This window comes from Parendozoicomonas callyspongiae, from assembly GCF_023502345.1.
Lineage (GTDB): Bacteria > Pseudomonadota > Gammaproteobacteria > Pseudomonadales > Endozoicomonadaceae > Sansalvadorimonas > Sansalvadorimonas callyspongiae.
Window position 1 is genome coordinate 1 of sequence record NZ_JAMFLX010000032.1, and the last position, 46199, is coordinate 46199.

The 46199-nt window shown below is 47.7% G+C and carries 45 protein-coding genes, 1 tRNA gene and 1 riboswitch; of the genes, 28 read left to right on the top strand and 18 right to left on the bottom strand.

All coding sequences use genetic code 11. From position 1 onward, the window contains the following. Positions 1-260 precede the first annotated feature (260 nt). Together pssA and ilvC are read right to left on the bottom strand one after the other, a co-directional pair. Positions 261-1103 (bottom strand): CDP-diacylglycerol--serine O-phosphatidyltransferase, encoded by an 843-nt coding sequence (gene pssA / locus M3P05_RS17650; protein ID WP_249701393.1) that lies wholly within the window; start codon positions 1101-1103, stop codon positions 261-263. A gap of 126 nt (positions 1104-1229) precedes the next feature. Continuing rightward, complete coding sequence (ilvC, locus tag M3P05_RS17655) at positions 1230-2246, bottom strand: ketol-acid reductoisomerase (protein WP_249701440.1); 1017 nt, start codon at positions 2244-2246, stop codon at positions 1230-1232. A 171-nt stretch (positions 2247-2417) separates the two neighbouring features. Here ilvC and ilvY point away from each other — a divergent pair, with 171 nt between their 5' ends. Further along, the gene (ilvY, locus tag M3P05_RS17660; RefSeq protein WP_249701394.1) at positions 2418-3293 is read left to right on the top strand and encodes an HTH-type transcriptional activator IlvY; all 876 of its coding nucleotides are present in this window, start codon (positions 2418-2420) and stop codon (positions 3291-3293) included. 123 nt (positions 3294-3416) lie between these two features. After that, positions 3417-4040: a 7-cyano-7-deazaguanine/7-aminomethyl-7-deazaguanine transporter gene (locus M3P05_RS17665; protein ID WP_249701442.1), complete on the top strand. Its 624-nt coding sequence runs from the start codon at positions 3417-3419 to the stop codon at positions 4038-4040. A 55-nt stretch (positions 4041-4095) separates the two neighbouring features. On the opposite strand, the gene ilvN is transcribed toward M3P05_RS17665, so the two are convergent. Both ilvN and M3P05_RS17675 read right to left on the bottom strand, forming a co-directional pair. Next, entirely contained in the window at positions 4096-4587 is a 492-nt protein-coding gene (gene ilvN / locus M3P05_RS17670) for an acetolactate synthase small subunit (protein WP_249701395.1), read from the bottom strand. Beyond that, positions 4587-6338: an acetolactate synthase 3 large subunit gene (locus tag M3P05_RS17675; protein WP_332842028.1), complete on the bottom strand. Its 1752-nt coding sequence runs from the start codon at positions 6336-6338 to the stop codon at positions 4587-4589. Before M3P05_RS17675 ends, ilvN begins: the two co-directional genes overlap by 1 nt. Positions 6339-6855: 517 nt before the next feature. Here M3P05_RS17675 and M3P05_RS17680 point away from each other — a divergent pair. Further along, positions 6856-7308, top strand: a complete 453-nt coding sequence (locus tag M3P05_RS17680) for a DUF4124 domain-containing protein (protein WP_249701396.1) — start codon at positions 6856-6858, stop codon at positions 7306-7308. 64 nt (positions 7309-7372) lie between these two features. On the opposite strand, the gene ushA is transcribed toward M3P05_RS17680, so the two are convergent. From ushA to mrcB, 5 genes are all read right to left on the bottom strand, one after another. Next, entirely contained in the window at positions 7373-8983 is a 1611-nt protein-coding gene (ushA, locus tag M3P05_RS17685) for a bifunctional UDP-sugar hydrolase/5'-nucleotidase UshA (RefSeq protein WP_249701398.1), read from the bottom strand. Positions 8984-9053: 70 nt separating this feature from the next. Beyond that, positions 9054-9377 (bottom strand): YqcC family protein, encoded by a 324-nt coding sequence (locus M3P05_RS17690; RefSeq protein ID WP_249701399.1) that lies wholly within the window; start codon positions 9375-9377, stop codon positions 9054-9056. Between the two features lie 53 nt (positions 9378-9430). After that, positions 9431-9838 (bottom strand): tetratricopeptide repeat protein, encoded by a 408-nt coding sequence (locus tag M3P05_RS17695; protein ID WP_249701400.1) that lies wholly within the window; start codon positions 9836-9838, stop codon positions 9431-9433. 36 nt (positions 9839-9874) lie between these two features. Next, positions 9875-10453, bottom strand: a complete 579-nt coding sequence (locus M3P05_RS17700; RefSeq protein ID WP_249701401.1) for a GNAT family N-acetyltransferase — start codon at positions 10451-10453, stop codon at positions 9875-9877. 14 nt (positions 10454-10467) lie between these two features. Then, positions 10468-12801, bottom strand: coding sequence for a penicillin-binding protein 1B (mrcB, locus tag M3P05_RS17705; protein ID WP_249701402.1), 2334 nt, complete (start codon positions 12799-12801; stop codon positions 10468-10470). Positions 12802-12969: 168 nt separating this feature from the next. Between mrcB and M3P05_RS17710 the strand changes: the two genes are divergently transcribed. Beyond that, entirely contained in the window at positions 12970-13221 is a 252-nt protein-coding gene (locus M3P05_RS17710) for a TfoX/Sxy family protein (RefSeq protein ID WP_249701403.1), read from the top strand. A gap of 216 nt (positions 13222-13437) precedes the next feature. Here the strand turns inward: M3P05_RS17710 and M3P05_RS17715 are convergent, their stop codons facing one another. Further along, positions 13438-13638 (bottom strand): hypothetical protein, encoded by a 201-nt coding sequence (locus M3P05_RS17715; protein ID WP_249701404.1) that lies wholly within the window; start codon positions 13636-13638, stop codon positions 13438-13440. Positions 13639-13780: 142 nt separating this feature from the next. Beyond that, complete coding sequence (locus M3P05_RS17720; protein ID WP_249701405.1) at positions 13781-14569, bottom strand: ChaN family lipoprotein; 789 nt, start codon at positions 14567-14569, stop codon at positions 13781-13783. A 263-nt stretch (positions 14570-14832) separates the two neighbouring features. Here M3P05_RS17720 and M3P05_RS17725 point away from each other — a divergent pair, with 263 nt between their 5' ends. Continuing rightward, a complete protein-coding gene (locus tag M3P05_RS17725; RefSeq protein ID WP_249701406.1) occupies positions 14833-15153 on the top strand; it encodes a Rieske (2Fe-2S) protein in 321 nt (106 codons plus the stop codon). On the opposite strand, the gene sfsA is transcribed toward M3P05_RS17725, so the two are convergent. Next, positions 15150-15878 (bottom strand): DNA/RNA nuclease SfsA, encoded by a 729-nt coding sequence (gene sfsA, locus M3P05_RS17730; RefSeq protein ID WP_249701407.1) that lies wholly within the window; start codon positions 15876-15878, stop codon positions 15150-15152. The two genes, M3P05_RS17725 and sfsA, sit on opposite strands and share 4 nt — an antisense overlap. 277 nt (positions 15879-16155) lie before the next feature. On the opposite strand from sfsA, the gene dksA reads away from it, so the two are divergent. The 15 genes from dksA (at position 16156) to panD (ending at position 30822) form a co-directional block, all read left to right on the top strand. Next, positions 16156-16599 carry an RNA polymerase-binding protein DksA gene (gene dksA, locus M3P05_RS17735; protein ID WP_249701408.1) on the top strand — a complete coding sequence of 148 codons (444 nt, stop codon included), beginning with the start codon at positions 16156-16158 and terminating at the stop codon, positions 16597-16599. A 9-nt stretch (positions 16600-16608) separates the two neighbouring features. Continuing rightward, on the top strand, positions 16609-17505 hold the full coding sequence (gene gluQRS / locus M3P05_RS17740; RefSeq protein WP_249701409.1) for a tRNA glutamyl-Q(34) synthetase GluQRS: 897 nt from the start codon (positions 16609-16611) through the stop codon (positions 17503-17505). 158 nt (positions 17506-17663) lie between these two features. Further along, positions 17664-18116 (top strand): YcgN family cysteine cluster protein, encoded by a 453-nt coding sequence (locus tag M3P05_RS17745; RefSeq protein ID WP_283777863.1) that lies wholly within the window; start codon positions 17664-17666, stop codon positions 18114-18116. A 51-nt stretch (positions 18117-18167) separates the two neighbouring features. Continuing rightward, a complete protein-coding gene (locus M3P05_RS17750) occupies positions 18168-18743 on the top strand; it encodes an antibiotic biosynthesis monooxygenase (RefSeq protein ID WP_249701411.1) in 576 nt (191 codons plus the stop codon). 121 nt (positions 18744-18864) lie between these two features. Continuing rightward, positions 18865-20100: an N-acetylglucosamine-6-phosphate deacetylase gene (gene nagA / locus M3P05_RS17755; protein WP_249701412.1), complete on the top strand. Its 1236-nt coding sequence runs from the start codon at positions 18865-18867 to the stop codon at positions 20098-20100. Positions 20101-20142: 42 nt separating this feature from the next. Further along, a complete protein-coding gene (locus tag M3P05_RS17760; RefSeq protein WP_249701413.1) occupies positions 20143-20364 on the top strand; it encodes a hypothetical protein in 222 nt (73 codons plus the stop codon). Further along, positions 20354-23305, top strand: a complete 2952-nt coding sequence (locus tag M3P05_RS17765) for a sensor histidine kinase (protein WP_249701415.1) — start codon at positions 20354-20356, stop codon at positions 23303-23305. The genes M3P05_RS17760 and M3P05_RS17765 overlap by 11 nt, the downstream gene beginning before the upstream one ends. Positions 23306-23327: 22 nt before the next feature. Beyond that, entirely contained in the window at positions 23328-24728 is a 1401-nt protein-coding gene (locus M3P05_RS17770) for a sigma-54-dependent transcriptional regulator (RefSeq protein ID WP_249701417.1), read from the top strand. 76 nt (positions 24729-24804) lie between these two features. After that, on the top strand, positions 24805-25527 hold the full coding sequence (locus tag M3P05_RS17775; RefSeq protein WP_249701419.1) for a hypothetical protein: 723 nt from the start codon (positions 24805-24807) through the stop codon (positions 25525-25527). A gap of 191 nt (positions 25528-25718) precedes the next feature. Further along, on the top strand, positions 25719-27041 hold the full coding sequence (gene pcnB / locus M3P05_RS17780) for a polynucleotide adenylyltransferase PcnB (protein ID WP_249701420.1): 1323 nt from the start codon (positions 25719-25721) through the stop codon (positions 27039-27041). A gap of 59 nt (positions 27042-27100) precedes the next feature. Beyond that, entirely contained in the window at positions 27101-27607 is a 507-nt protein-coding gene (gene folK / locus M3P05_RS17785; RefSeq protein WP_249701421.1) for a 2-amino-4-hydroxy-6-hydroxymethyldihydropteridine diphosphokinase, read from the top strand. A 79-nt stretch (positions 27608-27686) separates the two neighbouring features. Beyond that, positions 27687-28370, top strand: a complete 684-nt coding sequence (locus M3P05_RS17790; protein ID WP_249701422.1) for a deoxynucleoside kinase — start codon at positions 27687-27689, stop codon at positions 28368-28370. A 302-nt stretch (positions 28371-28672) separates the two neighbouring features. Then, the gene (gene panB, locus M3P05_RS17795; protein WP_249701423.1) at positions 28673-29470 is read left to right on the top strand and encodes a 3-methyl-2-oxobutanoate hydroxymethyltransferase; all 798 of its coding nucleotides are present in this window, start codon (positions 28673-28675) and stop codon (positions 29468-29470) included. Then, a complete protein-coding gene (gene panC / locus M3P05_RS17800; protein ID WP_249701424.1) occupies positions 29467-30315 on the top strand; it encodes a pantoate--beta-alanine ligase in 849 nt (282 codons plus the stop codon). The genes panB and panC overlap by 4 nt, the downstream gene beginning before the upstream one ends. A gap of 126 nt (positions 30316-30441) precedes the next feature. Further along, entirely contained in the window at positions 30442-30822 is a 381-nt protein-coding gene (gene panD, locus M3P05_RS17805; RefSeq protein ID WP_249701444.1) for an aspartate 1-decarboxylase, read from the top strand. 75 nt (positions 30823-30897) lie between these two features. Here the strand turns inward: panD and M3P05_RS17810 are convergent, their stop codons facing one another. Then, positions 30898-32319 carry a carboxy terminal-processing peptidase gene (locus M3P05_RS17810; protein ID WP_283777866.1) on the bottom strand — a complete coding sequence of 474 codons (1422 nt, stop codon included), beginning with the start codon at positions 32317-32319 and terminating at the stop codon, positions 30898-30900. A 9-nt stretch (positions 32320-32328) separates the two neighbouring features. Next, complete coding sequence (locus M3P05_RS17815; RefSeq protein ID WP_249701426.1) at positions 32329-32580, bottom strand: hypothetical protein; 252 nt, start codon at positions 32578-32580, stop codon at positions 32329-32331. A 308-nt stretch (positions 32581-32888) separates the two neighbouring features. Between M3P05_RS17815 and pgi the strand changes: the two genes are divergently transcribed. Then, positions 32889-34538 (top strand): glucose-6-phosphate isomerase, encoded by a 1650-nt coding sequence (gene pgi / locus M3P05_RS17820; protein ID WP_249701427.1) that lies wholly within the window; start codon positions 32889-32891, stop codon positions 34536-34538. Positions 34539-34599: 61 nt separating this feature from the next. Here pgi and yciH read toward each other — a convergent pair whose 3' ends face one another. From yciH to M3P05_RS17835, 3 genes are all read right to left on the bottom strand, one after another. Further along, positions 34600-34944 carry a stress response translation initiation inhibitor YciH gene (gene yciH / locus M3P05_RS17825; RefSeq protein ID WP_249701428.1) on the bottom strand — a complete coding sequence of 115 codons (345 nt, stop codon included), beginning with the start codon at positions 34942-34944 and terminating at the stop codon, positions 34600-34602. A gap of 80 nt (positions 34945-35024) precedes the next feature. Beyond that, on the bottom strand, positions 35025-36059 hold the full coding sequence (locus M3P05_RS17830; protein ID WP_249701429.1) for a DUF2333 family protein: 1035 nt from the start codon (positions 36057-36059) through the stop codon (positions 35025-35027). An 84-nt stretch (positions 36060-36143) separates the two neighbouring features. Then, complete coding sequence (locus tag M3P05_RS17835; protein ID WP_249701431.1) at positions 36144-36791, bottom strand: transglutaminase-like cysteine peptidase; 648 nt, start codon at positions 36789-36791, stop codon at positions 36144-36146. A gap of 122 nt (positions 36792-36913) precedes the next feature. After that, a riboswitch (cobalamin riboswitch) is annotated at positions 36914-37120 on the top strand. A gap of 100 nt (positions 37121-37220) precedes the next feature. Between M3P05_RS17835 and M3P05_RS17840 the strand changes: the two genes are divergently transcribed. From M3P05_RS17840 to M3P05_RS17860, 5 genes are all read left to right on the top strand, one after another. Then, positions 37221-39062 carry a TonB-dependent receptor domain-containing protein gene (locus tag M3P05_RS17840; protein ID WP_249701432.1) on the top strand — a complete coding sequence of 614 codons (1842 nt, stop codon included), beginning with the start codon at positions 37221-37223 and terminating at the stop codon, positions 39060-39062. 58 nt (positions 39063-39120) lie between these two features. Beyond that, entirely contained in the window at positions 39121-39723 is a 603-nt protein-coding gene (gene cobO, locus M3P05_RS17845) for a cob(I)yrinic acid a,c-diamide adenosyltransferase (protein ID WP_249701433.1), read from the top strand. Positions 39724-39815: 92 nt separating this feature from the next. Then, positions 39816-39892: transfer RNA gene (locus tag M3P05_RS17850), tRNA-Ile, on the top strand. A 341-nt stretch (positions 39893-40233) separates the two neighbouring features. Continuing rightward, positions 40234-40785: a hypothetical protein gene (locus M3P05_RS17855; protein ID WP_249701434.1), complete on the top strand. Its 552-nt coding sequence runs from the start codon at positions 40234-40236 to the stop codon at positions 40783-40785. Positions 40786-41186: 401 nt separating this feature from the next. Then, positions 41187-42263: a helix-turn-helix domain-containing protein gene (locus M3P05_RS17860; RefSeq protein WP_249701435.1), complete on the top strand. Its 1077-nt coding sequence runs from the start codon at positions 41187-41189 to the stop codon at positions 42261-42263. A gap of 52 nt (positions 42264-42315) precedes the next feature. Here M3P05_RS17860 and M3P05_RS17865 read toward each other — a convergent pair whose 3' ends face one another. After that, positions 42316-43638 carry an ATP-binding protein gene (locus M3P05_RS17865; protein ID WP_249701436.1) on the bottom strand — a complete coding sequence of 441 codons (1323 nt, stop codon included), beginning with the start codon at positions 43636-43638 and terminating at the stop codon, positions 42316-42318. Positions 43639-44356: 718 nt separating this feature from the next. Between M3P05_RS17865 and M3P05_RS17870 the strand changes: the two genes are divergently transcribed. Together M3P05_RS17870 and M3P05_RS17875 are read left to right on the top strand one after the other, a co-directional pair. After that, a complete protein-coding gene (locus M3P05_RS17870; RefSeq protein WP_249701437.1) occupies positions 44357-45205 on the top strand; it encodes a hypothetical protein in 849 nt (282 codons plus the stop codon). Continuing rightward, a complete protein-coding gene (locus tag M3P05_RS17875; RefSeq protein ID WP_249701439.1) occupies positions 45195-46058 on the top strand; it encodes a hypothetical protein in 864 nt (287 codons plus the stop codon). The genes M3P05_RS17870 and M3P05_RS17875 overlap by 11 nt, the downstream gene beginning before the upstream one ends. The last annotated feature ends 141 nt before the right edge of the window (positions 46059-46199 follow it).

Below are 46199 nucleotides of genomic sequence, written 5' to 3' on the forward strand. Positions count from 1 at the left end.
GTTGGCGTTTGCCGGTGACAACGAGGAGCGCATTCTACAGCTTTGATTAAACCTGTCAATTATATTATTCAAATTTTGTGACTCATTTATCACACCAGAAGCCGATCCAAACAAGCAACAAAAAGCGTTTAGAGCCAAACATGAAAGTAATACCTGTCAAAGCAAGCAGCGTAGTATAGCTGCTAAACAAACTATAACCATGCAGTCCTGCATCAAAAAGGCGCGACAAGATGCCGTGCCTTTAGGTAACACAGAGAATATTAATGATTATTCTCTTCGGGTTCTTCAATGCTTGTCGTTCCTCCAACCCTGACAATACTCATGACAGGACCAGAGCAGGCATATATAAGGAAGACAATGAGTAAAACTCTTGGCGGATCAGTAAAGACCACTGCAAAAATAAGCACCACAATGATGATAAAGATAAAGGGTACCCGACCACGCAGGTCTAGCTGTTTAAAGCTGTGATACCGGAAGTTGCTGACCATTAGGACTCCTGCCAGTCCTGTTATAAGAGCAGCAAGAAGAGCAACAGCTATTGTGGAACCATCAACACCAAAATCACTGAACGACCAAACCATTCCAGCAACCAGCGCCGCAGCAGATGGACTGTTCAAGCCAGTAAAGTAACGTTTATCCGCTGTCTCAATCTGGGTATTAAACCGGGCAAGCCTGAGTGCAGCACAAGCTGCATAAATAAAGGCAATCATCCAGCCCACTTTTCCCAGCTCATTAAGTGCCCAGCTGAATGAAACCAGTGCGGGTGCAACCCCGAAAGACACCATATCGGAAAGACTGTCGTATTCGGCACCAAACTTACTTTGAGCATTTATAAGGCGGGCTACGCGACCATCCAGCCCATCGAGAATCATTGCAACAAATATTGCTATAGCAGCCGCATTGTAATTTGGTTCTGCGGCCATCACGCTGACTATGGCGTAGAAGCCACAAAAAAGAGATCCCGTCGTCAAAAGATTGGGGAGCAGGTACACACCTTTCCTATGAACCTTCTTATCCCCTTCTGCGACTTCTTCAACATGTTCATCAACTGGCAGTAAACCATCTACACCCAGCGAGTCTTTTCCATCCGATTGCTCATCCATTTTTATTAACCGCTTTTGCGCCTTTTGGAGAAACTTATTTTACCACGAACAGATCCTGTCCAAGTTGCCGCATTCCATTATAAAAGAAGGGCGCCGAAGCGCCCTGTCATCATACAAAAATTCTGGTTAGTTCTTTTCTTTGTCTACCAGTTTGTTAGCTGTAATCCAAGGCATCATTTCCCTCAGACGTGCACCAACCTGCTCAATCTGATGAGCAGCATTATTACGGCGGTAAGCCGTCATGGATGGGTAATTCGTTGCACCTTCAGTGATGAACTTCTTGGCATATTCACCATCCTGAATATCTTTCAGGGCCTGGCGCATCGCCTTACGGGATTCATCGTTGATAACTTTGGGGCCGGTTACATACTCACCATACTCCGCATTATTGGAGATGGAGTAGTTCATGTTTGCAATACCGCCTTCATACATCAGGTCAACGATAAGCTTCAGCTCATGGAGACATTCGAAATATGCCATCTCGGGAGCATAACCAGCTTCCGTCAGAGTCTCGAAACCGGCCTTAACAAGCTCAACACAACCACCACAGAGAACAGCCTGTTCACCGAAGAGGTCGGTTTCAGTCTCATCTTTGAAGGTCGTTTCAATAATACCTGTACGACCACCACCCACACCGCAGGCATAGGAAAGTGCTGCCTGCAGGGCATTACCTGAAGCATTCTGGAATACAGCGACCAGATCCGGGATACCACCACCCTTTACAAACTCTGAGCGTACGGTATGACCCGGAGCCTTAGGAGCAATCATGATCACATCAAGATCAGAGCGGGGAACAACCTGGTTATAGTGAATGGCAAAACCATGAGCAAAAGCCAGGGTAGCGCCCTGTTTCAGATTGGGCTCAATATCGCTTTTATAAAGCTGGGACTGGAATTCGTCTGGAGTCAGAACCATCACCACATCGGCACCGGCAACGGCTTCAGGCACACTCTTAACCGTAAGGCCAGCTGCTTGAGCCTTTGCTGCGGAAGAAGAACCCGGACGCAGGCCAACTGTTACGCTGACACCGGAATTCTTGAGGTTGTTGGCATGGGCGTGGCCTTGAGAACCATAGCCAATGATGGAAACCTTTTTGCCCTGAATGATGGAGAGGTCACAATCCTTATCGTAATAAACTTTCATTGGCTGACTCATAACTGACTCCTGAACCACTTTAATGCTTGTTATTTGCTGCTAACTGCTTTTTCAGAGCCAACCATAGCGATACAGATATATTTCGTAAAATGATATATTTGAAAAATAATATTTCACAAAACGAAATATAGATATGTCATTAGCTACAACTGAGTGAATATGGACTTTCGGACGCTGAAACAATTTCTAACCCTGGCAGATACCCTGCACTTTGGTCGGGCCAGCGAAGTCTGCCATATAAGCCCCCCAACCCTGAGCAGAGCCATCAAAAGTCTGGAAGAATCTCTCGGGGTTATGCTTTTTGAGCGGGATAATCGTCAGGTTTCACTGACCCGTGAAGGAAAAAGGTTTCAAAGCTACGTACGTGAAGCACTCTCACAGTGGGAAGCCATTAACCATGCCCTGATTTCTGACTCTCAGGAATTAAAAGGAGAGTTAAGCGTATATTGTTCAGTCACCGCCAGCTACAGCTTCCTTTACGACATTCTTCATAACTTTCGTCAGCAATATCCACTTGTCGAAATCAAACTCCATACCGGAGACCCGGATCAGGCTATTGGGCATGTACTTTCAGGGGCTGAGGATATCGCTATTGCCGCTCACCCTGACAAACTCCCTGCTAATCTCGCTTTCCGGAAAATTGCAGTTTCCCCTCTGGTTTTCATAGCGCCCAAAACAGGCTTTGATATTCCTGCTTCTGATGAAGAATGGAGCCAGACGCCTATGATTTTGTCGGAACAGGGCATTGCCCGGAAGCGCGTTAATAAATGGTTTGTCAGGAAAGAAATTAAACCGAGAATTTATGCCCAGGTGGCCGGAAACGAAGCTATCGTGAGCATGGTCAGCCTTGGTTTCGGGATAGGCGTTGTTCCAAAGATTGTTCTGGATAACAGCCCCCTGGCTTCGCGCATACATATATTGAAAGTATCAGATAGCTTAAAAGCCTACGATGTCGGCATCTGTGCGCAGGAAAAGAAATTAAAAAATCCCGTTTTACGCGCGCTTTGGGAGCAAATAAATATTAGCGGTGAATAACACTGGATTATTCTTGCGCGGACAGTAGAATCTCCGCCTCCGAGTTCCCTCACCTCGAAACGAAAAAGGTAATAGGAAAAAGTGTCCGACTCCCTCTCTATAAATATCTCCCAGCCCGCCCTGATGCAAAAGCCTGACCGGCTGATTCTGATTCTGAGCCTGTTCCATATTCTGACTATCGCATCCAGTAACTATCTGGTTCAGATTCCCTTCCAGGTTTTTGGAATGCATACCACCTGGGGCGCATTTACATTCCCGTTTATTTTCCTGGCAACTGACCTGACCGTTCGTCTGTTTGGTCGTCAGCCTGCACAAGCTATTATTTTCCGTGCCATGTTCCCGGCTATCGTGGTCTCTTACATGGTATCTGTGCTGTTTAGTGACGGACAGTTCCAGAGCAATGGACTGAGTGAGTTCAACCCATTTGTTGCCCGCATTGCTCTGGCCAGCTTCCTGGCTTATATCATTGGCCAGCTGATGGATATCACTGTTTTCAATAAGCTGCGCCAGCTGTCAGCATGGTGGGTTGCTCCGGCTGCCTCAACGATCTTTGGCAACCTTGTGGACACCATCAGCTTCTTTGGCATTGCGTTCCATGGATCCAGCGACCCCTTTATGGCTGAACACTGGACCGAGTTCGCCCTGGTCGACTATGGCTGGAAGCTTGTTATCAGCATGCTGCTCTTCCTGCCTTTGTATGGTGTTTTGCTGAACCGTATTCAGCGTTACCTGACCAAATCAGCGTAACGACACCCAATAAAAAACCTGCCAGATGGCAGGTTTTTTATGAATCAGAGAAGGGCTACAGACTCAATACCTTCTCACCACGCGCAATGCCTGTGACACCACTGCGGGCCACTTCAAGAATTGCAGCCTCACCAATCGCACCGATAAAAGCATCAAGCTTTTCACCAGTACCAGCCAGCTGAATGGTGTACACGTTGTGTGTCACGTCAACTATCTGGCCACGGAAGATATCCGCGCAGCGTTTAACTTCTGCCCGCATAGCGCCACCAGCTTTTACCTTGATCAGCATAAGCTCGCGTTCAACATGGGTGCCTTCGGTCAGGTCGACCAGCTTCACTACATCAATCAGCTTATTGAGCTGCTTGGTAATCTGCTCAATGGTTTCAGGTTTTCCGTCTGTGACAACCGTCAGACGAGACAGAGTCTTGTCTTCGGTTGGAGCTACAGTCAGGGACTCAATGTTGTAGTTTCGCTGGGCAAACAGTCCGACAATTCGCGACAGTGCACCCGGCTCGTTTTCTACCAGTACAGAAATTATCCGTCGCATCAGGTACGCTCCGTTTTACTCAGCCACATATCACGCATTGCCCCATCTTTGATCTGCATGGGGTATACGTGCTCACTGGAGTCTACCGATACATCAAGGAATACCAGGCGATCCTTCAGGGCGAAAGCCTCTTCCATCGCCGGACGCAGATCCTTCAATTCGGTGACAGACATGCCCACATGACCATAGGATTCCACCAGCTTCTTGAAGTCCGGCAGTGATTCCATATAGGAGTGGGAGTAGCGGCTGTCGTACTGCATATCCTGCCACTGGCGAACCATACCCAGGGCACGGTTATTCACATTGATCAGCTTCACCCCAAGGTCATACTGCTTGCAGGTCGACAGTTCCTGAATATTCATCTGGATACTGCCTTCACCTGTTACACAGGCAACAGTCGCATCAGGGTAATTCATTTTAACGCCCATGGCTGCCGGGAAACCAAATCCCATGGTTCCCAGACCGCCGGAGCTGATCCAGCGATTCGGCTTATCAAACGGATAGTACTGGGCAGTAAACATCTGGTGCTGGCCAACATCCGTAGTGATATAAGCGTCATCATTTTTGGTCACTTCATACAGTGTCTGAATAACCTGCTGAGGCTTAATGATGACTCCATCACCAGGATCGTAGGGGAACAGGCCACCGCCGCGCCCAGAACGCCATTCATTGATCTGCTTCCACCAGCTCTCCATCGCTGTCTGATCCTGAATATCGCCAGCCTGTTTTACACTGGTAATCATCTCTTTCAGGACACTGTCCACAGGACCAACAATCGGAATATCAACCGGAACCGTCTTGGCGATGCTGGCTGGGTCGATATCTACATGAACGATCTTGGCTGTTGGACAGAATTTGCTGGTACTGTTGGTAACCCGGTCATCAAAACGGGCACCAATGGCCAGAACCAGATCACTATGGTGCATAGCCAGATTAGCTGTATAGCTGCCGTGCATTCCCAGCATACCAACGAACTGTTTATCTGTTCCGGGGAAAGAGCCAAGCCCCATCAGGGTATTGGTCACTGGAGCACCACTCAGATGGGCCAGTTCAGTCAGGGCTTCAGAACCCTGGCCCATGATCACACCACCACCAGCATAAATTATGGGGCGGCGGGCTTTCAGCAGCAGGTCGACGGCTTTGCGAATCTGGCCACTGTGCCCTTTCACCGGTGGGTTATAGGAACGGATTTTGACCTTGTTGGGATATTCGTATGGGAATTTCTTGTTGATATCCGTGATATCTTTCGGCAGATCTACCACAACAGGACCGGGACGACCGGTCTGGGCAATATAAAAGGCCTTGCGTAGAACTTCTGGAATATCTTCAGCACGCTTGACCAGGAAACTGTGTTTCACAATTGGGCGGGAAATACCCACCATATCGGTTTCCTGGAACATGTCTGTCCCGATAAAGTCGGAAGGTACCTGACCAGACAGCACCACCATGGGAATGGAATCCATGTAGGCGGTGGCAATACCGGTAATGGTGTTGGTCGCTCCCGGGCCGGAAGTGACCAGCGCCACACCAGGTTTACCTGAAGCGCGCGCATAACCGTCAGCCATATGGGCTGCAGCCTGCTCGTGTCTTACGAGAACATGTGTAATCTTGTCCTGGCGAAAAATGGCATCGTACACGTGCAGCAGCGCGCCGCCCGGATACCCGTAAATATACTCAACGCCCTCATCAGCGAGAGCCCTTACTACCATGTCCGCTCCGGACAGAAGTTCGACTTGCTTACCCTCAGTCACGGAATCACCATTGTTGTGACCACTGCCAAGGCACTTGATGCCTTAGAGCTGTAGATTGTTGTTATCTATCCAACGGGTTACCTGGCAGGCAGGTCTTACGATTCTTACGCTATTTGCGAGAATATCAACGTCAGAACCCCAAACCAGCAACCCAAAGCCTTGGTTTATGATTTAGTTTTCATTTTTCTCGTTATGAAGGCCTTTTAATTGAGACCCCAGCATTCCGGGACAGATCCTGCCATACGGAACGGCACCGGGTAAGGAGGATATTTTTTCCCGGCTACAGAGTAAATGCATGGTCCAGAGCTCCAGAAATACCTGACAACTCCTGACCTGTAGCAATTGTTGACTGTGAATTCCAGCGAGTCAATAGCCTGATTCTGTCAAGCTGCTTTAATAAGTAGGTAAGGTATTTGTTAACACAGAACCGTCATGAATTGATAAGTACCTCTTTTCTCATCAGTCACTGATGGAAATAGTATTTTCATGACAATAAATATGACAATAACTAGAGCCTATGGACTGCAAAAAGCTCATAACACGCCTGTCAGCGATTTTGCTCATTTCCTGGGGAAGTGTTGCCAGCGCTGATTCTATTTATCGCTGGATCGATAAAAACGGCAACCCTCACTTCACCAGGACACCTCCTCCCGAGGATTCTGAGTATGAGGAAGTGGAGGGCAGCGAGATTGAATCCACTTATATCGATCAGGAAACTGGCGAAGGTGAACCTCCCACAAAGTCAGAAAAAGAGCTATCCGTAGAAGATAAGTACAGCGAGCAGCTGAACCGCCTGCAGAAGGAAAAGGAAAAAGCCTGTCAGCAGGCCAGAAAGAACAAAGAATACCTGCTCAATAAGCATCGTATTCGTATGCGCCATGCTGATGGCTCCAGCAAAATGCTCTCCCATAATGAGAAGCTCAAGCAACTTGAAATTGCAGATGATGCAATCAAAGCCAACTGCAATTAGCCCTTACCATTCTCAGAGCAAAAGGTGGGCTTGATGGCCCACCTTTTTTATTTCACCCGCGTTTTCAGTTGCGCTGAACTTCACCACGAGGTTTGAACTTAGCTACCCGTATTGGAGAATTCTTCTGGATGTATTCCTTGAGAACTTCCGCATCAATAAAGCCGAGATTTACAAACCCGGGCTTATCATCAATTTTGGGATACGCATCACCACCAGCGGCTGAGAAGCTATTTACTGCCATTCGGTAAGTCTTGTTGTTATCGACTTTCTTCCCGTTGATATGCAGCCGCTTCAGCATACCGTCCTCAACAACCATTTCGACCCCAACAAAGTGTGCGAAAGCTCCGCTATCTGGAGGCATACTGCCGACAACCTGCAGGTAGTTCTTGATGTCCTTACCGGTCGCTTCCCAATAGGCCACCTGGTTACCAAATGGCTGAACCTTCAGCACATCCCGATAAGTAATTGGACCTTCGGCAATACTTGTACGAATACCACCACTGTTGATAACAGCAAAGTCAGCCTTGGCTCTTTCTTTCTGAGCTGTTGCAATCAGTCGCCCTAAAGCTGTTTCATGGAAACGCACTTCAGCGCGCTCCCCGGGAAGACGCCCATCCGTTGAGCCGACCTGTACACTTAAACTGGCTTCACCTTTCTTCTGGTAAGGTTCCAGAAGCTCCAGCATGGCTTTATCTTCAGGAATCTTCTTATCTATGTAGACATAGGTTTTCTTGCCATCCCGATAAATTTTCTTTTTCAGGTTCACTGGAAGCAAGCGGTACTCGGTCAGCTTGAGAATGCCATCCTTGTAGATAAAGTCGGCCCGGCCAACATATTTGCCCCACTCAAAAGCCTGCATGATATAGGTGGAGTTTTTAACGTCGGGTCTGAATAAAGGATCCTGGGAGTGGCCGCCAGCAATAATATCAATGCCATCAACCTCATTGGCCAGACGATAGTCTCCTGGAGAATTCACTCCATGCTGGCCTCTGAAATACCAGCCCAGGTGTGTAGCGGCAATAATAATATCTGCTTTACGCTTAAGCTCTGGAACCAGTGCTTTGGCTTCCTTAACCGGATCTTTGAAATCGAAGTCTTTTACAACTTCTGGATTTGAGGTGGTTACGGTATCAAGGGTTGTCAGGCCAATAACCGCAATTTTTAAATCGCCCGACTTCAAAATGACGTAAGGTTGGAACAGTCGCTTACCGGTCTTCTTCACGTAGATATTGGCAGCAAGGAAAGGGAAGTTAGCCCACTTGGCCTGCTGCATAAGCACAGGCAATGGGTTATCAAACTCATGGTTACCTACCGCAGAAGCGTTGTAACCAATCAGATTCATCCCCTGAATATCGGGTAGGGCATCCAACATATCTGACGTTGGTACACCGGTGTTAATATCACCACCAGACAAGACCAGAACGCTTCCACCTTCAGCTTCAACTTCTTTTCGTATCTGATCTATCAGGGTTTTTCGGGCGGCCATACCACCCTCACCCTTGGAGTTCCTCCAAAAATGCCCATGGTTATCGTTGGTATGGAGAAGTGTCAGTTTATGGGGTTTACCATCACAGGTTGCTAACCCTTGATGCCTCGGCGGCTCTAAAGCACAGGCCGCAAGGAACAGTGCACACGACAATAGACAGACATAACGGAAGCGATAAAACACCCGCATCACAAACCTCCGGATAACCGGCATCATATGAGAGGTGACTAGTCTAGGTTATCCGGCAGCTTTCGCTTATTTAGCTCATGGCTTCATCAAGACGGGCAACAATTTTCAATAAAGGAGTAATCCGTTCTCCCATTCCTTTCAGAGCTTCTTCTGCATATGGATGAATACTGCTGCCAACCGGCAGATCAGATCCATGATCAATAATGGCGCGCATGCGCGGAAGATAAATCCACTGCAACCATTCAGTGAAGTCCATTTTATCAACACAAAAGGGTAGCTGACTGGACATGGCTTCTACAGAAGGAGGCATGCCTGACCAAAGACCAAGCTCTTTAAGTGAAGTCTCCAGTTCCAGAAGAAGTGCTGATACTGTTTCGCTTACTGGCTCACTCAAGGGAGAAGTCTCCAAATAAAAGCGCGGGACGATAACTTGGTTTTTCCAAGACCTCAAGAAGACGATGCCAGCAAGGCCTGCAGCTGTTGCCGGAGCACAGGGTTATAGCCCATCGACAGCCCCCTTTTTGCCAGAGAAGCTGACAATTTCAGGGCTCCCTGTTCCTTACGAATTGAAGCAAGATAGTAATAAATCAGTGCATCATCAGGACTTATGCGAAGAGCCCGATCAAGTGCAACCAGCCCCGCATCAAACTTGCCTTCCTGCCAGGCTGTGCGCCCTTTGAAGATAAGTTGCTGAACTGCGACCGGCCGATTATCCGCTGTAAGGGATTCCAGTTGTGAATAACTATAGGAAGCTCCAACCTGACCAGACACTGGTGCAAGTCCGGTGCAACCTGATAGCTGAAGCAGGAACAAGCCGATTAGCAGGGGCTTTATAACACTGGTGTATGCTTTCATTCGGCCATGTTAACAGGGGCTGTCGGGCAAATCATATCAATACAGCAAAGACTGCAAATGCCGTTTAATATCCAGCCATTCACTATTTAAAATGCTATAGATGACTGTATCTCTAACTCTACCACTCGGCATGACCATGTGGTTTCGGAGGATACCTTCCTCTTTTGCTCCAAGGCTAAGTACAGCTTTACGTGAACGATGATTCAGCGCATCAACCTGCATCTCAACCCGATTCAAGTCCCAGGACTCAAAGGCATGCTTCATAAGCAGGTATTTGGATTCCTTATTGATCATGGAACCCCACCAGCTTTTGCCAATAAATGTTGGACCTATTTCAACTCTTTCATCAAAGAAGCTGGCCTGGGTATAAGCCGTCGCTCCTGCAACTCGCTGGGTTGATAGATCAACTATGGCGTAAACAAGCTCGGAGGTGTTCTCAAAGGCACTACTGGCTGTTGTGACGAAATCCCCCATCAGTTCAGGAGGAGGAAGAGTTACTACATCGGACTGCCAGATATCTCCATCAGATATTGCGGTTTGTAAACCAGGCAGATGATCCTCAGCAATAGCCTCCAGCCGAATATACCTGCCGGTTAACTCTCTCGGTTTAAACATCAGGGCAAACCAGATCAGTCCCAGAGGGCCTTAAACCAGTCGACGACACCTTTGGATGAAGGTTGCTTCACACAGGGCGCTGTTTGGACTGGTTCTGAACCTTTTATAAAAGGAATAGAGGAAACATCTGTGCAACCATCGCCCCCAAGAAGCCCTGTTTTCCTGTCAATACTGTAAAAAACAATATTCTCGGTCTGGGGCACCCTTAAAGACTGCAATGGTCGTTTTTTCATAAAGTCGGTCCAGACGCGTAAGGCTCCCGTACTTCCACTGAAGCGAGTTGGGCTGTTGTCATCATTTCCCATCCAGACTACCGCCAGCGTATCGCGCGAATAACCGGCAAACCAGCTGTCACGCCGATCATCCGTTGTTCCTGTTTTTCCAGCAACACGAATAGATGAAGGCAGGGTTTTATAAGCAGAGGCACCTGTCCCTTGCCGCATGGTTTTCTGCAGGGCAAAGTCAATCAGAGCAATCTGGTCTTCTGGAAACGCCTTTTCGACAGACAGACTGTAGTGCCGCAGAGGCTGACCATAAGCATCCTGCACTGTATCAATCGCTCGCAGAGGCATTCGAAAACCTCCGGAAGCCAGTGTTTGATACATGGCTGCAACTTCGACGGGGCTTAAGTCCAGGGCTCCCAGCAACAACGATGGATAGGGAATAATTGAGCGGGTCATTCCCATTGATTTCAACGTGCTGACAACAGAAGGCAACCCAGCATCCATTCCCAAGTGTGCAGTTGCCTGATTATAGGATTTGGCCAAAGCCATATAAAGCGGGACTTTTCCATGGGATTTCTTGTCATAGTTTTGCGGAGACCACTCCCTGCCATTGCGCTCTGTCAGCGTAATCGAGCTGTCTTCAATAAGAGTTGTCAGCGTATAACGGGAGGGATTCTCCAAGGCTGTCATATACACAGCGGGCTTCACTAACGAACCAATGGGACGACTTGCATCCAGTGCCCGGTTAAAGCCTGCAAAACCAGCATCACGTCCTCCCACAATGGCCTGAACATCACCTGTTCTGGCATCAGTCACCACCATCGCAGCTTCAAGCCCGGTGTCTTTACCGCTATCCAGTTTTCTGGTGGTGTTTTCCAGACTTGCTTGTGCCTGCTGCTGGATAATAGGATCCATGCTGGTGAAGATGCGCAGACCTTCGCTGGTTAAATCCGCTTCCCTGTAGTCAGATCGCAGCTGGCGTTTCACCAAGTCTATATATGCAGGAAAGGCATTAGCCTGCAGCCTCTCTTTTGAAACAACTCCCAACCCACGACGCTTTGCCCTGTTCACTTCTGCCTGGGGAGCAATACCATTTTCCGCCATCATATCCAGAACCAGGTCACGGCGTTCTTTGGTCCTCTCTGGATAACGTCTTGGGTTGTAATAGGATGGACCTTTAACAATGGCTACCAACAGCGCCTGCCGGGAGAGATCAAGCTCCTGTAATGGCCGGGCAAAATAGAACTGACTGGCAAGCGCAAAACCATGAACTGAACGCTGCCCCTGCTGCCCCAGATAGACCTCGTTCATGTAGGTTTCCAGGATATCTTCCTTGCTGTAATGCAGTTCCAGAAGCAGGGACATCAGTGCTTCTTCAATTTTTCTCGAAAAGGTGCGTTTATTGTTCAGATAAAAGTTTTTGACCAGCTGCTGGGTCAGAGTACTTCCTCCCTGAACAATCCCTCCGGCCTTGATATTCACAACCATGGCACGGGCGATTCCTTTCAACGAAATTCCCCAGTGACGATAGAAATCACGATCCTCTACAGCTACAAGTCCTTTCACTAATGGTTTCGGAACGTCTTTTAGTCGGACCAGTACACGATCCTCATAGCTGGCAGGGTATATCCCCCCCATAATCTGAGGCTCAAGGCGGGTAACAGCAACTTCCCGCCCTGAGATAGTGGTCAGGTTTGTTAATTCTCTTCCTTTAAAGGCAGCTCTAATCTTGCGGGATTTTTGAGGTCCATCAGGGAACTGGAAACTGCGGGTGAATATTTCAAAGGTATTTCCAGATCTGGAGAAGGTGCCCGGGCGGCTGATCCTTTCAACCGGTTGGTAGCCTTGCCTGCGAAGCTGAGCCTGCAAAGTATCAGGGGCGAAAACCAATCCTTCATAGAGCTCAACCGGGCGTGCATAAACCTTGGCGGGTATTGCCCATTTTTTTCCATCAAATGTGGTGGTGATAACGCTGTCCAGATAAATCATCCATGCAGCAAGAACCACCAAACCACAGAAACACAATTTGAGTAACAGCTTTCCGGATGGTAAAAGAGCGCGAACCCCTGCTTTTTTGGGTGAGCGACGTCTTTTCTTTCCCTGAGCGGTTTTGGTTTTACTCACAGGTTTTCGGGTTGTTTTCTTTGCCATACGCGGATTATATGGTTCTTCCCTGGCTGCTGGAATCCATTAGAAAATCAAAATCCGGATAATCTGTTTATATTTTTCGTCTATCATTAATGTGTTGATAATGACTAACTGTTCTATCTGTATGCAAAAGGATTTGCCTTGATGGAGCTGATCGAATTAAAGAATCTCGGCAAAACATCTGTCCAATGGCTTAATGCTGTGGGGATTCAGTCCCCTGAGCAACTGAAGTCCGTGGGCGCTGTCGAAGCTTACCGCAAGGTGAAGGCACGGGGTTTCAGGGTTTCAAAAGTTCTTCTTTATGCCCTGGAAGGAGCACTGCTGGATATTCACTGGAGTGATCTGGATCCGGATCACAAGGCCAAACTGCTTGCCGAGGCAGAAGCTCCTCTGTAGATCTCAGAGAGCCCAAACCAAATAAATCTAAAAATATTCAATTTTCGACTTGCAAATACAAATAAGAACAATTATCATTCGCATCGGTTGGCTGACTACCAACCGATGTTTACCACTTGCCCAATCGGGAATCTTTCCCAACCCAAGACGGTAAACATTTTCTCATCAGGCAATTCACGGCATTCATCCCCGGCTTTTTACCGGGGATTCTTTTATTCAGCGCAGAAACCACCAAATAACAAGAGCTACCAGCCCTGGTACAAAGAAACCGACAAGTGCTCCTGATTCGCGGTCTCCGCCTTTACGTTCGGAGAGATCCCCCAGCCACCAGGTCAGCCCCAGCCAAACTACAACCGCCATGGTAATCCCAACCCACTGCCATAACGTCAACTCAGACAACAGACCTATCAAATCCATGTGCCCGGATACCTCCAGTCTTTGATTATCGTTTTGCCAAAGTATGGCAAATCTGTAGTAAATAGATGGATTTGGACTGATCATGGAAAAAAGGGTTCAAACAGATGTGTTACGAACCCTTTTTATGGTGAAAGAAATAAGGCTATTTGACTGATTTAGGCTTACACAGATCGCTGTAACCCTGACGCTGGATTCCGGGAGTGTCCCAGGCAATATCAAAAAACTCCGCCGAGCCCAGATCAGCCATGGCTGGCTGCTCCAGAAAGCCAACAGCTATAACAACAGCTTCCGGTTTTAGAGATTCCAGATACTTGGGAACACCAATATCCTTGCGGGCATGCCAGTTACCAGCCAGCAAGGCAGAGCCTGTAGGTATGGCCATCATGCTGTTCGCCATTCTGGCGTCCCGGGCGACCTGAACCCGCAGCATGCGCTCCTCCATGGCTTTACTTATGTTTCCGCAATGTGCGCTTCTTAAACGTTCACGATGAATATTCAAGCCACCTTTGCCCAACATGACTTCGCCAATGCGAACGGGTTGTGCTCGAATGATCTTCAATTCATCTCTGCTGAGATTCCCTGCCCTTAAGGGGATTCCTTCCGATACAGCCCAGATAACAATCGGTCCATAGAAGGCCCAGTCCCAGCCGTCATTCCATTCCAGCAGCTCATAGATTTTATCGGGATTAGTAATTCCTTTTGCAGCCATCTCATCTGCAGCTGCCTGCTGGGAAGGAATCATCATTTCCATGGTAATCTGCTTAAGCCAGCCTTTGTCATGAAGGCTTTGCAGCACTGCCAACTGTAAGTCATGGTGAATAGGATTATCGTGGGCCTCTCCCAAGACAACATAATCAGCCGTCTGCAGTTTTGATGAGAGGTCTTCAAGAGACAGTACCGGTTTCTGTTTCTCCAGAAATCTGGCCTTCATTTGCTCTGCGCACCCGGTTAGAAACACTCCAATAAAAATCACCAGGGCAATTATTTTAGGTATGCGGGAAAACATTTTATTGGCTCCTGCCAATTATCATCCTTGGTAAAGTGTAGGCCAGCCTTAGAACCACACTTTGACAGATTTTCTGTTATCAAACATCAATGAGCAGGAAATAGCACTGCCATAAATTCAATCACATACTTCTGATTTCATACCTTCCTGTCGTTATAATCCACATCAAAACAAGCAGGGAATGATGAATGCATAAGCTGTGTGCAATTGATGGCATCTCCGAACCAGGCAGCAAAGGTTTTGATCACTCCCCCAAAGGACCTGTTTTCGTGGTTCGCTATGATGGGCAGATTTTTGTTTATGCCAACAACTGTCCTCATCTTGGAGTTAATCTGGAATGGGAACCTGACAGGTTTCTTGACAAGGAAGATAGGTTAATTCAATGCTGCATGCATGGGGCTTTGTTCCGTATTGAAGATGGCGAGTGCCTTTCAGGTCCTTGCGTGGGAGACTCATTGACACCAGTCCCCCACGAGATCAAAGACAACACCATCTATTTGTTCGATTAAATCGACAAAGTAAGCTCCCTGTTCAGCACGATTTCTTCCGGAGTGATCGTGCTTCCCCAAACCAGCACCTCGACACCCTCTTCGATCGCTTCGCGCAGAGCTTTTCCATATGCCGGATCAATAGATTCCGCAGGGCTGACTGTTTCTATACCTGTGTGCTGCACACAAAAAAGCAACACTGCACGATGCCCCTCTTTCACCATACTCACAAGCTCACGAAGGTGCTTTCGACCGCGTTCAGTGACAGCATCTGGAAACTCACCATATCCATCGCCGGTTGCCAAAGTGACACTTTTCACTTCGATATAACAATCTTGACGATTCTCTGCAGTCAGCAGCAAATCAATCCGGCTGTTTTCCGAACCATACTTCACTTCTTTTCGAACTTCGGTATAACCAGACAACGCTGGTATCACATTATTCTCAACCGCCTCCTGAACAACCTTGTTGGCTCTGCCTGTATTGATACATGCCAAAGTTTTTATTTCGGTTTCACCGTAAGTTACAGGTATCTCCACCAACTCCCAGGTCAAAGGAAGCTTACGCTTGGGGTTGTTAGAGTCCGAATACCAAACCCGGGTACCGTCCGGTTGGCAGTTTTTCATTGATCCTGTATTCGGACAGTGTATGGTGGTAGTTGAGCCATCGGGGAGAGTGATGTCTGCCAGAAAACGCTTATACCGGCGCTCCAGACGGGCTTGCTGTAATGATGGGTTGAAGAGCACAAAGCAACCTAGAAGTTATTAGAATGACCTTTTTATTCTAATTTACACTAACCTGAAGAGCGACATACAAACCGGTCTGTCTAGATTCTTATAGATGTGGTGGCTTTTTTGTACCGGAACAATTAGTGGTAGAAACCTGTTCCGGGTTCTGGTAGCTTCTCGGCTCCTTGGCAAGTTGTAATACCGGGGCATACGGAAAGCGATATCGCCCCGCAGCCGATCCCGGGATTTTTACATCCTGAAGGACGATGACTTGGAGAGAGATGAGGCTGTAAACATGTCAGCACAGAAAAAGCCCGATAACGGCAACCTGCTCAGAACCTTCGAACCCTACAAGGAAAAGAAGGGCGAAGAATATATGTGTGACCGTCAGGTCGAGCACTTTACGGACATTCTCCGTAACTGGAAGCATGAGCTGATGCAAGAGGTTGACCGTACGGTAAACCACATGCAGGACGAGGCCGCTAACTTCCCTGACCCTGCTGACCGCGCCAGTCAGGAAGAAGAGTTCAGCCTTGAGCTCCGTACTCGCGACCGCGAACGTAAGTTGATCAAAAAAATCGAGAAAACCCTTTCTCGCCTGGAAGAAGGTGACTACGGGTTCTGTGATTCCTGCGGTGTCGAAATTGGCATCCGTCGCCTGGAAGCACGCCCAACAGCCACCCTCTGTATCGACTGCAAGACTCTTGCAGAGATCAAGGAAAAGCAGCTGGGTCACTAACGACCTGGTATGACAGCTTCTTCTTATACGGGGCGTTTCGCCCCGTCTCCTACCGGCTTACTTCACTTCGGTTCCCTGACTGCAGCTCTTGCCAGCTATCTGGACGCACGTGCTGTATCTGGCCGTTGGCTGGTTCGTATTGAAGATATGGATCCACCACGGGAACAGCCCGGCGCTTCAGAGCTGATACTTAAAGCACTGGAGATTTACGGTCTGCACTGGGATGGAGATGTTCTCTATCAGCACACCCGCCACGAAGCATACCGGGAGGCACTTGATCAGCTAGCGAAAGCTGAACTGGCATACCCTTGCACCTGCACACGCAAGGAGCTGGTTGATTACCTTCCCTCTTATCCCGGATTCTGCCGAAGTCACAAAGGAACACCTGACAAGCCTCATGCCATCCGTATGAACGGGCAGGATCAGCTGATCAGCTTAAATGATCGTATTCAACAGAACCAGACTTTTGATATGCAAGAGCTGGGCGACTTCGTCATCTTGCGCAAAGATGGTTTATTCGCTTATCAGTTAGCCGTCACTGTTGATGACGAATGGCAGGGAATCACTGATATTGTCAGAGGCGTAGATCTTCTGAATTCTACTCCACGACAAATCTGCCTGCAGCAGGCTCTGGGATTTAACACGCCTCGCTATGCTCACCTACCGGTCATTACCAATGAGCAGGGAGAAAAGCTTAGCAAGCAAACCTATGCAGAGCCCTTACCTTTCAAAAACCCTGAACCAGTTATGCTGCAAGCGATGAGTGCTCTTGGGCTTCCTGTTGATCATCACCTCAAAGGATCATCTCTGACAGAGATGTTGACATGGGCAGTAAAGAACTGGGATATAAAAAAGCTGTGTAATATCAGAGATATCCCTCAGGCAAGCATTCCCGGCTTGTATTAAAGCTCAGTCAGCCAAATAAACTGGGCTTGCCAGAACCACACCGACGCCCAATGGCGTATCGACCCCGAGTTCCTGCCCACAACCTGCCGATAAGCCATATGGTGAATATGGGAATATGGTAGGATTGAACCTACTGTCCTTTTTCACCATATGCTCAAATGTCCCATAGTGTCCCTCCGTTTTGGGAAACAAAGTCGCTATACAAAATGACTCGTGAAGAGTGGGAATCCCTATGCGATGGCTGTGGCCGATGCTGCCTGAACAAAGTGATTGATGACCAGACTGAAGAGCTGTTGCCCACCAGCGTAGCCTGTGCTCTTCTTGATCATAAAACCGGCCGTTGCCAGAATTACAAACGCAGAAGAAAGCTTGTACCTGACTGCATGAAGTTCACCCCCAAAACCTTGTCTGAGTTCTTACCCTGGCTTCCGCCAGATTGTGCCTACAGACTTCTGCTGAATAACCAACCGTTGCCGAAATGGCATCCTTTGATATCTGGCTCGTATGACTCAGTTCTTGCAGCAGGCAATTCAATACGGACGATGGTGCTCGTGAGCGAAGATGATCTTGGCGATACCTCGGAATGGTATGACTACATAATTCCCATGTAGCCGAAGAAAAAGATACGCGTTACAGTTCGCTGTTCGATAACAGAGAACGCAATGAAAAAGAGCAACGATAATCTGGACCCTGTTACTGTCGTGGTTTCCAATCACGTCAAAAGAGGAAAAGAAAAAGAATTCAAGAAGTGGGCGTCCGGCATAGCCAAAGCTTCCCATTCCTTTTCAGGTCATCAGGGAACCAGCATTGTTAAAAATCCGGAAAACTCCTCTGAGAAATATGTTGTCTATACCTCGATTTTCCGTTTTGACAACCACATCAATCTTGCGCAATGGGAAGAGTCTGACGAACGTCGCCAGTGGATTGAACGACTTCAACCTTTAATTACCAAAGCAGCCGATTACCAGAAAGTGAATGGCCTCGAATACTGGTTTGATATTCCCGAAGTCACCATCGCTCCCAAGCCACCCAAACACCGTATGGCTCTGGTAACGCTACTCGCTATCTATCCACTTATTCTTCTGATACCCAGTATTGTTGCCAAGCTGGTTCCTCCTTCTATGCCCTGGTACTTGGTCACACTTGTCAGCTGCATCTTCACAGTTATCTTGATGACATGGCTGGTCATGCCAGGAATGACCAGAATCTTTTCTTTCTGGCTGTTTCGAAAAAAGTAATCCGAAAAAAGCAAACTGACTGGCAGAGTTCTCACGACCCAGCTACTTTTGCCCTCGTTTTGTTAATGCCATACGGATAAAAATGGTGGGGCATAGGGAACAACGTCAACGCATCACTGTCATGCTGATTTGCCTGCTTGTGACTATTGCATCCCAAGCTGCTGATAGGGTCTGTGTTCGTGCAAGCAAAGTGCTTATTGGCAAAAACCTCGAGCATGACCGTATCGTTATTATTCACAATGGAGTAATTGAGCAGGTTCGCCCCTGGCACGAATCCCTCAGGAAAAAATGTGCTTCCCTGTCAGAAGTTCAGGGGGTGTTATCTCCCGGGCTGATTGATATTCATATCCATGGAGCCGGGGGGAATGATGTTATGGATGCTGCTGACTCCCCTGATGCTTTAAGCACAATCAGCAAAACTCTGCTCAAAGAAGGTGTTACAACCTGGCTGCCAACAACAACAAGCGCATCACCTGACAAACTATCTACTGTGCTTGCCAGCATTGCCCAATACACAAAAAATCAAAGAGATGATGAGGCAAGAATTGCCGGTATCCATATGGAAGGGCCGTTTATCAGCAAGGATAAATCTGGCTGTCACCCTCATGATTCAATTATGCCGATTGATCTGGACCTCCAGTCAAAGTGGTTTCGAGATTCTCAAAACAGTATTCGCGTTGTCACTTTTGCACCCGAACTTAAGCAGAGTGATGACTTAATCAGATGGTGTAATCAAAATAAAGTTGTACCCTCCATTGGCCACACCAATGCCAGTGAGCATGTTATAAAGCATGCCATCTCCACTGGCGCAGGTCTGGGCACTCATCTCTACAATGCCATGTCTCAAACAAAAAGCAGGGATGCTGGCGCAGCAATGAGTATTCTGGAACATCAATCGCTTCCGTTTGAGATAATTCTGGATGGGGTACACCTGAGCGAACCATTAGTTCGCATCGCCTGGCACCTGAGTAAAAAACACCCCGACCGCTTCATTCTGATTACTGATGCAATTCGAGCAAAAGGCCTGCCTGATAGTAATGGAACTTTTGAGCTCGGAGACGGTATCAAAGTCAAAGTCAGTGGCTTTCGTGCAGCTATGGCAGATAAACCCAATACTCTCGCCGGAAGTGTATTGACGCTTCCTTATGCTATCCAAACAATGCAGAGAATCACTGATTGTTCTCTTGCGGAAGCTCTCATCGCAGCTACATACAGCCCGGCAAAAGCTATTCACATGCAAGACAAGATCGGCCGTCTGGCTCCAGGGCTGGCAGCTGATATGGTTTTGTTCTCAGATACTAACCAATTGTCAGTTATATCTGTCTGGCGTAATGGTCATGTAATCAACCCCTTATAATCGACCGCAACAAATTGCACAGAATACCTACCTGCAGGTAATATGCCCTCAGATCTGCTTTCAGCGGATTTTGTCTGGGGACAAGGCATGTACCTGCACCGTTTGGTTCTTCTGCTTGTTATTGGAATCTATCTCTTCTCACCCGCTATTCTCGAGTGGTGGATTGACTCACCTGAAAGTTGGTACCGCCCCTGGTTACTCTGGCTGATATTAATTGTTGCAGCCTATCTGCTGCAGCCAGGGAGCAGTCGGCATGAGCCTTGAACTCAGTCAAATTGCCACCCTCAGTATCCTTTACCTTTCATTGCTGTTTTGCGCAGCATGGCTCACGGATAAAGGATGGATACCAAGAAGCATCACCCGTCACCCTCTGGTGTATGTGCTTTCACTTGGCGTTTACACCAGCGCATGGGCTTTCTATGGAGCAGTGGGTATCGCTCATGAATATGGTTTTGTTTTTCTGGCGTACTACCTGGGGATTTGCGGTGCATTTCTTCTAGCGCCCGTTTTGCTCTCTCCGCTCTTGCGCATTACCCGGGAATACCAGCTCAGTTCATTGGCAGACCTGTTTGCATTCCGCTTCCGCAGTTCCATGGCAGGAACTCTGACAACCGTCATTATGCTGTTCGCCCTGCTTCCTCTGGTTGCCATGCAGATACAGGCTGTGGCTGACTCCATTCATATTCTTTCCAACGAAGGGTCTCAGGAAGAACTCGCTTTCAGCTTTTGCGTCATCATTATCCTGTTCACCATGGCCTTCGGCACTCGTCGCATTTCAAGTCATGAAAAGCACCATGGTCTGGTTGTTTCTATTGCCATCGAGTCGGCAGTCAAACTGATCGCCATGCTGGTTGTTGGCGGAATGATTCTGTTTCAGGTTTTCGACGGCCCGAAAGATTTGCAAAACTGGCTGATCACCAATCAGGCACCCCTGGAAACTCTCCGCCTATCTCTGGATGACGGCCCCTGGCGAACCATGCTGTTGATCTTTTTTGCTGCAGCCATCGTTATGCCAGATATGTTTCATATGGCATTCACAGAAAACCAGAAGCCACGAAATCTTGGTACTGCCAGCTGGGCATTTCCTCTTTACCTGCTGCTTATGAGCCTGCCAATACCACTTCTTCTTTGGGGTGGAGTGAAACTTCAGACAGCAACAAGTCCGGAGTATTTTGTTCTAGGTATAGGGTTAGACATTGGTGCCCCATGGCTCTCTCTATTGACCTATCTGGGAGCAATGTCGGCTGCCAGCGGACTGATTATTGTCACGACTCTGGCTCTCTCGGCCATGGTTGTAAACCACCTGATTCTTCCTGTGTTTCAACCTGACACCAACATCAATATCTATCGCTGGCTAAGCTGGACCAAGCGAATATTAATAGCTGCCATGATATTCGCCAGCTATGGCTTTTACCGAATGCTCTCTTCCGACCATAGCCTTGCACCACTGGTTATTGTTGCCTTTGTCGCCTGCCTGCAGTTTCTCCCTGGAGTGCTGTCAACCATCTATTGGCCACACGCGAATCGCTATGGTTTTTGTGCAGGTCTGATTGCCGGATCCAGCATATGGTTTGTGACCATGTTTCTGCCTTTGGTTCTGGGAACTGAAGTCTTAGCTTTTTTTACAGATTCCATTTTCTTCCTGCAGGCAGACTGGCACTGGTCAGCCTTGATTTCTCTCACCGCCAACATTGCAGCACTACTGGCTGTCAGCCTGGCAACAGAATTATCTTCTGAAGAAAAGCATGCTGCTGAAGTCTGTTCTATCCAGTCACTTGGCCGCCCGAGCAGGCAATCACTCAAAGCGCAATCCCCCCGAGAGTTCCAAGAACATCTGACTGGCCCATTGGGTGCATACACCGCCCAGCGTGAAGTCTCCCAGGCGCTTTATGATCTTGGCATGTCTCTGGATGAGAATCGCCCATACGCCCTGCGTCGCTTACGCGACCGAATTGAAGCCAACCTTTCTGGCCTAATGGGGCCTAGTGTCGCCAGAGATATCATTAATCGTTACCTCCCTTACGAGGATGAAAGTTCCGGAGTCGCAGATATCAACTTTGTTGAAAACCAGATTGAGGATTATCAACATCGTTTAACCGGTCTGGCTCTGGAGCTGGATAATCTTCGCCGTTACCACCGGCAAACCCTGCAGCACTTGCCCATGGCGATCTGTTCGCTGGGAGAAGATGGTGAAGTCATGATGTGGAACCAGGCAATGGAAGAAGTGACAGGCATCCCGGGCAGCACCACTGTTGGTTCTTACCTGGGTAGCCTGCAGGCTCCATGGAACACCATGCTGAGTCATTTTGAAGACAATAAAGTTCGCTCCAGAGAAAAACAGCAGATAAAAATTGATGGACAGCAGAGGTGGTTCAACCTGCACAAAGCCTCTATCGAAGGTGATGGCACTGTCATCATGCTGGAGGACCAGACCGAACCTCAGATGCTTGAGCAAAAACTTATTCACAGCGAACGACTTGCATCCATTGGCCAGCTCGCTGCGGGCGTTGCCCATGAAATTGGCAACCCAGTCACAGGAGTTGACTGCTTGGCTCAAGAACTGCGTGACTATTCCCAAAGTCAGGATGCCCGGGAAATCGCTGATCAGATTCTTGAGCAGACCAAACGTATTGGAAAAATTTTGCATTCACTGGTCAGCTTTGCTCACACAGGGCAGGCAAGTGAGCAAATGACTGTTGAATCTGTCAGCCTTTACCGTTGTACTGACGAAGCTATTGCCCTGCTATCACTTCATCAGGACACCCGGGGGATTCGATATATCAATAACTGCCATATGGATTATCTAGTGTCCGGTGATATTCAGAAGCTCACGCAGGTTCTGATTAACCTGTTAAGCAATGCCCGGGACGCATCACCAAATAACGCGGTTGTCACAGTGAATACCATTCCCTGGGAACACTCCATTACGCTAGAGGTTACAGATCAGGGTTCCGGTATTTCAGAAGAGAATCAAAAGCGACTGTTTGAGCCGTTTTTTACCACAAAAGGTGCCGGAAAAGGCACTGGCCTAGGGCTCGCACTTGTTTACAGCATTATTGAAGAACATTTTGGTACAATATCGGTTCGGTCCCCTGTCAACGAGGGAGACCAGGGCGGAACATGTATAAGTATCAGTCTGCCCAGACACATGGCTGAACTGAAAAGCAGCACCCGGCGAGAGACTGAGGGGAATCTTGTGGGGTAATGGATATAGCTGAGGGGGAGCTATGAGCCAGGGAAATATATTAATCGTTGAAGATGAACCCGTAATCCGTTCGTCTTTGCGGCGCCTTCTGGTGCGCAACGGTTATGACGTGACAGAAGCAGAATCTGCCGAAGATGCCTGCCGGCATTCTCTGGAAAGCTTCGACCTGATTATTTCTGATCTTCGCCTACCCGGTGAAGCCGGAACCGTTCTTATTGAACGGAGTAAATACACTCCTGTTTTGATAATGACCAGCTATGCCAGCCTGCGTTCAGCTGTTGATTCCATGAAAATGGGAGCGGTGGATTACATCGCCAAACCATTTGACCATGAGAACATGCTTAATTCTGTTGCTGAAATTATTGGTCGTGCGCATGACCGGGAGAATGAACAACAGGACTCTGCCCAGACACAAAAACAGCCGGCTATCAGCGAGAGTGACTCATCCAGAAATACAGCGGGTATAATTGGCCATTGTCCTCCCATGCAAACCCTGTTCAATAGAATTGACCGGGTTGCTCCTACTGAAGCGACCGTATTGATTCTTGGTGAATCTGGAACAGGCAAAGAACTTGTTGCCAAAGCTCTGCACAATGCCAGCAGACGCAAAGCCAGCCCGATGATCTCGGTTAACTGTGCTGCAATTCCGGAAACACTGATTGAATCAGAACTGTTTGGTCATGAGAGGGGTGCTTTTACCGGTGCAACTACGACCCGTAATGGTCTGATTGAAGCAGCAGATGGCGGAACACTCTTTCTCGACGAAATTGGTGAACTTCCCCTCGAAGCCCAGGCACGTTTACTGCGGGTATTGCAGGAAGGTGAGATTCGCCGGGTTGGCTCTGTTGAATCCCGCAAAGTGAATGTCCGGCTAATCGCAGCAACCCATCGAAATCTTAAGTTGATGGCCAGTGAAGGTGATTTCCGGGAAGACCTTTATTATCGCCTTAACGTGGTTGAGCTGCGCCTGCCACCACTTCGCGAGCGTGGACAGGATATAACCCTTCTGGCAGAAGCTCTTCTTGAGAAAACTGTTGAACGTATGGGTACTGGTGCCATGCTGCTTTCCCCTGAAGCACTTGTTGCCATCAGTCGCCATCTCTGGCCTGGCAATGTTCGGGAACTTGAAAATGCCATGGAACGGGCCGTGATTCTTTGTGAAGACGATATGATCACTCCCGAACTTCTTGGTCTGGATGAAGCCATTATCAAACCCAAGGCCAAACTCACTGCGATTCCTGAGCAATCCAGTGATATCAATGAAGATGATCTTTCTCTGGAAGATTATTTCCAGCGCTTTGTTCTCGAACACCAGGAACATATGAATGAAACCCAGCTGGCTAAAAAACTGGGAATCAGCAGAAAGTGCCTTTGGGAACGTCGTAAGCGTTTAGGCATTCCGAGAAAAGAAACCGTAGCTTAATTCACACAAATCAACGCCCCGTTATTGTTCTTCTACAATTAACACAATCAGAAGAATATGATCGGGGATTATCGCCGTGTTCTGCGCTCAGGGAAGAGTTGTTCAACTCGTACTGTTTCTTTCAGGCTTCCTAATTTTTGAAGCTAACGCTGAAGATCCGTTTCAGGGTCAGACCGATAACATCTGTGATCAAAGGCGCCTCGACCGTCAGCACTCCATTAACCGTGACCCGGAACTTGAACTGCTCGTCCCTCTAAGAAAAAGCAGCGATGCCAATTGCTTCAGCCCTGCCGAAAACCTCTACTTTGCCAGCCTGGTTGCAGCGCAGAGTGAATTAGGTCAAAACGCTGGCTGGTATGACACCCTGGGCAATCAAAATAAAGAGAAAGCCAAGCTTGCCTGTGATGTGATGGGTTACGGTACAACGCCACTCAACCTGTCTCTTGAAGAGTGCATTGACGCCCGTTACAGCGAAATGATGCAGCCCTATAACGATGAGTACCGCAGTGAATCCGCTATTTATATTGCTAAAAGAAACAAGCGGGGCGAGGAACTGGTTCAACAGTGTGTGACGGCTTTTTATCAAAACCTGCCGCAGCTCCCACGCCAGATTCAATTCCCCTTAGCCTATTATGACCGCAAACTGCACGCCTATCCCGAATGGTATGTTGAGAGTCGGCTGGACGATGATGAATGGCTAATGGATATGCAGAAAACCATGGCCAGCCAGGTTATTAAGGATGCCCTTCACGTCCAGTGCCCCGGCGATATGATATGGTGGCTTTACCTGTCGACTTAAGCCATCTAAAACAGTAGTACCTGATCAAACTGTCTCAATTCCGAGTCAGGTGTTAATATGTCGGTTTTGTTTTGACGGCGAACAGTTTTCTTGTTCATGGCAGTACTCAGAGAATACGGCAAATCATGACCGGCAGGCGTAAAGGACTCATCGGATACCTGTCCAGGCTTTTTGACAAGGGCTCACACCCCGTGCAAAAGCCAGTTCGAAAGACTATCCCCCGTGATCAGCATCCTATTTCACGCAAAAACATCAGCGACAGCGCTCTCAAAGTGCTGCATCGCCTGCGCAGCCAGGGTCATGAAGCTTATCTGGTTGGTGGCTGTATTCGTGACCTTCTTCTTGGGCTACACCCCAAGGATTTTGATGTTGCGACCAGCGCATCTCCGGAAGAAGTCCGTTCTCTGTTTCGCAACTCCAGAATTATTGGCCGCCGTTTCAAGCTGATTCATGTGGTGTTTGGCCGTGAAATCATTGAAGTTGCCACCTTTCGGGCCAGCCATGATTCTGACCAGGAGGGCCACCACAAAGATAAATCTCATCACTCCGATTCCGGCCGCATCCTGAGAGATAATGTCTACGGTGATATTGATGACGATGCGGCTCGTCGTGACTTCACAATAAACGCGCTGTATTACACCACCGAAGATTTCTCCATCCATGATTTCTGCAATGGTCTGGAAGATATTGATCACAGGCTGATTCGCCTTATCGGTGAACCGGTACGCCGCTACCATGAAGACCCGGTTCGGATGCTGCGGGCTATCCGGTTTGCCGCCAAGCTTGATTTCGATATCGAACCTGAAACAGCTGACCCAATTTATGATCTGGGTTCACTTCTGCGGGATATTCCCTCTGCCCGCCTGTTCGATGAAAGTCTGAAACTGTTCCTGTCTGGTTACGGACGCAAAACGCTGCAGCTGATGCAGGATTACGACTTGTTCACCACTCTCTTCCCATCAACAGCTTCCGCACTGGAGCTGGATGAACGCAGCAGAAAGCTGATAGATCTGGCATTAAAGAGTACTGATGACCGTATCCGCAGGGATCGCCCGGTTACTCCAGCCTTTTTCTATGCAGCCTTACTTTGGCCGGCTATGCGTGCCATGGCTGATGATATTCGTAATCAGGGAGTACCTCCCGTTCCTGCATTACAGCAGGCGGCCATGCAGGTGATTGCCAATCAGTGTGCACACACTGCAATTCCGAAACGTTTCACAATTCCTATGCGGGAAATCTGGGATCTTCAGGCCCGCCTTGAGCGCCGCCAGCCTCGCCGGGTTGAAGAACTGGTTGCACATCCCCGCTTCCGGGCAGCATATGACTTCCTGTTACTTCGGGAAGCATCAGGTGAAGACTTGAAGGGCGCAGGTCAGTGGTGGACAGATTATCAGCAGGCACACCCTGAAAGCCGGATGAGCATGGTTCATCGCCATGCTGAAGCGAATCCTCCTGAAAAGCGCAGACGCCGTCGCAGACCTCGTCGCCGGAAACCCTCCAGCAACCAGAGCTAATCTTCTACACTGCCATTTCCTAAAGAAATGGCAGTTTTCATTTGATCAGGTAGTTATTCATGTCTGTCACTGCATATATTGGACTGGGCAGTAACCTTGAGAACCCCAGGCAGCAGGTCTTAACGGCTGTTGAGGAAATAGCAGGTATTTCAAACTCGATGCTGGAGCATGCATCACAGCTTTATCAGAGTGATCCGGTTGGCCCTGGGGAACAGGAAGATTACATCAATGCTGTTGTTGCTATTCGCACCGAACTGACAGCTATTGAGTTGCTTGATCAGTTGCAGGCTATTGAGCAGATTCATAATCGCAAGCGTATTATTCGCTGGGGCGCGCGCACCCTTGATCTTGATATTCTGCTCTACGGCGATCAGATTATTGATAATGAGCGCCTGATAATTCCTCACAAAGAGATGCACTGGCGTAACTTTGTTCTCTGTCCATTGGCAGATATTGAACCTGAACTGACTCTTCCTACTGGACAAAGTCTGCAAAAGCTTTTACAAAAATGTGAAGATAACGGCCTTTCAGTCATCGGGAAAATTGAAATCCCTGAGATGGCTTAAATAAAAGTGCCAGGAAGCGGTGATGGATACGGCTTCCTCTATCAACCAAATAACGATAGAAATATAAGGTTGGTTTTACATGGAAGCTGCAAAGCCGTCCCACCCGCCACTGGAACATGATTTCCCCCAGTATATTGCTGTTGAAGGACCTGTCGGCGTCGGCAAGACCACCCTTGCCCGCAGGCTCGCCAGCACCTTTAACTATGATGTTGTTCTGGAAGAGCCTCCCCGGGAAAATCCTTTTCTGGAAAGGTTTTATCGCCATCCGCGACAGGTTGCCCTGGCGACCCAGTTACATTTCCTGTTCCAGCGAGCTTCCCAACTGCAGACTATCCAGCAGAAAGATATGTTTGAACCCGTCAGGGTTTCCGACTTCTGTATGGAAAAGGATCGTCTGTTTGCCGAGATGTATCTCGACCAGCATGAACTTCAGCTCTACAACCGTGCCTGGGAGATGCAGACACGTGATCTGCCAAAACCCGACCTTGTTATTTACCTGCAGGCTCCGGTTGATGTTCTCAAGGACAGAATCAGGGAGCGGGGAATAGAAGCGGAGAGGCTGATTGGCAATGGTTATCTCAAACGCCTGAACGAAGCTTACGCGCGCTTTTTCCACTATTATGAGGCCTCGCCTCTTCTTATCGTGAATGCAGCGGAGATTGATCTGGTCCATAGCGAACAGGACTACAGTCAGCTGGTTGAGGAGATCATGATCTGCAGAAAAGGCAGGCATTACTTCAACCCAAAACCATCTGAGTTATAGAACTGGCAGCGTTTCAAACACTTTCCAGAGGCCTGCCAGATAATCCTCGCAGGTCATTTTCGGAGAGCGGCGCACCAAACAACCAGAAACAGGTAAATTCTGCACTGGAAAACCACCCAGATTTCCACCAATATAGCCCGTCATCGCTAGGCAGCGTTGAGCGTAGGATATCTTTCTCAAGAAGGATGATATTCGTTGGTAAACAGGACAAGACTGCGACAGGGCTGACCCGCGAGTAAGGGGATAAACTCCGAAGCTGATCATAGTCTGTCTGCAGTCATAGAATACAAATTCAGGATTCTATGGCCAAAACCACTCTGCACACCCTTCTGGAACAGAAGCGATCTGGTGAAAAATTTACCTGCCTGACTTCCTATGATGCCACTCATGCGCATCTGGTCAGCACTCAGGGTACTGAAATCATCCTCGTTGGGGACTCACTGGGCAATGTTGTCCAGGGGAGAGAGTCAACTGTTCCTGTCACCATGGCAGATATGGTTTACCACACCAACTGTGTTCGTCGTGGTAACACCGAAGCCATGATCATGTCAGACATTCCTTTCATGGCGTGTTCAACCCCAGAGCAGACCTATGCCAATGCCACCGAACTGATGCAGGCTGGTGCTGAAGTCATCAAGCTGGAAGGCGGTGCCTGGCTTTGCGACACCGTTCGAGGTCTGTCTGAACGCGGTATCCCTACTTGCTTGCACCTTGGCCTGACGCCTCAGTCCGTCAGCATGCTGGGCGGTTACAAGGTTCAGGGTCGCGATGAAGAATCAGCTGCACGCATGCTGGAAGATGCCCGCCTTCTGGAAGAAGCCGGTGCCAATATCCTGCTTCTGGAATGTGTGCCCAGTCCTCTAGCCCAGGAAATTACCCGTAATGCCTCTATTCCTGTTATCGGTATCGGGGCAGGTGCAGAGACCGACGGTCAGGTTCTGGTTCTTTACGATATGCTCGGAATGACCCACGGTCGCAAGCCCCGTTTCGTAAAGGACTTTATGGCAGAAGCTTCCACTCCTGCAGAAGCTATCGCCACGTTTGTTAAAGATGTAAAAGAAGGCCGCTTCCCGGCGCCTGAGCATGGATTCAGCGCATGAACACCGTTTATAGCATCGAAGAAATTCGTGACTATGTGCAGACCGCAAAAGCGGCTGGCAAAACCGTTGCTTTTGTTCCCACAATGGGCAACCTCCATGATGGCCACCTGTCTCTGGTCACCAAGGCAAAAGAACTAGCCGATGTTGTTGTGGTCAGCATCTACGTAAACCAGCTGCAGTTTGGCCCGAACGAGGACTACCACAGCTACCCCCGCACCATGGAGCAGGACGAAGCTCTGTTGCGTGAGCATGAAGTGGATATGGTTTTCGCGCCGACTTCCCACATCATCTATCCGGAAGGCCCGGAACAGCACACTGTTGTTAAGGTTGATGCCCTGGATGGCATGCACTGTGGCAAAAGCCGCCCGGCCTTCTTTACCGGTATCTCAACCGTTGTTACCAAGCTGTTCAATATTGTCCAGCCTCATATTGCCGTATTTGGCGAGAAAGATTTCCAGCAGCTGGCCATTATCCGCAAGATGGTGAGCGACCTCTGTATTCCGGTGGAAATTGTTGGCGCCCCTATCGCCCGCGCAGAAAGCGGTCTGGCTTTGAGCTCTCGCAACGGTTACCTGTCTGCAGAAGAACTGGAGCAGGCCTGCATGCTCAACAAAGAGCTGCTCAAGGCCAGGGAAGCCATTCTTGCCGGTAATGCCAATTACGACATTATTCAGCGCGACGCCACAGCTCACCTGGCAGAGGCCGGGTTCCTGCCTGACTACTTCAACATCATCAGACGTTCCGATCTGCACCCTGCGGGTCCGGAAGATAAAGAGCTGGTGATTCTGGCTGCAGCAGCCCTTGGAAAGGCAAGATTGATCGACAATATCCAGATTGATCTGTAAGCTGCCCGACATTTTTATTTGACCGGTAACATTTCTGGTATTGGAAATGTTGCCGAGAAAGAGTATCTTTCGCTGCGTCTCGGTTTATACGTACGACCTGACACAGCCTGTAACGAGGAAGTCTTGATGCATAACGTGATGCTGAAAGCCAAGCTGCATATGGCCAGCGTGACGCACGCCGTGCTCAACTACGAAGGTTCCTGCGCCATCGACGGCAAACTGCTGGATATGGCAGGCCTGAAAGAGTTCGAGCAGATCCAGATCTATAACAAAGACAACGGTGAGCGTTTCACTACCTATATCATTCGCGGTGAAGAAGGCTCTGGCATCATCTCCATGAACGGCGCCGCTGCCCGTCTGGTAGCCCCCGGTGACCGTGTGATTATCTGTGCCTATGCCCACTACTCTGACGCTGAATGTGCCAACCACAAACCAGCTCTGCTGTACATGAACCCGGATAACACCGTTAGCCACAGCGCTAATGCGATTCCGGTTCAGGTTGCCTGATCTGTACTCAAAACCTCTCTCTGTTTTTACAGAGAGAGGTTTTATCCCTTTTCTTTTGACTATCTGACCAAAGAATTACTCGCCTGATAGTCTGATCAAGTCCGCAAGAATCATCTCCCCTTCTTTTAGAAACTCATCTGAGTGAGGGGGAAGGTATTTATATTGCTGAAAATAGTCTTTCTGAGTGAACACCGGATTATCCGCAACTCTTTTCTTATGCCCTTCATTAAGTCGTTCCAAGTATGCATTTACATTCATAACAGGACTGTATAAAGCAGCCTTGGTACTATTCCATGGCAGTGGGTTTGATAAAGCCTCTTCACCAAGCTCATATTGGTCGTAAGCATTGGGGAACTGAATATCAGGTGTAATCCCTTTCTTCTGGAAACCTTCACCCGACACTCGGTAATATTGGGCCACGGTCACCTTGAGTTCACCGTAATTTAGAGGCTGTATAGCCTGCGCTGTACCAAGTCCAAACGTTTGGCCACCTACAATAATTGCACGCCCGTAATCTTGCATGGCCCCAGCAAATATTTCCGATGCCCCGGCACTAACCCTGTCGACAAGGACAACCAAGGGCAAATTCTTTTCGACCTTTTTGTTGTTTAAGCTTTTCTGAGTCTCCTGTCTGTTCCGGCTATCTCTGACTGTCACGACCGGATTATCACCAATGAACATTCCACTTACTCTGACCGCCTGCGCTAAAGCACCACCAGGATTGCCGCGCAAATCAAGAATCAAACCTTCAATCCCCTGCTTCGAAAGATCAAGCAATGCTTGTCGAACATCCTTGGTCACGCTATTACCATCATCAATGTCATACGGATCAAAGTAGAATGATGGTATAGATATAACCCCAACCTTGTAGCTCCTACCACCGGATGCAACCTGACTCACATGACCAGTTACAACACCTGAAGCTATAAGCGTTCTTTTGGAAGCAGAACCTAACTCATATGGTTTCTCGTTGATCGTCGTATATAAATTTTCATCTACTAACTGTGAACTTTCTGGAGAGATATAAGCACTGTGAGAATCAAAAGATTTAGCGACGCTATTCATGTAAATATTGAAAATATCTTCGCCAGTAAAGCTCTCCAGCCTTGATTTATCTCTGACTAACTCTCCAACAAGAATACTGTTTACAGTTCCATTCTCAGCCCCATTATTTTTAATAGTTTCTGCATAAGATTGTAAAATCAAATTCCAGCGATTCTCACGCTCCAAGTTATTCACAGGCCAATTTGCCATCTTAGGAGGTACTGACACTGTTTCAGAGTTACCGATTTGGCCTTCAAATTTTGGTGATGAAGCCAAAACTGACTGCATATACCTAACCTGTTTTTTGGCTGCTTCCAGATAGCGATTACCAATCGAAAATGCAGGTCTCAGGTTTCCTCCAGCCAGATCTTCATTCATAGAAAATTTATACTGGGTAAAATTCTCGATATCGCTCTGCAAGAAAATGCTCTTACTTGGATCCAGAGCATTCAGATAATTACTCTAAATCTCAGTGCTCAATTTTTCATCAACTTCCATCTTCTTATAGTGATGATTCTTTAACATTTGAATCACATTCACACTTGCAATGGCCTGATGCAAAGAAGGTTTTAATAAACCGTTTGAACCAGCATTGACTTGCAAAGTGGTGTCTGGAGTACTGGAGCACCCCGAAAGGATTAAAACAGCAATGATCGTAAAACTGGCCCAACAGGCTGATAATTTCCGTTTCATAGATCGCAGAAGCAGCGTCATACAAATATCTCAATCGTTCGAGGAACAGCCCGGTAGATAATCAGGCAAAAGAAGATTCAAGAGGCAAATTAATACTTGAATGACACTGACCGTTTCAATGGCATTGGAATGATAATTCTGACGAAACCTTTCAAAAATGTAACAAAGTTAAGAAAAACTCTGCTCTCAACAAGTTGATATAGATAACTGACGACACATTTTTGCACTATAAATTGAAACTTTGATCTGTCAGCTTGAAATACACTTGGATCATTGATTGCATACGCGATCGCACGAAAGTCTTATTTTAATATTTGGAGTGAACCCTAATGTCTTCCACGCTTTCTCCCCTTCCGGGCTTTTCTGTTTCTGGAAAGCTTGGTGAGCAAGCTAGCCAGATTCCCGGTGATTTCCTGCGAACCACCATGCAGCAGGACAGTGACCGCTTCAACCGTTACTCCATCGAAGAGTGTGGCCTGTTGTTGGACTACACCCGTCACCTGATTGATGACAGCATCCTGAGTGACCTGTTCACCGTTGCCCGGGAGTCCAAGTTGGAAGAAGCTATCAAGGCTCAGTTCTCCGGTGAAATTATTAACAACACGGAGAAGCGTGCTGTACTGCACAGCGCCCTGCGTGCTCAGGACAACACTCCTGTTCTGGTTGACGGCGAAGACATCAAACCGGGCATTAAGGCTATGCGTGAGCAGATGAAAGCAATCTGTGAACGTGTTCATTCCGGCGAGTGGAAAGGTCATACCGGCAAAACCATCCGTCACGTTGTGAATATTGGTATTGGCGGTTCCTATCTGGGCCTGAAAGTTGTGACAGATGCGCTGCACTCTTTCTGGCAGGGTCAAATCACTCCTCACTATGTGGCGAATATCGATCCGGCTGATATCACTTCAGTACTGAAGAATCTGAACCCGGAAGAAACTCTGTTTGTTATCGCCTCCAAAACCTTTACCACTCTGGAAACTCTGGCTAACGCCCAGCAGGCTCGTAAGTGGCTGCTGGAAAGCGGTATTTCTGAAGCTGATCTGGCCAAGCACCTGATCGCTGTATCCTGCAATATCCAGGCAGCTACTGAGTTCGGTGTTGCTGAAGAAAATATCCTGCCTCTGTGGGACTGGGTTGGTGGCCGTTACTCTCTGTGGTCTGCCATCGGTCTGATTATTTCCCTGACTATCGGTTACGATCGCTTTGAAGAGCTGCTGGCCGGTGCTGGCGATATGGACAAGCACTTCCAGGAAGCTCCTCTGGAAAAGAACATGCCTGTTCTGATGAGTATGCTGGGTGTCTGGTATCACCACTTCTTTGATGCCCAGAGCCATGCTGTCATCAGCTATGATCATGGTCTGCGTGGTCTGGTCGACCACCTGCAGCAGGTTGATATGGAAAGTAACGGCAAGCGCGTCACCAAAGATGGCAAAACCGTTTCCTGCAATACCGGTCCGATCATCTGGGGCGGTTCCGGCACCAACGACCAGCATGCTTATATGCAGCTGCTGCACCAAGGTACTCGCACTATTCCTGTTGATTTCATTATGCCAGCCACCAGCCACTCCCCTGTTGCAGATCAGCACGAATGGCTGTTCGCCAACGGTCTGGCTCAAGCGAATGCACTGGCGAACGGACGTTCTATTGACGAAGTAAGAGAAGAACTGGCTACTGCTGGCAAAACAGTTGAAGAAATTGAACGACTGGCACCGCATAAAGTTATTCCAGGCAACCGCCCCTGCAGCCTGCTGCTGTGCAAAGCACTGACGCCTTATACGCTGGGTGCGATTCTGGCCATGTATGAACAGAAGATCTTTGTTCAGAGTGTGATCTGGCAGATCAATGCTTTTGACCAGTGGGGCGTAGAGCTGGGCAAACTGCTCGGTAAGCAGCTGTACCCAATGCTGAAAGGTGGCGATCTGGAACTGCTGGACAGTTCTACACGTAGTGTTATTGAGCAGTTCCGCAAGGCTCAGTAGTTTCTATCTGAACCATCGTCGGAAGCTTCTGGCTCCCGGCGATGATTCCAAACCACAAGATTCACCCCCCGGAACGCTTTGCGTTGTAACCCTGCTTGACCAGCTCTGCAACCATGGTATCAACATGATCTCCCTGCAGTTCAATAGCCCCATCTTTTACGGCGCCACCTCCACCACAGCGCTTCTTTAACTGCTTGGCGAAGCCTTTCAGATCATTACCAGACATTGGCAGACCAGTTATAACAGTCACTGTCTTGCCACCACGCCCTTTCTTTTCCGGACGAACCCGGACAACACCATCAGTCTCGGGAACACTATCCTTTGGTTTCTTGTCTTCCTTTATACGACCTTGGTCAGTGCTGAAAACCAGACGACTTTCATCATTATTTCGAGAGTGCTTGGACATGATCAATAACTTTTGAATTTCTGAAAATCTGGGAGGGTGTGCCCACTCAAACAACTATGAGAGGGCACTTTGGAAAGAGGTTATCCCTGCTTAAGCAAAGTACGCAGGTCAATAATCGCAGCATTCGCACGGGAAATATAATTCGCCATAACCAGAGAATGATTAGCCAGGAAGCCGAAACCGCTGCCATTCAGAATCAGCGGACTCCAGATAGTTTCCTGGGTACCTTCCAGTTCACGGATTATCTGACGCAGGCTGACCAGAGCATTCTTCTTCTCAAGAACATCCTGGAAATCCACTTCCACAGCTTCCAGCAGTTCAATCAGTGCCCAAGATGTTCCGCGCGCTTCATAGAAAACATCATCGATCTGGCTCCAAGGTGTTTTCACTAGAACTTCATCAGCAGTAGGAGTGGATTGTCCAGCAGCGGTATCACCTGCCAGATCAGTATTCAGTCGGGCCTTGCCAACACTGGCACTCAAACGCTGAGACAGGGAACCCAAACGGGTTTCAACATCTTTCAGCCATGCGGTCAGGTTATCTGCACGGGTGTAAAACTGGGCAGGACTTTTAGGATCAGACAGACGCACAAGATAGCTGTCCAGTTTTTTGATACCACGACGGTATTCGCCTTCACTGGAAGGTAGTGCCCAGCTCTTAGAGTCAAAATTGAACTGCGGCTCGGCAATCACCAAGTCTACATCTTCCTTGGACTGCGACTGGGAACGGCTGAAACCGGTGCGCATGGCGCGGGTGAAATCACGAAGCTGAACCAAAGCCCCAAATTCCCAGTTAGGCATGTTATCCAGATAAACACCAGGAAGCATGATGTCGTTTCGGAGATATCCGCCAGGCTTATCCAGAAGTGTCTCTGCAATACGAATAGCTGTGGCTGTAGAGGTAAAACCAGGAACAGCCGAGCGGTTCAGTTCCGCAGCCATTTCCTGAGCATTCTGACGGACATTGAAAGGCTCAGGTTCACTGCTCCAGTAAATGCCCATAACAACAACGAGAATCAAATAAATTGCCACAAGAACGGCAATAATTTTGCCTAGTGTCTTATTGCCCCCCAACCCTGAGAAACTCAGGCGGTTTTTCCAGCTCTCCAGACCCATGACATCCTCTTTATTCCAAAAGTCGGCGATTATGGAACGTTATTATGGGCAAACCGGAAAAGAACTAATAGGCCATGTTGTCATTTAACTTTCGCTTTGCGGCCAAATTGCGTGATTTGAACGATTTTTAAGCGATTTCCAATGGGGAAGGCGGGAAGATTGACCGATTCGTCGCTCATTATATTCTTTATCTAGCAACCAAAGGTCTGTTCCGTTAAATGCATAAACAGGAGCCAGGTCACTACGCTCGCTCAAAGACTTTAAAGAAGACGTCAGATTATCCAGAACAATCTGCTTACCATCCTCTGTTTCAACCAGAAGAACCATATGCGCCTGCCCCAGGTTCAGAGCCCGCACATAAGCTAGACGTAACCGCCTATCATCAAATCCCATTCGTCTGAGCGACACATACTTGGCAATGGCATAATCTTCACAATCACCAATACCGCGCCTCAGAAATTCATCGGGGGACGCCCAATAATCCTCCTTACCCCAGGCTTTCCAGTCACTACGGAAAGTCAGGCTGTTGAAAAAACTGTTCACTTCTTCAAGCAGAACTCCTGGAGCAGCCGATTTGAGCCGCTGGAGAAGGCTTTCCCAAGCGTCAAGTCGATACTCAACCTGATTCTGTGATGAAGAAACTGATTGGACTACTGGCAGAGATTCGGCACCTGCAGCAGTACTTGTCAGCCCTATTATGCTGATCGCAAGGGCTACTGCTGTTAATTTCAAGGATCACACTCCCTGTGAACTTCTCAATCACGAGATCCTGAAATCACTATAGGGCAGCACCACTTCGGCATGCCGACTAACTTTTGACCAAAATACCTATACAACCGGAAACATCGCCATTACCATGGATGACGGTGTATAGGTGTCAACCATTCGTCTGAAAGGGTGAATGGGTGGACTTAAAAGGGAATCAGGCGCAAACCCTGAGCTGTACCCGCAACTGTGACAGAGGAGTCTGCCTCTTTTAGACCACTGGAAATACTTCCGGGAAGGTAGAGGTAATGCGATGATTCTGGAGCCAGGAGACCTGCCTTGCATCATTGGACGGTTGGGCAACATTTCTTTCAATAAAAATGATTATCCCCACCCATTTCCAAAGCGTCGGTCCCGTTGCGGGACAACATCAACACCGACACACGGACAATTAAAATGCATAAGCGCAGACTAACTACACTCCTGCTTCCTTTTTCTATAGCTGTTACTGCTCAAGCCAACGACACCGTTTATACCCTTGATGATATTGTTGTGACGGCAACCCGTACCGCACAGACTGTTGACCAGACTTTGGCTCCGGTTTCTGTTATTTCTCGAGAGGATATTGCCAAGTCCCAGGCCACAAGTGTTCCTGAGTTACTGGAAACACTTTCAGGTGTGCAGATATCACAAAGTGGTGGCCCTGGAAGTTTGACCAGTTTGTTTATCAGGGGAACAGCAACCAACCAATCACTGGTTATGATTGATGGACAGCGTTTTGGCAGTGCCACTACAGGCGGTGCATTTCTTCAATACTTCAGTCCTGATCAGATTGAAAGAATTGAAGTTGTTCGTGGTCCACGGGCCAGCCTTTATGGTGCAGACGCCATTGGTGGCGTAGTAAATATCATCACTCGCAAAGGTACTGATGTACCCGAGGCAAACCTGCGAGTTGGATATGGCAGTCGTAATACTAGGACAGCAAGTACGAATCTCTCAGGGAGTAACGAATCCACAAAATACAACATAGGAATCAATCGGTTCCTGACTGATGGATATGACGTCACCGATGATGAGAAATCACCTGAAGATGATGACGATGCTTATAGCAACACCAGTGCTTCCATTAATGTAAATCACTCTTTCTCAGAAAACCTTGAAAGTGGTTTCAGTCTTTATCAGAGCGAAGGGGTTTCCCATTATGATGCAACCTCTGCCGGGTACGATCCCCGCTATATATTCAAAGAACAGGCAGCCAACGGCAAAATCAAATATCAGGTGAATGATAATTGGCAAAGCAGTTTTGATCTTTCTTATACGCTAAATGAATCGAAAGCTGAGAAAGATCCATACCCAAGCGATTTCAAAACCCGGCGCAATGCTTTTAACTGGCAGAATGACATCTCTATTACTGACAGTATATTGCTGACAGCTGGCTTTGATTATTATCGCGACCGGGTTGAGAGCTTGAAAAACTATGCAGAAACCTCTCGCGACAATAAGGCTGTTTTTCTGCAGACTCAGTCAACCTTCGATGACAGCGATCTCCAATTGGCAGTTCGTCGGGATAAAAACCAGCGTTACGGAGATAGAACCACTGGTAATATCTCCTGGGGCTACAACCTTCCAGCTGACCTGCGTTTAATTGCCAGCTATGGCACTGCATTCCGTGCTCCGAGCTTCAATGATCTCTACTGGCCTGAAAATGCCTGGTCCAAGGGTAACCCAGACTTGAAGCCGGAAAACTCCAAAAACAAAGAGCTTGAACTTCGTGGCCAGCATAGCCTCGGCAATTGGTCTGTTGCAGTTTTCCAAAATGATATTGGTGACATGATTAACTGGGCTACTGATTCTACAACAGGAAAATTAATGCCCAGTAATGTCGATGAAGCACGCATCAAAGGCATTGAGATGCAGTCCACTCTGATACTGGATAAGTGGACTCTGGCAGCCAACCTGACTCTCCTTACCCCCAAAGATCGCAAAACTGATGAGCGACTGATTCGCAGAGCCAAACAGACTCTGAATATCAATGCTGAACGTAGTTTTGGCAGATTCTCACTGGGCGGAACTCTTCGAGCGAAAGGAGATTTCTATGATACTGACAGCAGTTTCAAGACAGTTAAGGTTCCTGGCTTTGCCACTGTAGACCTGAGAGGCTCCTGGAAGGTTAACGAGGAGTTCACGACTGAGCTGAGAGTCACCAACCTGCTCGACAAAGAGTACCAAACTGCCAAGGGCTACTACGAAGAACCACGAGGCGTATTTGCAACAATTACGTGGTCACCAAAAATCTAGAGTATTTTTTGTAGCTCAAGGGGCACAGCTATCTGCCCCTTTTCTCCGGAATCATCATATGACCAGTTCAAGCACTGACGATAAATACAAACAGCGCATGCAGCGCAAAAAAGAACATATCGACAAAAAGATCGCAGAAGCCAACGAAGAACGGGGAATCATTATCCTGATAACTGGAAACGGCAAAGGGAAAAGCACATCAGGCTTCGGCACGGTTCTTCGCTGTGTCGGTCATGGCCTCAAAGCTGGCGTTGCCCAGTTTATCAAAGGCAAGTGGGACTGCGGGGAGCGCAATATTCTGGAGAAGCTTGGAGTGGATTTTCATGTAATGGGAACAGGTTTCACCTGGGACACCCAAAACAAAGAGCTGGATACCCAGGCTGCCCAAGAAGTGTGGCAGGAAACCCGAAAAATGCTCTCCAATCCGGAATTAACACTGGTTCTTCTTGATGAGCTGACTTACATCGCCCGGTATGGATATATAGACACAGATGAAATTATTGAGGCGTTAAATAACCGTCCAAAAATGCAGTCTGTCATTATTACCGGAAGAGGCTGTCCGCAGCCCCTTACCGATATCGCCGACACCATCAGCGAGATCAAAGATGTCCGCCACGCTTATAACTCCGGGGTAAAAGCCCAGAAAGGTATCGATTGGTAAGAATGCGTTCAAAAATCCCCAGAAAACCAGAACTATAGCTCTCTCAGGGCTGGCACACCCGCTCCGCTATGAGTATAATCTGACGCCGCTGTGGGCCTATAGCTCAGTTGGTTAGAGCAGGGGACTCATAATCCCTTGGTCGCAGGTTCGAGTCCTGCTGGGCCCACCAGATGTATCAAGCGTTTCCTCGTTAGGAAGCGCTTTTTTATTGCCTATCAAAATCTCTGGTCTACAGCCGGTCTACAGCCAGAACTATCTTATAGGGCATATTGGCCTCTTCCTCAATTGAGCCCCCTTTCCTCTGCAATACTCGCCCTCACTTGTAATTATTAAAATTTTTTGTGTCCGGTATACCCCTTAACTCCCTGCCCAAGTCATTTTTGCAAACCCATAAAGTGCGTAGAGTAACCCTCTTCAGAATAAGGGCAGCATTGGCAAACACTTTTTCACCCTTACATCACTGAGGCTTATAAGTAGCCCCCTTTGTTGTACTCAGTTAGGAAAATCAGCATGGATGAAGATGAAGTTCAATACGAAGAGCATGAACTCAACACTGATAACTTTCTAGATGAAGATGGCTCCCTGCTGGATATTCCGGAAATGTTTCCTAACGGCATACCCCAGGAAGTTATTGCTTGGCTCTGGCCTAGTGTAAAAGAACAATCGATTGCATACGGACTTGAAGACAGCGTTACATTCAAAGAGAACAGGATTCGTGCTGCATATAACTCTAAAAAATCAGACAAAATTGAAGGCAGTCCAGAAGTAGCATTCCTACTCGCTGTATATCACTTGGGAGAGGAGGGTAACGAAAAGTGCCAACTTCCTGTCCACGAAATAATCGGCTGGAAAAACTCAAAACGAAAGGATAGTGAGAAGAAAAGACGGAAATACTTTAACTCGATGGAAGCTAGCCAAAGAGAAGTTTTGACGAAAGGAGAGCTGTGGGACGATGCGGCTATCGACAAAGCACACATAGCTGCCCGCAAAGAACACGGAATTCCAACAGGAACTGCCAGAACGTATAAACATAAGTACAAAAAAGACCTTATCAAAAAATAGGTATATCTACAGAGTTGCACTTTCTTGGGGTGCAACGCTTTGGCTTCTTATTATCTCCCCAACATCTAAACCAAAGGGGAGAAAGATGTCATCACATAACATAATCGAAGCCCTTAACGTCTCTACCTCAGCAGCTGCGGATTTTTTGGACATTGCAGCAAGTGACCTGCACAAATCGAGAGGATCGGGCGAGTTATCAGGGCTGCAACCACCGCCATTCATCCGTATTGGCCGCCGCGTTCGCTACAGGGTCGTGGATCTTATCGAGTGGAATAACTCTCAGCCCAGCTTCACCACCCTTGCAGAGCAAAGTTCGCAGTAATTTTCTTTACCTTTTTTAGGTACACAGTTCGTACAGCTCATTAAAAGATCAATCAAATAAGACTAGGGGCCACAGCATCATGTGGTCCTACTTCCTGGACTATCAAGCCATGCATAAAGGAAAAACCAAATACTTCAAAACCCCACCCGGATTTAAGAAAAATCTAAGTGCCAGAGAGGCTGATGTGCTTGCACTAATCTTCGGCTTTCCTTCAGGTAAGTTTTATGGCTCTAATCGATACATAGCTGAATCCGTTGGATTAAACACTGATAGAAGTGTTCGGAGGCTTATCGCGTCACTGCGTACTAAAGGTCTCATTATCACTGAAGAGAAAAAGAGTAAGGGCAAAAAAGGAGGCACTGATCGCTATATCAAAGCGACAGCTAAAGCTCATGCCTTGGCAGACATCACCGTCCCCCTTCTACCGATACCTGCATCTTTTTATAACGTCGCAGCAAAGACACTCAGCGTTATGCCTTCTTCTTTGAGTGAACGGGGCTATATGTCATTAACTACTGCGAGTGACTTCCAGACAAAATCTTTTTCTGAAACCTTGCGTAATAAATGTGGACCATCTTGGATTTTAGAGCGGACATTTTTGACCGGGATATTAATAATTGACCGGACAGTTTGCCCCCCCAATAGAATCAAAAGTTTTAAAATAGGATCGAAAAAACTCTGGCACGTTGCAAGCAACGAGAGTGGGCGATTTAAGGTATTCAAATACCTTTGGGATGAAAATGCAGTAGAAGCTGAGTCTTTTGTTCAATGGCCTGTTTATGTTGATTACGAGTACATTGGTGAACCTCTTCGTAACTGGTTGGAATGGCACCTGCGTTACATGGAGCCTTGGACTCTATTGGAACGACTAAAGGATGCCATCCAAGCCATCTACCCTGAGGAATTTGATGAAGATAAATGCGATGATGATGAAAGAGCCTGGGGGGCATGGCGTAGGCCGGAATGTCAAAACCAACAAGACAGCCATATGCGTTATAGTCACGGCCTTGCACTTCATATGGACTTCTTTGAGAAAACATTACCAGAGGAGCAAAGGGCAAAAGACCATTGTGTAAATCATAATTTCGTTTTTGATGTGTCTCCTGACTATATCACCTGTTATGCAGATGACCGGTGGGCTGATGCTCACTCATAATAATCTTCATACTGATTACAGAATAGGCTGCATCATGCAGCCTTAATCTTGATTACAAAGAGTTCAGTCTTGCCGCATAGTACAGCGGCCAAGTCATATTATTCTCTTCCTGATTACCACTTCCAACAGAACCAATTAGCTTTAGAGTTCTAGAAGGAGAATAGCGCTCTATATAGGTACGCAGAGATTTTGCTTTGGTGCGACTGCCAGACTTAACCTCAACAGGTATAACTTCACCGTCATCTGTCTTATACAGAAACTCAATCTCGGCCTGACGGAACTCCCATGAGTACGTTGGGTAATAACCCATGGCGCGGAGTTCATTCTGAACAAAGTTCTCAGCCAGATAGCCCTTGTACTCAAAGCTCTGCTGTCGGTGTTCCTTGTAACTGATATCCAGCATATGACCAAGCAGGCCAACATCGAACAGGAACAGTTTGAAGAAGTTTTCCTTCCTGTACGCTGACAATGGTGACTTGGGCTCACAGTCGATTGGATAGCACCGGGATACCAGCTTTGTCTTCTCCAGCCACTCTATTGGCCCACTCAGATCCATATAACTGCGCTTGCGCTCAATCACTCCGCTGAAGCGATAACGCTTAACAGAACTGTCCAGGTTCTTGGACAACTGCAGCGGTACATTCCTGAAGACCTGCTCAATATGCTGGGCGTTAGTTTTACCGGCATATTTACCAAAGTCTCGCTGGTAACCCGTTAACAGATCACGGTGAATCCTGCTTACACGCTCGCATCGCTCATTAATGCCAGTCTGGGCATCTCTGGCTGCAAACCAGGAGTCAACCGCCTCTGGCATACCACCAACAAAGTAATAGTCCAGGAGAAGCTCCCAGAGCTTATTATGGGCAGCCTGAATACGGGAACCTTTGCGAAATGCATCCAGCAATTTGCTGTTCCCGGCAGCCATGACAAACTCTTCAAAGCAGAGGGGAAACAGTTCCAGAGACTCAACCTTGCCAACAGGGAAAGAGTCGAGCAGGCCAATGTTGGAACCGGACGCACAGAGGAATATTTCAGGCTTCTGTTCAGCAAAGAATTTCAGACTGTTCAGGGCACGCTGACACTCGCCAATCTCATCAAAGAACAACAGATCCGTGGTAGGAGAAAAATCGACACCCAGCTCAAGTTCAATATTCTGGATAATATCTTCAGGGTTCAAACTGCCTGCAAAAAGCTCAGCCAATGCAGGATTAGCCAGAAAATCCAGTTTCAAAACACGCTGAAAATACTGTTTACCGAATACCTTTTCGATCAACCAGGATTTACCAACCTGTCTGGCCCCATCCAGCAGCATTGGCTTGCGGCCAGCTAGCTCTTTCCAGGCCACCAGTCTTTTGAGTAAAAGGCGTTCAAGCATTATTCACAGTTCCATTGATGCCAGAGGAAGCATCTCATTTCGTATTTTATTATAGGAATAAAACCACAAAACCAGACTTTTTCATACGTTAAAATATAGGAAACAGTACTTTTTCATACATTAAATTGAACTAATAACGTACTTATTTATAGTTTGATGAATTATCACAAAGAGTCAAACACCAATAGAATCACAATAAAAACAGGTAGTTACAGAGAAATCCGCTCAAGCCTGAAACACCTAACCTCGCAAATGGGAGGCCAAAGCAATATTTGCAGGGTTTTCCTATTTGCCATGATTCTGGGTTTAAGCTTCGCTGAAGTACGCAGGTTTAGCCTGGAGAGCTCTAAAAAAGTTACCACTGTGCCTTTCGTGTCGTAGAACTGCTCTGGTCGTTCCCTCCATAACATAACCTTCAACCCTCAACACACCTATAGCCTTCTGTAGTCGTATAAATAGAGTCGCTCTTGTATATTCTGCAACTGAAAAACGAATAACAATAAACATAAGGAATTCGAGGATGCAGGGTAGCCATCACACAGTGAAGCCAGGTGATACCCTTTGGGATATTGCTGAAACCCATCTTGGATCAGCTCTTCAGTGGCCCCGGATATGGCGATATAACAACAGACCAGAAATTATTGCCCGAACTGGCTCAGGTATTCCTAATCCTGACCTGATATACCCAGGCCAGCGTTTGCTACTGCCCCAAGTGAAAATGGCCCAACCACAAATACAGAATCCACTGGGTCAACCCAAAAGAAGTGTTCCAAAAGAACAAACACTCAACAAGCAGTTGCCAGAACTGCAAACCCCCATGGCTATCCAATACAGCCTGGACGATATAAAACTTCCTCCCTCCGTTGTCCCTGGGGGAATTTTACAAGTCAAAATGCAGGGGAGTGTCACCTTAACCAGTAACGACACCTTGCCAGTTACAAGTGTGGTGAATAAAAAAGAAGTCGAAGCAAAGGTTACACAACAAGCCAATCACAGCTTCGGGAAATTAATCTCCGATACCCAGTTGGTATATGACAATCAAAATAAGAGTCTAAAGCTCAAGGCACTTTTGATTTCAAAAAGTAATACACCAAATACGCCCGCTACAGCCTTCGGAGTTGAAGCAGATTCCAACAGTCCTATTCCCAAACTGGTTTTCCAGATCATTCTTCCCGAACTCAAGGGTGCAATCAACGAGTTCACATACACCTCAACACAGGTCAAGCTAGTCGCTGAACTGACACTAACACCACAACAACCACTGGCTCAGCCCAAAAGGAGACCACAGCCAGTAAGCGATCCCATTAATTGGGATAGAGTTATTGGCACAGGCCTCATCATTGCAGCCACCGCTATTGTGGTAGGAACAATCGTTGAAGACTTTCTTACCTTTGGAGCCGGTGTAGCTGATGATCCTGCCTCATTTGCCGCAGCAGGCGTGAGCTATGCCCGAGGCGTCGCTTTATGGCGTTCAACAACCGTGGTAATTCCAAAGGCTATAGCTCCGGTAATCACACGTTTACGTTTTAGTATTGTCCCAGCAGGAGCCGTTCAGTATGCCCGTTAGGACTCATTACAAGCCTGTACTCATATTGATGCTGCTAGGTTTACTTTCAGCTTGCTCAGACTTCTCACCGGAAGCAGAGTTGGCTCGTCTCTCTGATAAATACGGCATTACAATCAAAGCTGGCGATCCGGCACATTTCTTTGTCCCACCTTATACAGAGGCCGATGCAGAGATCCACAGAGCTGTTATGACGCCAGCCAAAGGGGAGGCATTGGAGGAGGCTTTGAAAGGCGCTGACGAAGCTCTGAGTGCCTACCCCACAGGTTATTTCAGCAAGCTAAGCAAAGCTGTCTTCTTTGCTGGAACTCTCAAGTTTGATGACGTTGAAGCAGGCGGAAGCTATGGTCCAGAGTGGATTGTTATAGTTGCTGATATTGATGACCCGTCTGCGGCTATATACGAGACTGCACGGTATGGTGTGCATCATGAGTTCAGCTCTCTGGTCTGGAAGCGATCACCCGAAACTCAGCTAGCCTGGTCTCTACTAATGCCCGAAGGTTGGCAGCCTGCTCAGAGCAGTGCAAAAGCTCTTGAGATAACTGAGAAAGAACACCCAACATATAACAATGGATTTCTGTCTGAATACGCGAAAACCAGCGCCGAGAATGACTTCAATACCTATGCAGAAATAGCCTTCCTTGAGCCTGAACGCTTGGCAGCACTAGCCAAGGAACAGCCAATTATTGCTGAAAAACTGGGCATTCTTATTCGTGCCTATCAAGAGGTTTCCAGTGATATCAACAGTACATTCTCAAAACTCGGCCTGCTTGAATTTGCTGATGTGTACGGTGACCCAATAGCACTACCTATAAAACTGATCTTGCCACCTCGTAATATGAGTTCAAAAGAATAATAAATCTGAGGTATATCAACTTTTTCTGCATCATCGTACCAATCATCACTGATCTTATGAGATGATTATTTAATATGTGGGAATAGCCGTTACAGATTGGCCAATGCGGAAATTGTAATATCCAAAAAACTGTCGGGCGGT

Coding starts and splice junctions, on each gene's coding strand:
- pssA (WP_249701393.1), bottom strand. CDS start 1,103: ATGGATGAGCAATCGGATGGAAAAGACTCGCTGGGTGTAGATGGTTTA.
- ilvC (WP_249701440.1), bottom strand. CDS start 2,246: ATGAAAGTTTATTACGATAAGGATTGTGACCTCTCCATCATTCAGGGC.
- ilvY (WP_249701394.1), top strand. CDS start 2,418: ATGGACTTTCGGACGCTGAAACAATTTCTAACCCTGGCAGATACCCTG.
- M3P05_RS17665 (WP_249701442.1), top strand. CDS start 3,417: ATGCAAAAGCCTGACCGGCTGATTCTGATTCTGAGCCTGTTCCATATT.
- ilvN (WP_249701395.1), bottom strand. CDS start 4,587: ATGCGACGGATAATTTCTGTACTGGTAGAAAACGAGCCGGGTGCACTG.
- M3P05_RS17680 (WP_249701396.1), top strand. CDS start 6,856: ATGGACTGCAAAAAGCTCATAACACGCCTGTCAGCGATTTTGCTCATT.
- ushA (WP_249701398.1), bottom strand. CDS start 8,983: ATGCGGGTGTTTTATCGCTTCCGTTATGTCTGTCTATTGTCGTGTGCA.
- M3P05_RS17695 (WP_249701400.1), bottom strand. CDS start 9,838: ATGAAAGCATACACCAGTGTTATAAAGCCCCTGCTAATCGGCTTGTTC.
- M3P05_RS17700 (WP_249701401.1), bottom strand. CDS start 10,453: ATGTTTAAACCGAGAGAGTTAACCGGCAGGTATATTCGGCTGGAGGCT.
- M3P05_RS17710 (WP_249701403.1), top strand. CDS start 12,970: ATGGAGCTGATCGAATTAAAGAATCTCGGCAAAACATCTGTCCAATGG.
- M3P05_RS17715 (WP_249701404.1), bottom strand. CDS start 13,638: ATGGATTTGATAGGTCTGTTGTCTGAGTTGACGTTATGGCAGTGGGTT.
- M3P05_RS17720 (WP_249701405.1), bottom strand. CDS start 14,569: ATGAAGGCCAGATTTCTGGAGAAACAGAAACCGGTACTGTCTCTTGAA.
- M3P05_RS17725 (WP_249701406.1), top strand. CDS start 14,833: ATGCATAAGCTGTGTGCAATTGATGGCATCTCCGAACCAGGCAGCAAA.
- dksA (WP_249701408.1), top strand. CDS start 16,156: ATGTCAGCACAGAAAAAGCCCGATAACGGCAACCTGCTCAGAACCTTC.
- gluQRS (WP_249701409.1), top strand. CDS start 16,609: ATGACAGCTTCTTCTTATACGGGGCGTTTCGCCCCGTCTCCTACCGGC.
- M3P05_RS17745 (WP_283777863.1), top strand. CDS start 17,664: ATGTCCCATAGTGTCCCTCCGTTTTGGGAAACAAAGTCGCTATACAAA.
- M3P05_RS17750 (WP_249701411.1), top strand. CDS start 18,168: ATGAAAAAGAGCAACGATAATCTGGACCCTGTTACTGTCGTGGTTTCC.
- nagA (WP_249701412.1), top strand. CDS start 18,865: ATGCTGATTTGCCTGCTTGTGACTATTGCATCCCAAGCTGCTGATAGG.
- M3P05_RS17760 (WP_249701413.1), top strand. CDS start 20,143: ATGCCCTCAGATCTGCTTTCAGCGGATTTTGTCTGGGGACAAGGCATG.
- M3P05_RS17765 (WP_249701415.1), top strand. CDS start 20,354: ATGAGCCTTGAACTCAGTCAAATTGCCACCCTCAGTATCCTTTACCTT.
- M3P05_RS17770 (WP_249701417.1), top strand. CDS start 23,328: ATGAGCCAGGGAAATATATTAATCGTTGAAGATGAACCCGTAATCCGT.
- folK (WP_249701421.1), top strand. CDS start 27,101: ATGTCTGTCACTGCATATATTGGACTGGGCAGTAACCTTGAGAACCCC.
- M3P05_RS17790 (WP_249701422.1), top strand. CDS start 27,687: ATGGAAGCTGCAAAGCCGTCCCACCCGCCACTGGAACATGATTTCCCC.
- panB (WP_249701423.1), top strand. CDS start 28,673: ATGGCCAAAACCACTCTGCACACCCTTCTGGAACAGAAGCGATCTGGT.
- panC (WP_249701424.1), top strand. CDS start 29,467: ATGAACACCGTTTATAGCATCGAAGAAATTCGTGACTATGTGCAGACC.
- panD (WP_249701444.1), top strand. CDS start 30,442: ATGCATAACGTGATGCTGAAAGCCAAGCTGCATATGGCCAGCGTGACG.
- M3P05_RS17815 (WP_249701426.1), bottom strand. CDS start 32,580: ATGACGCTGCTTCTGCGATCTATGAAACGGAAATTATCAGCCTGTTGG.
- pgi (WP_249701427.1), top strand. CDS start 32,889: ATGTCTTCCACGCTTTCTCCCCTTCCGGGCTTTTCTGTTTCTGGAAAG.
- yciH (WP_249701428.1), bottom strand. CDS start 34,944: ATGTCCAAGCACTCTCGAAATAATGATGAAAGTCGTCTGGTTTTCAGC.
- M3P05_RS17830 (WP_249701429.1), bottom strand. CDS start 36,059: ATGGGTCTGGAGAGCTGGAAAAACCGCCTGAGTTTCTCAGGGTTGGGG.
- M3P05_RS17840 (WP_249701432.1), top strand. CDS start 37,221: ATGCATAAGCGCAGACTAACTACACTCCTGCTTCCTTTTTCTATAGCT.
- cobO (WP_249701433.1), top strand. CDS start 39,121: ATGACCAGTTCAAGCACTGACGATAAATACAAACAGCGCATGCAGCGC.
- M3P05_RS17855 (WP_249701434.1), top strand. CDS start 40,234: ATGGATGAAGATGAAGTTCAATACGAAGAGCATGAACTCAACACTGAT.
- M3P05_RS17860 (WP_249701435.1), top strand. CDS start 41,187: ATGTGGTCCTACTTCCTGGACTATCAAGCCATGCATAAAGGAAAAACC.
- M3P05_RS17865 (WP_249701436.1), bottom strand. CDS start 43,638: ATGCTTGAACGCCTTTTACTCAAAAGACTGGTGGCCTGGAAAGAGCTA.
- M3P05_RS17870 (WP_249701437.1), top strand. CDS start 44,357: ATGGCCCAACCACAAATACAGAATCCACTGGGTCAACCCAAAAGAAGT.
- M3P05_RS17875 (WP_249701439.1), top strand. CDS start 45,195: ATGCCCGTTAGGACTCATTACAAGCCTGTACTCATATTGATGCTGCTA.